Annotated in this window: 52 protein-coding genes and 1 tRNA gene (2 of these 53 running past the window's edge); 24 read left to right on the top strand and 29 right to left on the bottom strand. The window is 70.8% G+C overall.

Annotated elements, in window-relative coordinates:
• Positions 1-213 carry the end of an acetyl-CoA C-acyltransferase gene (locus BO64_RS04850; protein WP_496402145.1) on the top strand. 993 nt of this gene lie to the left of the window's left edge, so the window shows 213 of its 1206 coding nt (coding positions 994-1206); its start codon lies beyond the left edge, outside the window; it ends in the stop codon at positions 211-213.
• A 55-nt stretch (positions 214-268) separates the two neighbouring features.
• On the opposite strand, the gene BO64_RS04845 is transcribed toward BO64_RS04850, so the two are convergent.
• A complete protein-coding gene (locus BO64_RS04845; protein ID WP_496402144.1) occupies positions 269-889 on the bottom strand; it encodes a YceI family protein in 621 nt (206 codons plus the stop codon).
• A 112-nt stretch (positions 890-1001) separates the two neighbouring features.
• A complete protein-coding gene (locus tag BO64_RS04840) occupies positions 1002-1577 on the bottom strand; it encodes an alpha-ketoglutarate-dependent dioxygenase AlkB (RefSeq protein ID WP_496402143.1) in 576 nt (191 codons plus the stop codon).
• 228 nt (positions 1578-1805) lie between these two features.
• On the opposite strand from BO64_RS04840, the gene BO64_RS04835 reads away from it, so the two are divergent.
• From BO64_RS04835 to BO64_RS04810, 6 genes are all read left to right on the top strand, one after another.
• Positions 1806-2030 carry a DUF2061 domain-containing protein gene (locus BO64_RS04835; protein ID WP_496402142.1) on the top strand — a complete coding sequence of 75 codons (225 nt, stop codon included), beginning with the start codon at positions 1806-1808 and terminating at the stop codon, positions 2028-2030.
• Positions 2031-2055: 25 nt separating this feature from the next.
• Positions 2056-2487 (top strand): Dps family protein, encoded by a 432-nt coding sequence (locus BO64_RS04830; RefSeq protein WP_496402141.1) that lies wholly within the window; start codon positions 2056-2058, stop codon positions 2485-2487.
• Positions 2488-2592: 105 nt separating this feature from the next.
• Positions 2593-3162, top strand: coding sequence for an NUDIX domain-containing protein (locus tag BO64_RS04825; RefSeq protein WP_496402140.1), 570 nt, complete (start codon positions 2593-2595; stop codon positions 3160-3162).
• The gene (gene pncB, locus BO64_RS04820) at positions 3159-4430 is read left to right on the top strand and encodes a nicotinate phosphoribosyltransferase (RefSeq protein WP_496402139.1); all 1272 of its coding nucleotides are present in this window, start codon (positions 3159-3161) and stop codon (positions 4428-4430) included. Before BO64_RS04825 ends, pncB begins: the two co-directional genes overlap by 4 nt.
• Complete coding sequence (locus tag BO64_RS04815) at positions 4427-4807, top strand: hypothetical protein (protein ID WP_496402138.1); 381 nt, start codon at positions 4427-4429, stop codon at positions 4805-4807. The genes pncB and BO64_RS04815 overlap by 4 nt, the downstream gene beginning before the upstream one ends.
• 137 nt (positions 4808-4944) lie before the next feature.
• Entirely contained in the window at positions 4945-5217 is a 273-nt protein-coding gene (locus BO64_RS04810) for an usg protein (protein ID WP_496402137.1), read from the top strand.
• A gap of 22 nt (positions 5218-5239) precedes the next feature.
• On the opposite strand, the gene BO64_RS04805 is transcribed toward BO64_RS04810, so the two are convergent.
• Complete coding sequence (locus BO64_RS04805; protein WP_496402136.1) at positions 5240-5536, bottom strand: glycine zipper 2TM domain-containing protein; 297 nt, start codon at positions 5534-5536, stop codon at positions 5240-5242.
• Between the two features lie 258 nt (positions 5537-5794).
• Between BO64_RS04805 and BO64_RS04800 the strand changes: the two genes are divergently transcribed.
• Positions 5795-5884 (top strand) — tRNA-Ser (locus tag BO64_RS04800).
• Between the two features lie 214 nt (positions 5885-6098).
• Here BO64_RS04800 and BO64_RS04795 read toward each other — a convergent pair.
• On the bottom strand, positions 6099-6623 hold the full coding sequence (locus tag BO64_RS04795) for a HEPN domain-containing protein (RefSeq protein ID WP_496402135.1): 525 nt from the start codon (positions 6621-6623) through the stop codon (positions 6099-6101).
• Positions 6624-7212: 589 nt separating this feature from the next.
• Between BO64_RS04795 and BO64_RS04790 the strand changes: the two genes are divergently transcribed.
• Together BO64_RS04790 and BO64_RS04785 are read left to right on the top strand one after the other, a co-directional pair.
• The gene (locus BO64_RS04790) at positions 7213-8406 is read left to right on the top strand and encodes a thiolase family protein (RefSeq protein ID WP_496402134.1); all 1194 of its coding nucleotides are present in this window, start codon (positions 7213-7215) and stop codon (positions 8404-8406) included.
• A gap of 3 nt (positions 8407-8409) precedes the next feature.
• Positions 8410-8826: a Zn-ribbon domain-containing OB-fold protein gene (locus BO64_RS04785; protein WP_496402133.1), complete on the top strand. Its 417-nt coding sequence runs from the start codon at positions 8410-8412 to the stop codon at positions 8824-8826.
• A 59-nt stretch (positions 8827-8885) separates the two neighbouring features.
• Here the strand turns inward: BO64_RS04785 and BO64_RS04780 are convergent, their stop codons facing one another.
• On the bottom strand, positions 8886-10100 hold the full coding sequence (locus BO64_RS04780; protein WP_496402132.1) for a CaiB/BaiF CoA transferase family protein: 1215 nt from the start codon (positions 10098-10100) through the stop codon (positions 8886-8888).
• Between the two features lie 70 nt (positions 10101-10170).
• Here BO64_RS04780 and BO64_RS04775 point away from each other — a divergent pair, with 70 nt between their 5' ends.
• Both BO64_RS04775 and BO64_RS04770 read left to right on the top strand, forming a co-directional pair.
• Positions 10171-11337: an acyl-CoA dehydrogenase family protein gene (locus tag BO64_RS04775; protein WP_496402131.1), complete on the top strand. Its 1167-nt coding sequence runs from the start codon at positions 10171-10173 to the stop codon at positions 11335-11337.
• Positions 11334-12116 (top strand): enoyl-CoA hydratase/isomerase family protein, encoded by a 783-nt coding sequence (locus tag BO64_RS04770; protein WP_496402130.1) that lies wholly within the window; start codon positions 11334-11336, stop codon positions 12114-12116. Before BO64_RS04775 ends, BO64_RS04770 begins: the two co-directional genes overlap by 4 nt.
• 13 nt (positions 12117-12129) lie before the next feature.
• Here BO64_RS04770 and eda read toward each other — a convergent pair whose 3' ends face one another.
• From eda to pgl, 4 genes are all read right to left on the bottom strand, one after another.
• On the bottom strand, positions 12130-12765 hold the full coding sequence (gene eda, locus BO64_RS04765) for a bifunctional 4-hydroxy-2-oxoglutarate aldolase/2-dehydro-3-deoxy-phosphogluconate aldolase (RefSeq protein ID WP_496402129.1): 636 nt from the start codon (positions 12763-12765) through the stop codon (positions 12130-12132).
• Positions 12762-13733, bottom strand: a complete 972-nt coding sequence (gene glk / locus BO64_RS04760) for a glucokinase (protein ID WP_496402128.1) — start codon at positions 13731-13733, stop codon at positions 12762-12764. The genes eda and glk overlap by 4 nt, the downstream gene beginning before the upstream one ends.
• A gap of 3 nt (positions 13734-13736) precedes the next feature.
• Positions 13737-15548 carry a phosphogluconate dehydratase gene (gene edd, locus BO64_RS04755; RefSeq protein ID WP_496402127.1) on the bottom strand — a complete coding sequence of 604 codons (1812 nt, stop codon included), beginning with the start codon at positions 15546-15548 and terminating at the stop codon, positions 13737-13739.
• A gap of 70 nt (positions 15549-15618) precedes the next feature.
• The gene (gene pgl / locus BO64_RS04750; RefSeq protein WP_496402126.1) at positions 15619-16287 is read right to left on the bottom strand and encodes a 6-phosphogluconolactonase; all 669 of its coding nucleotides are present in this window, start codon (positions 16285-16287) and stop codon (positions 15619-15621) included.
• 159 nt (positions 16288-16446) lie between these two features.
• On the opposite strand from pgl, the gene BO64_RS04745 reads away from it, so the two are divergent.
• Positions 16447-17508 carry a glycosyltransferase family 4 protein gene (locus BO64_RS04745; protein WP_496402125.1) on the top strand — a complete coding sequence of 354 codons (1062 nt, stop codon included), beginning with the start codon at positions 16447-16449 and terminating at the stop codon, positions 17506-17508.
• A gap of 10 nt (positions 17509-17518) precedes the next feature.
• Complete coding sequence (locus BO64_RS04740) at positions 17519-19672, top strand: amylo-alpha-1,6-glucosidase (protein WP_496402124.1); 2154 nt, start codon at positions 17519-17521, stop codon at positions 19670-19672.
• Here BO64_RS04740 and pyk read toward each other — a convergent pair.
• Positions 19669-21081: a pyruvate kinase gene (gene pyk, locus BO64_RS04735; RefSeq protein WP_496402123.1), complete on the bottom strand. Its 1413-nt coding sequence runs from the start codon at positions 21079-21081 to the stop codon at positions 19669-19671. The genes BO64_RS04740 and pyk overlap by 4 nt on opposite strands.
• 170 nt (positions 21082-21251) lie before the next feature.
• On the opposite strand from pyk, the gene BO64_RS04730 reads away from it, so the two are divergent.
• Together BO64_RS04730 and BO64_RS04725 are read left to right on the top strand one after the other, a co-directional pair.
• Complete coding sequence (locus BO64_RS04730; RefSeq protein ID WP_496402122.1) at positions 21252-23147, top strand: glycoside hydrolase family 15 protein; 1896 nt, start codon at positions 21252-21254, stop codon at positions 23145-23147.
• Positions 23148-23181: 34 nt separating this feature from the next.
• Positions 23182-23427: a hypothetical protein gene (locus tag BO64_RS04725; RefSeq protein ID WP_496402121.1), complete on the top strand. Its 246-nt coding sequence runs from the start codon at positions 23182-23184 to the stop codon at positions 23425-23427.
• Between the two features lie 4 nt (positions 23428-23431).
• Here BO64_RS04725 and zwf read toward each other — a convergent pair whose 3' ends face one another.
• Positions 23432-24892, bottom strand: a complete 1461-nt coding sequence (gene zwf / locus BO64_RS04720; RefSeq protein ID WP_496402120.1) for a glucose-6-phosphate dehydrogenase — start codon at positions 24890-24892, stop codon at positions 23432-23434.
• 158 nt (positions 24893-25050) lie between these two features.
• Here zwf and otsB point away from each other — a divergent pair, with 158 nt between their 5' ends.
• The 3 genes from otsB (at position 25051) to ligD (ending at position 29934) form a co-directional block, all read left to right on the top strand.
• Positions 25051-25821 (top strand): trehalose-phosphatase, encoded by a 771-nt coding sequence (otsB, locus tag BO64_RS04715; RefSeq protein WP_496402119.1) that lies wholly within the window; start codon positions 25051-25053, stop codon positions 25819-25821.
• Positions 25818-27218 (top strand): alpha,alpha-trehalose-phosphate synthase (UDP-forming), encoded by a 1401-nt coding sequence (locus BO64_RS04710; protein ID WP_496402118.1) that lies wholly within the window; start codon positions 25818-25820, stop codon positions 27216-27218. Before otsB ends, BO64_RS04710 begins: the two co-directional genes overlap by 4 nt.
• Before the next feature lie 73 nt (positions 27219-27291).
• Complete coding sequence (gene ligD, locus BO64_RS04705) at positions 27292-29934, top strand: DNA ligase D (protein ID WP_496402117.1); 2643 nt, start codon at positions 27292-27294, stop codon at positions 29932-29934.
• A 13-nt stretch (positions 29935-29947) separates the two neighbouring features.
• Here the strand turns inward: ligD and BO64_RS04700 are convergent, their stop codons facing one another.
• Positions 29948-30283: a hypothetical protein gene (locus tag BO64_RS04700; RefSeq protein ID WP_496402116.1), complete on the bottom strand. Its 336-nt coding sequence runs from the start codon at positions 30281-30283 to the stop codon at positions 29948-29950.
• 135 nt (positions 30284-30418) lie between these two features.
• Between BO64_RS04700 and BO64_RS04695 the strand changes: the two genes are divergently transcribed.
• Positions 30419-31909, top strand: a complete 1491-nt coding sequence (locus tag BO64_RS04695; protein ID WP_496402115.1) for a carboxylesterase/lipase family protein — start codon at positions 30419-30421, stop codon at positions 31907-31909.
• A 7-nt stretch (positions 31910-31916) separates the two neighbouring features.
• Here the strand turns inward: BO64_RS04695 and ku are convergent, their stop codons facing one another.
• Positions 31917-32816, bottom strand: a complete 900-nt coding sequence (gene ku, locus BO64_RS04690; protein WP_496402114.1) for a non-homologous end joining protein Ku — start codon at positions 32814-32816, stop codon at positions 31917-31919.
• Positions 32817-32884: 68 nt separating this feature from the next.
• The gene (locus BO64_RS04685; RefSeq protein WP_496402113.1) at positions 32885-34453 is read right to left on the bottom strand and encodes a carboxylesterase/lipase family protein; all 1569 of its coding nucleotides are present in this window, start codon (positions 34451-34453) and stop codon (positions 32885-32887) included.
• Positions 34454-34590: 137 nt separating this feature from the next.
• Here BO64_RS04685 and BO64_RS04680 point away from each other — a divergent pair, with 137 nt between their 5' ends.
• On the top strand, positions 34591-35772 hold the full coding sequence (locus BO64_RS04680; RefSeq protein WP_496402112.1) for an aspartyl/asparaginyl beta-hydroxylase domain-containing protein: 1182 nt from the start codon (positions 34591-34593) through the stop codon (positions 35770-35772).
• A 19-nt stretch (positions 35773-35791) separates the two neighbouring features.
• Here the strand turns inward: BO64_RS04680 and BO64_RS04675 are convergent, their stop codons facing one another.
• From BO64_RS04675 to BO64_RS04645, 7 genes are all read right to left on the bottom strand, one after another.
• Complete coding sequence (locus BO64_RS04675; protein ID WP_496402111.1) at positions 35792-38983, bottom strand: error-prone DNA polymerase; 3192 nt, start codon at positions 38981-38983, stop codon at positions 35792-35794.
• Positions 38980-40530 carry a DUF6504 family protein gene (locus BO64_RS04670; protein WP_496402110.1) on the bottom strand — a complete coding sequence of 517 codons (1551 nt, stop codon included), beginning with the start codon at positions 40528-40530 and terminating at the stop codon, positions 38980-38982. The genes BO64_RS04675 and BO64_RS04670 overlap by 4 nt, the downstream gene beginning before the upstream one ends.
• Positions 40445-41257 (bottom strand): ImuA family protein, encoded by an 813-nt coding sequence (locus tag BO64_RS04665; RefSeq protein ID WP_496402109.1) that lies wholly within the window; start codon positions 41255-41257, stop codon positions 40445-40447. Before BO64_RS04665 ends, BO64_RS04670 begins: the two co-directional genes overlap by 86 nt.
• 244 nt (positions 41258-41501) lie before the next feature.
• Positions 41502-43076 (bottom strand): phosphoglycerate dehydrogenase, encoded by a 1575-nt coding sequence (serA, locus tag BO64_RS04660; protein ID WP_496402108.1) that lies wholly within the window; start codon positions 43074-43076, stop codon positions 41502-41504.
• Positions 43077-43145: 69 nt separating this feature from the next.
• The gene (locus BO64_RS04655; RefSeq protein WP_496402454.1) at positions 43146-44291 is read right to left on the bottom strand and encodes a phosphoserine transaminase; all 1146 of its coding nucleotides are present in this window, start codon (positions 44289-44291) and stop codon (positions 43146-43148) included.
• A 265-nt stretch (positions 44292-44556) separates the two neighbouring features.
• Positions 44557-44979: a hypothetical protein gene (locus BO64_RS04650; protein WP_496402107.1), complete on the bottom strand. Its 423-nt coding sequence runs from the start codon at positions 44977-44979 to the stop codon at positions 44557-44559.
• 86 nt (positions 44980-45065) lie between these two features.
• On the bottom strand, positions 45066-45407 hold the full coding sequence (locus BO64_RS04645) for a hypothetical protein (protein WP_496402106.1): 342 nt from the start codon (positions 45405-45407) through the stop codon (positions 45066-45068).
• A gap of 344 nt (positions 45408-45751) precedes the next feature.
• Between BO64_RS04645 and BO64_RS04640 the strand changes: the two genes are divergently transcribed.
• Together BO64_RS04640 and BO64_RS04635 are read left to right on the top strand one after the other, a co-directional pair.
• Entirely contained in the window at positions 45752-47605 is a 1854-nt protein-coding gene (locus BO64_RS04640) for an ATP-binding protein (protein ID WP_496402105.1), read from the top strand.
• Between the two features lie 353 nt (positions 47606-47958).
• Positions 47959-48297 (top strand): hypothetical protein, encoded by a 339-nt coding sequence (locus BO64_RS04635; RefSeq protein ID WP_496402104.1) that lies wholly within the window; start codon positions 47959-47961, stop codon positions 48295-48297.
• Between the two features lie 61 nt (positions 48298-48358).
• Here BO64_RS04635 and BO64_RS04630 read toward each other — a convergent pair whose 3' ends face one another.
• From BO64_RS04630 to rpsU, 6 genes are all read right to left on the bottom strand, one after another.
• Positions 48359-49171: a PhzF family phenazine biosynthesis protein gene (locus tag BO64_RS04630; protein ID WP_496402103.1), complete on the bottom strand. Its 813-nt coding sequence runs from the start codon at positions 49169-49171 to the stop codon at positions 48359-48361.
• A gap of 80 nt (positions 49172-49251) precedes the next feature.
• A complete protein-coding gene (locus BO64_RS04625) occupies positions 49252-49821 on the bottom strand; it encodes a nucleotidyltransferase family protein (RefSeq protein WP_496402102.1) in 570 nt (189 codons plus the stop codon).
• Positions 49818-50624 carry a bifunctional hydroxymethylpyrimidine kinase/phosphomethylpyrimidine kinase gene (gene thiD / locus BO64_RS04620; RefSeq protein ID WP_496402101.1) on the bottom strand — a complete coding sequence of 269 codons (807 nt, stop codon included), beginning with the start codon at positions 50622-50624 and terminating at the stop codon, positions 49818-49820. The genes BO64_RS04625 and thiD overlap by 4 nt, the downstream gene beginning before the upstream one ends.
• A gap of 9 nt (positions 50625-50633) precedes the next feature.
• Positions 50634-51470, bottom strand: coding sequence for a dihydropteroate synthase (gene folP / locus BO64_RS04615; protein ID WP_496402100.1), 837 nt, complete (start codon positions 51468-51470; stop codon positions 50634-50636).
• Between the two features lie 98 nt (positions 51471-51568).
• On the bottom strand, positions 51569-53455 hold the full coding sequence (gene ftsH, locus BO64_RS04610) for an ATP-dependent zinc metalloprotease FtsH (protein WP_496402099.1): 1887 nt from the start codon (positions 53453-53455) through the stop codon (positions 51569-51571).
• 187 nt (positions 53456-53642) lie between these two features.
• The gene (gene rpsU / locus BO64_RS04605) at positions 53643-53876 is read right to left on the bottom strand and encodes a 30S ribosomal protein S21 (protein ID WP_496402453.1); all 234 of its coding nucleotides are present in this window, start codon (positions 53874-53876) and stop codon (positions 53643-53645) included.
• A 176-nt stretch (positions 53877-54052) separates the two neighbouring features.
• Between rpsU and BO64_RS04600 the strand changes: the two genes are divergently transcribed.
• Complete coding sequence (locus BO64_RS04600; protein WP_496402098.1) at positions 54053-54712, top strand: COQ9 family protein; 660 nt, start codon at positions 54053-54055, stop codon at positions 54710-54712.
• Between the two features lie 27 nt (positions 54713-54739).
• Here the strand turns inward: BO64_RS04600 and BO64_RS04595 are convergent, their stop codons facing one another.
• Together BO64_RS04595 and purE are read right to left on the bottom strand one after the other, a co-directional pair.
• On the bottom strand, positions 54740-55819 hold the full coding sequence (locus BO64_RS04595) for a 5-(carboxyamino)imidazole ribonucleotide synthase (protein ID WP_496402097.1): 1080 nt from the start codon (positions 55817-55819) through the stop codon (positions 54740-54742).
• Between the two features lie 8 nt (positions 55820-55827).
• A protein-coding gene (gene purE, locus BO64_RS04590; RefSeq protein ID WP_496402096.1) for a 5-(carboxyamino)imidazole ribonucleotide mutase crosses the window boundary here: on the bottom strand, positions 55828-56014 show its 3' portion. Its footprint extends 305 nt past the window's final position; the window shows 187 of its 492 coding nt (coding positions 306-492); its start codon lies beyond the right edge, outside the window; it ends in the stop codon at positions 55828-55830.

Below are 56014 nucleotides of genomic sequence, written 5' to 3'. Positions count from 1 at the left end.
GTGCTCTACTGCCGCGACAAGCTGGGCATCCCGAACGAGAAGCTGAACGTCTCGGGCGGCTCGATCTCCATCGGCCACCCCTACGGCATGACCGGCGCCCGCTGCACGGCCCACATCCTCTATGAGGGCAAGCGCCGGGGCGCGAAGTACGGCGTGGTCACCATGTGCGTCGGCGGCGGCATGGGCGCGGCGGGTCTCTTTGAGATCTTCTGATCCCGACGGGAGCCGGAACCAGAGAGGGCCGCCCGCAAGGACGGCCCTTTTCGCATCAGGACGCGGCCTTGAACTCGGCCTCGATCTTCAGCTTCACCTCGTCGCCCACGGCCGGCAGGGCGTAGGCGATGCCGAAGTCCGAGCGACGGATCTTGGCCTCGCCGTCGAAGCCCACGGAATAGGTCTTGTCGAGAGGGTTCACCCCGGCCTGGTTGAACTCGGCCTTGATGACGATGGGCTTGGTCACCCCGCGCAGGGTGAGGTCGCCGTGGATGTCGGCCTCATTGCCGTCCTTCACCACGATGCGGGTCGCCTTGAAGGTGGCGGTGGGGAACTTGGCGGTGTCGAGGAAGTCGGCGCTCTTCAGGTGCTTGTCGAGGGCCTCGTTCAGGGTGCCCACGTCGTCGGTCTTCACCGTCACCTCGAGCTGGGCGGCGGCTGGCGCCTTGGGATCGAGGACCAGCGTCCCCGTGGCCCCGGCGAACTGGCCGGCGTAGGTCGAAAAGCCCAGGTGGTTCACATACCAGGTGATCTTCGAATGGGCCGGATCCAGGGTGTAGGTCCCGGCGCGGACCTCTTCCGGCTTGCGGGTGAAGCCGTCCTGGGCCTGGACGACGCCGGCGGTGACCGCGACGGCGGCGACGGCGGCGGTGAAAGCGAGCGTCTTGAAGTGCACGGCTGGTTTCCTCTCGGAATGGAGAAGCCCACAGAACGGCTTTCAACGACGCTGAAGTAAAGCCTGTTCCGCGAGAAGGACTTGTTCCGGATCGGAAAGAGAGCGGCGGGCCTCAGGCCCGGAGATTGCGGAAGGTGATGGAATAGCGGAGGGCCTTCGCCTCGGGCAGGCTATGCTCCCACTCGGTCCGGGCCGGGCCGTCGAGCAGATAGGCCGAGCGCGGGGCCAGGGGGACGTTCAGCCGCTCGAAGCGCTCGTCCCTGCGCCGGCGGAAGCGCATCACCGTTGGCGCGCCGAGCGAGACGCCCACCACCTTGTCGAAAACCGGCCGGTCCCGGTGCCAGCCGATCGGCGCGCCCTCGCGATACTCGTTGATCAGGACGTGCTCGAAGACCTCGGGGGGAAGGCCGGCGAGCGCGGCGGCGCGGTCGCGCACCGGGAGCAGCCAGTCCGGCATGGGGTCGGCCACCACGAGGCCAGGGCCCGTGAAATCATAGCGCCAGCCAAAGGAGTGGACCCGCCGGCGCCCCTCGTAGCCGCGGAACTGGAACGGGGCGAACGGCAGGCGGGCCAGGCGGTCAAGCAGCGCCGCCGCCTCGGCTTCGGACACCAAGTCCGGCCGATAGGCGAAGCCGGGTGGGGCGGCCGGCGGCGGCGGCTCGAAGAGGCTGGGCTGGACGGCGGTCATGCCGCTCCCAGATGGCGTCGGCCGGGGCGGGGTTCACGACAGATCACGGAGCCGTGATCGCCCCCAGCCCATCAGCTCCGCATTGGCAATTGACCGGGCGCCGCATCCGCCGACCACAGTTGAGCGGGCCAAGGCGGGACGCGACGCACGAAAGAAACTTTCTTTGGATTGTTGCGTTTCGATTGCCGACGATTATACTAAGAATCGTTCGCAAGAAGGACGTTTGTCATGCGCCTCGCCGCCAAAACCGCCAGCTGGTCCCTCGTTCACATGACCGTGGCCATCGCCGTGGCCTATGCGCTGACGCAGAACTGGCGGGCCGCCCTGGCCGTGGGTCTGATCGAGCCGATCTTCCAGACCATCGCCTTCGCCCTACATGAACGGGCGTGGACCCGGCTGGCGCCTGCACGCGCTGTCGCCCGGCCGCGCATCGCGGACCGCGCGCACGCCTGAACCAAGACACTGGAGGAGAGCCGACATGGCTGAAAAGGAAACCCTGACCGGCGGGCTGTCGAAACTGCTTGCCGACACCTACGCCGTCTATCTGAAGACCCACGGCTACCACTGGAACGTCCGCGGCCCGAACTTCCACTCGCTGCACGCCATGTTCATGGAGCAGTACACCGAGATGTGGCAGGCCATCGACGAGATCGCCGAGCGCATCCGCGCCCTGGGCGACGTGGCCCCCATGGGCTACCGCACCTTCGGCAACCTGTCGGGCATCCAGGACGGCGATCCCAACAAGGACAGCCAGGCCATGCTGAAGGAGCTGGTGGCCGACCACGAGGCGCTGATCAAGACCGCCCGGGCCGTGCGCGAGAAGGCCGACGACGTGACCGCCTCGATCATCGACGACCGCATCCAGGCGCACGAGAAACATCACTGGATGCTGCGGGCCTCGCTCGGCTAAGCGCCGCTGACGGCGACGGCACGCCCGTCGCCGGACCTGTCTTCAGCGACCGCAGGCGAACGTCTGCGGTCGCCATGGCGTTTGGGCGCGGGGCGAGGAGGCGCAATGGCGGTCGAGCTGCGGACGGTGGAGACGGTTTACCAGGGCTGGTCGACGCTCATGGTGGCCACCCTGTCGGCCCCCGGCGGCCGGCGGTTCCAGCGCGAGATCGAGCATCACGGCCGCGCCGCCTGCGTCCTGCCCTATGACCCCGACCGCCGCTGCGCCCTGCTGGTGAACCTGCCCCGGGCCCCGGTGATCTGGGCCGGCGGGCCGCCGGAACTGCTGGAAGCCCCCGCCGGGCTGGTGGAGAACGAGGACCCCGAGGAGACCGCCCTGCGCGAGGCGCTGGAGGAGGTCGGGGTGCGCCTTGGCCGGCTGGAGGCGGTGGGCTCGCCCTACACCTGCCCCGGCGTCTCGTCCGAGCGGGTGGACCTGTTCCTGGCCGCCTATGGGGCGAAGGACCGGGTGGCCGAGGGCGGCGGGCTGGCCGACGAGGACGAGCACATCACCGTCGAGGAAGTTCCCCTCGCCCAGCTGTGGGCCTGGGTCGAGCGGCGGCGGATCGAGGACCTGAAGACCCTCGCCCTGATCCTGGCCCTGCGGGTGCGCCGGCCCGAGCTGTTCGTCCCATGACCCACGCCCTCTCGCCGGCCGGGCCCGCGGTGGCCTCGCTGCTGGACACCGACTTCTACAAGCTGCTGATGCTGCAGCTGATCTGGCGCCGCTATGCCGGAACGCCGGTGACCTTTTCCCTGGTCAACCGCACCCGCAGCGTGCGCATCGCCGAAGAGCTGGACCTCGGCGAACTGCGCGAGGAGCTCGACCATGTGCGGAGCCTGTCCTTCACCGCCGACGAGGTCGCCTGGCTGGGACGCGCCGAGTTCTACGGCCGCCGCGACCTCTTCGCCCCCGACTTCCTGGCCTGGCTGCCCAGCCTGCGCCTGCCGCCCTATGAGGTGGCGGAGCAGGACGGGCAGCTGGAGCTGACCTTCCACGGCCTCTGGGCCGAGACGACCCTGTGGGAGATCCCGGCCCTGACGGTGGTGAGCGCCCTGCGGGCCCGGCGGGCGACCCGCGAGCTGGGACCGGCGGGCTGCGACCACCTCTACCGCTGCGCCGTGGGCCGGCTGGAGGCCAAGGCCGAGCGGCTGAGGGCCCTGCCCGGCCTGTCCCTCACCGATTTCGGCACCCGCCGGCGCCACGGCCTCGCCTGGCAGCGCGCCTGCGTGGAGGTGATGCGCGGGCGGCTGGGCGGCGCCTTCCAGGGGACCAGCAACGTCCTGCTGGCCCGGGAGCTGGGCCTGCCGGCGGTGGGCACCAACGGCCACGAGCTGCCCATGGTGCTGGCCGCCCTCGCGCCGGACGATGCGGCGCTGATGCGCGCGCCCTACCAGGTGCTGGAGGACTGGGCCGACCTCTATCCGCCGGCGCTGTGGATCGTGCTTCCCGACACCTTCGGCTCAGCCGCCTTCTTCCGCGACGCCCCGGAGTGGGTGGCGGACTGGCGCGGGGTGCGCCCCGACTCCGCCCCGCCCGCCGAGGCCGGGGAAGCCCTGATCGACTGGTGGCGGGGCCGGGGCTGCGATCCCGAAGGCAAGGTGCTGATCTTCTCCGACGCCCTGGACCTCGAGCTGATCGAGGCGCTGCACGCCCGCTTCCACGGGCGGGTGGGCCTGAGCTTCGGCTGGGGCACCAAGCTGACCAACGATCTGGAGGGCTGCGCCGAGGCGCCGGGCCTGCAGCCGATCTCCCTGGTCTGCAAGGTGGTGGAGGCCGGCGGGCGGCCGGCGGTGAAGCTGTCGGACAATCCCGAGAAGGCCACCGGCGATGCGGCCGAGGTGGCGCGCTACCGGCGGGTGTTCGGGACCGAGGGCTTCCTGGCCCGGCGGCCCAGCGTATGAGCACCGGGCGGATGTTCACCGGATGGGCGCTGGACCCCGCCGAGCGGGCGGCGCTGCTGGCCCGTCTGCCCGCGCGCTACGCCCAGGTGGTCGCCGACCATGTGACCCTGGCCTACCAGCCCGCCGAGCCCGTCCTGCCCCAAGAGACCTGCGGCGAGATCGTCGGCGAGGCGGACGACGGCGCGGGCGTCCAGGCCCTGGTGGTGCGGATCGGCGGGACCACCGACCGGCCGGACGGGGCCACCTACCACGTTACCTGGTCCCTGGCGGACGGCCGCCGGGCGGTGGAGAGCAATGCGGTGATCCGCGAGCGCGGCTGGCGGCCTTTCCCGGCGCCGATCCCGCTGCGCCTTGCGCCACGACTGTTCGGCCCGTAACCGGCTTGGCAGCAAGCGCGGCCGGTGAGTGCTAAGTTACTGATATTATTGACTGTTTTTCGTCTATCGTGCATAGATCGTCGGTGGACGGCGCAAGGGCCCCGCCCCTCAAGGACCTACCCTCGCGAGACGATCGAATGCAGGTGTCGCCGCAGTTCCGCAAACAGCTCGAAGGCTATGGCCTGACGACCGCGGAAATCCTCTACCGCCTCCCGGACCACCCCACCCTGCTGCAGAGCTACATCTGGCAGGACTACGACATCTTCCCGGACTTCCCGGTCCTGAAGAAGTTCCTCGACTTCTGGACCGCCAGCCTGGAGGGGCCGCTGTTCAGGGTGACGGTGGGCCACAACCGGCTGATCCGGCCGGCCGAGCTGAAGGCGGTGGGGGCCGAGTACCGGCTGCACTAGCCCCGCCCGCCGGGCGCCGGGCTCAGCGATAGACCCAGCGGCAGGACTTCTTGGCCTTGCCCTTGGCGATCTGGTGGCCGGCCACCGCGCCGACGCCGGCGCCGAGCACCGTGCCTTCGGTCCTGGCGCCGCGGCCGGCGACCGCATTGCCGAGGACGCCGCCGGCGACCGCGCCCACCAGGGCGCCGTTGTTGGCCTTCTTCTTCACGTTCTTGTCGCAGACATAGACCCGCTCCTTGGCCTGCACGGCCACGGGGGCGGCGGCGAGCGAGACGCCGGCGCAGGCCAGGGCGGCGGCGATCAGCTTGGGCTTCATCATGAGCATCTCCGGGTTCGGCTTGTGCGTGGGGCGAGAACCCCGACGCCGCCGTTCGGTTGCCGCCAGCCCATGCCCCGCCCAGCCCGCCGCGGGGGCGATTTTGCGGCCTCGGCCCGGTTCCGGCCTGGCCGCGGAGGCCCATCGCAAACCGGCTTGGCAATTCATCCGCAACACCCACTTGCGGAGCCGGGATCGGATGAGTAGGTTCCGCCGCTCACTCGGCAGGGGGCTCGCCAAGCGCTCCCTCGCACCCGGTTCGGAGAGGTGGCTGAGTGGTTGAAAGCACCGCACTCGAAATGCGGCATACTCGCAAGGGTATCGAGGGTTCGAATCCCTCCCTCTCCGCCACGGCCTGAAGGGCCGATAATGTCTAATAAATTGACCACGATAGCGGGTCGCGTTTTCCGACTGCGCACCCCATCTGCGCACCCCGCCCGCACACCTGCTTAGGCCTCGGCATCATGCCGGGGGAAGCGCGACCGGGTCGGGGGCAACCCTGGCAAGCTCGGGAGGCGTTGCGACCGCCGCCCTGCTCAATGCGCATCTGAGAACAGGGAGGCCTTCAGGCCTGGGGGACTCCAGCCCAAGAGAACTCGCATCCTGGGTGGCGGGCGCGAAACTTCATCATCGAGACAAAGCCGGCCGTCTTTATTTTGGGGCCAATCGCGCTGAGAAGGGTTCGGCAGACCTCCGCGCACTCTTCGGCATCTGGCACACTGAGAAACTGATAAGCGGGATAGCGCAGCGAGTTTTCGTCATTCATGTCGTCGAGGTGATCAATTAATAAGTTTAACTTCGGAACATCCGGCAGACCATTATTGATAGCTTCGACATATATTCGCTTAATTCGATGATTTAGTTTATGTATCTGGTCATAATCGGCTCCTCTGATAATGAGGAAAGACTTTAGCGCAAGCTCCGTTGCGTGGCTCAATAGAAAGTATGCAGGACGCAGCCTGTTCATGCGCTCCTTCACTTCAAGCGCTGAGAACGCATCGAGATACTGTTCAGCGAGAACAAGCATGTCCGCGCCAAATGCCGCGAGCGGCTGAGCGCATGTGATGATTGATTTTTGCGACGCTTCCAATGGCACTTCCCCGGTAGTTGCCACATCAATGGTAGCCTAGCCTTTCACGAGAGCGCCGGGAAGCGGAGCATCCTGAACCCGAGTACTTGATCGTTTCGGGTAGCTCATCCGAACCCCCATACAGGGAGGTGCGCGCGGTCTCCCTCCATAGGAGCCCGGCGCAGGCCCTCCCTGGCAGTCACCCTCGCGGGCAACCCAAGGGGAAATGCGTGGGTGTCCGCTACGCCCTGCGATGCGGGCCGGGAGCCCTCGGGTCCCCGGCGGGGCGCTCCCCGTCAGGCGTCGTGCGTGTTGGGCGTGCGGATTGCCCTCAGCCGCTCACGCAGCGCGGCGGCTAAGGCTTGAGTCGGCCGCTCCAGCGGTACAATGGAGAACTGCAAACGAGGTGCTCGCGGGCGGATCGCCGCGAGGAAATACAACAACTTGGAGCGCCCGGCGGGTAATCCCTCCCCCTCCGCCACTTTCCACGACTGACGTCAGCCGGCCTCGCCGCCCCCTCCGCGAGACTTCCCTTCCGTCACCGTTGCGCCGTTCGACGGGCGCGCGCTAAGGCCGTCGCGTTGTTCGAAGCCCAGGTGTGGGAGCGGCGATGAGTATCAAGGGCAAGGCCTATGTGATGGGGGCGTTCGAGCACCCCACGCGGGACGCTCCGGACAAGACGACGGCCCAGCTGCACGCCGAGTGCGCCAAGGGCGCGCTGGACGATGCCGGCCTCTCGTTCGAGGATGTGGACGGCTATTTCTGCGCAGGCGACGCGCCCGGGTTCGGCGCCCTGTCGATGATCGACTACATGGGCCTGCGGAACGTCCGCCACCTGGACTCCACCGAGATGGGGGGCTCGTCCTACATCGCCCATGTGGGGCACGCGGCCCAGGCGATCGCCGCGGGCAAGTGTTCGGTGGCCCTGATCACCCTGGCCGGGCGGCCGCGCAACGGCGGCTCGCGCCCCGGCGCCAGCATGCGCTCGGGCGGCGGCGGCCCCGGCCTTGCGGACGGCCCGCCCGAGGCCGGCTTCGAGCACATCTACGGCGGCTCGACCCACAACACCTACGGCATGTGCGCCATGCGGCACATGTACGAGTACGGCACCACTTCGGAGCAGCTGGCCTGGATCAAGGTGGCCGCCAGCCACCACGCCCAGTGGAACCCCAACGCCTATCTGAAGGACGTGGTCACCGTCGAGCAGGTGGTGAACTCGCGGATGATCTCGGACCCGCTGCACCTGCTGGACTGCTGCGTGGTCACCGACGGCGGCGGGGCGGTGGTGGTCACCTCGCCCGAGGTGGCCCGCAGCCTGAACCGGCCGAAGGTTCGGGTGCTGGGCGCCGGCGAGGCGCCGAAGGGCGTCCTGGGCGGGGATATCGACCTGACCTATTCCGGGGCGGTGTGGTCCGGCCCCCGGGCGTTCGAGGAGGCGGGCGTGACGCCGGCCGACATCAAGTACGCCTCGATCTACGACAGCTTCACCATCACGGTGCTGATGCAGCTCGAGGACCTGGGCTTCTGCAAGAAGGGCGAGGGCGGCAAGTTCGTGGCCGACGGCAACCTGATCTCGGGCGTCGGCAAGCTGCCGTTCAACACCGACGGCGGGGGCCTGTGCAACAACCACCCCACCAACCGGGGCGGCATGACCAAGGTGATCGAGGCCGTGCGCCAGCTGCGCGGGGAGGCCCATCCGAAGGTGCAGGTGCCGAACTGCGACCTCGCCATCGCCCACGGCACCGGCGGCTCCCTGGGCATCCGCCACGGGGCGGCGACCGTGATCCTGGAACGGGAGGCCTGAGCCATGTCGGAGACCCAGTCCGAACTCCTGACCCGCCCGATCCCGGCCCCGCCGGTGACCATCGAGAGCAAGCCGTTCTGGGACGCGGCCGCCGAGGGCCGCTTCCTGATCAAGCGCTGCAACGGCTGCCGGAAGGCCTTCTGGTATCCGCGCAGCATCTGCCCCCTGTGCGGCAACCCGGACACCGCCTGGGAGGAAAGCCCCGGCGAGGGCGGGGTCTATTCGTTCTCGATCATGCGCCGCTCGCCCACCGGCCCCTACGCCCTGGCCTATGTGACCCTCGACGAGGGCCCCAAGGTGCTGACCAACATCGTGGACGTGGCGCCCGAGGCCCTGAAGATCGGCATGCGGGTGAAGGTGCGCTTCCAGCCCACCGAGGGCGACGGCCCGCCGGCCCCGGTGTTCGTCCCGGCCGGCTAGGCCGCCCCCCTCCCAGGGCCGCCCCCGAGGGGCGCTCCCCAGGGGCGCTCCCCGAAGGCTCAGTCGTCCTCTCCGGCCTCGGCGAGGATCTCCGCCGTATGCTCGCCCAGGCGGGGCGGGTGGCGGCGAATGTTGGCCGGAGTCTTCGAGAACTTCACCGGCGGCCTGATGGCCCGGTAGCGGCCCACCTCGGGATGCTCGTAGGTCTCGAAGAAGCCCACGGCGGCGAGGTGCGGCTCGGTGTTGAGGTCGTCGAGGGTGTTGGTCTTCACCACCGGGATCGACAGGGGCTTGAGGATATCCAGCCACTCCTGGGTCGTCTTGGTGGCGGCGGCCTGCTCGATCAGGGCGTAGAGCTCGCGGGTGTGCCTGGCCCGGTTGCTGTAGTCGGCGAAGCGCGGGTCCGACTTCACCTGCTCACCGAAGCCGGCGGCGTCGAAGAACTGGTCCCACTGCTTGTCGGTGTAGGGCAGCAGGCCGATCCAGCCGTCCTTGGTGCGGAACGGCTTGCGGTTGGGATTGATGACACGCTGGTAGCCCCACTGGCCCGACGGCGGCTGGTAGGCCTGGTCGTAGAGATGCTCCACCAGCAGGAAGCTGGTGACGCATTCGAACATCGGCACCTCGACGAACTGCCCCTCGCCGGTGCGGGCGCGGTGCAGCAGGGCGGCGGTGACCGCCTGGGCCATGAAGAGGCCCGAGACCTTGTCGGCCACCAGGGTCGGCAGGATGCGCGGCGTCGGGTTCCCGTCGGTGCGCGGCAGGATGTCGGCCATGCCCGAGGCCGACTGGATCAGGTCGTCGTAGGCGGGCTCGCCCGCATAGGGGCCGTCCGAGCCGTAGCCGGCGGCGTGGACATAGACGATGTCGGGCTTGATGGCGGCCACGTCCTCATAGGCGAGGCCCAGGCGCTTCAGCCCCTCGTAGCGGACCGAGGCGGCGAAGACGTCGCAGCTGCGGATCAGCCGGCGGATGGCGCGGCGGGCGCTCTCCTGCTTGAGGTCCAGCTGGATGGAGCGCTTGTTGCGGTTGATGGTCAGGAAGATGGGGCCCATGTCCCGGGGGCACCCCTCGGGCGTGTGCCCGGCCCAGCGCATGATGTCGCCGCCTGCCCCGCGGCCCGAGCCGGGATCCTCCAGCTTGATCACGTCGGCGCCCTGGTCGGCGAGGATCTGGGTGGCGTAGGCGCCGTTGACCACACTTGTCAGGTCCAGAACCCGCAGGCCCGCCAGCGGGCCGGTGGCCTTTTCGGCCAGGGACTTGGCTTCCCCCACGTGATCGCTCCTTTCTGCGCGCGCGTCGTTATGATGCGTCTCTAACAGCAAATGACGCAGGGGAGGGCCAATGGACTTCGAGCTGTCGGAAGAGCACCGGATGCTGAAGGATCTGGTGGCCCGGTTCGTCCGCGACGAGCTGCTGCCGCTGGAGGCCGGGGTCATGGCCCGGGAGGCCGAGGGCCAGGGCCTGGGCCTGTCCGAGGCCGAGCAGGCGCGCCTGGACGACATCTCCCGGGAGCTCGGCCTGTGGGGCCTGGACGCCCCCGAGGACGTGGGCGGCTCGGACCTGCCGATGGTGGCGATGGTGGGGGTCGAGGAGGAGCTCGGCCGCACCGTCACGCCCTATACCCTGCCGCCCGACAGCCCGAACCTGCGCATGCTGATGGCCACGGTGGACGAGCGCCAGCGCGCCGCCTACCTGGCGCCTTACGTGGCCGGCAAGACCAGCTCGGCCATCGGCATTTCGGAGCCGGGCGCCGGCTCGGACCCGGCGGCCATGACCACCCGGGCGGTGCGGGACGGCGACGACTGGATCATCAACGGCCGGAAGATCTGGATCACGCGGGCCGCTGAAGCCGACTTCACCATCCTGATGGCGGTGACCGACAAGGAGAAGGGCGCCCGGGGCGGCATCTCGGCCTTCCTGCTGGACAAGGGAACCCCCGGCTTCAACGTCCTGCGCCGCATCCCCATGCTGGGCGGGCAGTACACCTATGAGGTGACCCTGGAGGACTGCCGGGTCGAGGGCTGGAAGCTGCTGGGCCAGGAGGGGGCGGGCTTTGCGCCCATGCAGACCCGCCTCGGCACCCGGCGCATCCAGATGGCGGCCTGGTCGGTGGGCATGGCCCAGCGGGCCCTGGACATGCTGGTGGAATATGCGCCCCAGCGGCGGACTTTCGGCGCGCCCCTGTCCGAGCGGCAGGCGATCCAGTTCTGGGCGGCGGAGGCGGCCACCAAGATCCACGCCGCCCGGCTGATGACCTACGACTGCGCCTGGAAGCTGGACCAGGGCCGGGACGTCCGCTCCGAGATCAGCATGATCAAGTGGTACGCCACCGAGATGGCTTATGAGACGGTCGACCGGGTGATGCAGGCCTTCGGGGCCATGGGCATGACCAAGGAGATGCCCCTCCAGCTCATGCAGGCCAAGCTTCGGACCATGAGAATCTATGACGGCCCCACCGAGGTCCATAAGTGGGTGGTGGCCAGGAACCTGTTGGGGACGCGCAAATGAAATCGGCTTACGGCGACCATGTGAAGGTCGCGATGGACGGCAATGTGTCGGTGGTGACGCTGGACCGGCCGCCGCACAACTTCGTCTCGGTCGACTTCATGCGCGACCTGGCCGACGCCCTGGAAGCGGTGGACGGCCATCGCGAGGCCCGGGCCGTGGTGCTGCAGAGCGAGGGCAAGACCTTCTGCGGCGGGGCCGACTTCTCCTCCGACACCGACCAGGTGGCTTCGGGCATGGACGGCGTGCAGGCCCTCTACGCCCAGGCCGTGCGGCTGTTCTCGGTGGAGACCCCGATCGTCGCCGCCGTGCAGGGCGCGGCGGTGGGCGCGGGTCTGGGCCTGGCGCTGGTGGCCGACTTCCGCGTGGCCGCCCCGGAGGCGCGCTTCGTGGCCAACTTCACCAAGCTGGCCTTCCACCCGGGCTTCGGCCTCACCTACACCCTGCCGCGGCTGATCGGCCCGCAGAAGGCCAGCCTGATGTTCCTCACCGGCCGGCGGATCAAGGCCGAGCAGGCGCTGGAATGGGGCCTGTGCGACGAACTGGTCCCGGCCGGGGAGCTGCGCGCCGCGGCCCTGCGCCTGGCCGGCGAGATCGCCGAGAACGCGCCGCTGGCGGTGATCGCCACCCGCAAGACCCTGCGCGACGGCCTCGCCCAGGCGGTGAAGGCCCAGACCTTCATCGAGCACCGGGAACAGGCGCTGCTGCGGGCCACCGAGGACTTCAAGGAAGGCGTGCGCTCGGTGGCCGAGCGCCGGCCGGGCAACTGGCTGGGCCGCTGACTTAAGTTCAGGCTCAGCCTTCCTGAGGCGCGGGCGGCCGGGGCGCGAGGGCCGCGGCCTCCCGGGCCAGGGCCGTGATCCGGCCCCAGTCGCCGGCCCGGACGGCGTCGGCGGGGGCGACCCAGCTGCCGCCGACACAGATGACGTTGGGCAGGGCCAGGTAGTCGGCGGCGTTGGCGGCGTTGATTCCGCCCGTGGGGCAGAAGACCGCCTGCTGGAAGGGGCTCTGGAAGGCCTTCAGGGCGGCGACCCCGCCGACCACATTGGCCGGGAACAGCTTGAAGTGGGTGAAGCCGGCCGCCAGGCCCGCCATCAGCTCGGTGGCGGTGGCGACCCCCGGCAGGAGGGGCGCCTCGCCGTCAGGGCCCTCGCCCTCGATCAGGCCGGGACTGACCAGGAACCGCGCCCCGGCGTCGGTGGCCGCCTGCCGGGTCGCCCGGTTGATCACCGTGCCGGCGCCGACGATGGCGCCTTCGATCTCGCCCATGGCGGCGATGCAATCGAGGGCCGCGGGCGTGCGCAGGGTGACCTCCAGCACCGGCAGGCCGCCGGCCACCAGCGCCCGGCCCAGGGGGACGGCGCTCTTCACATCGTCCACCACCAGCACCGGAATCACCGGCGCCAGGCTGAGGATTTCGGCGAGGCTCATAGGCGCTCCATCTGCTCGAGTTCGCGCGCGGCGCCGACCATGGCGGCGTAGGGGTGGGTGACCAGGAAGGTGGGGATCTCGCGCACATAGTCGCTGAGCCGGCCCTTGTCCTCGAAGCGGGCGCGGAAGGGGCTGGCGTCCAGCCGGTCGGCCATCCGCGGCGCGATGCCGCCGGACACATAGACCCCGCCGCGGGCGCCGAAGGTGAGCGCCAGGTCCCCGGCCACCGCGCCCAGGACGGCGCAGAACCGGTCGAGGGTCTCGGCGGCCAGGGACTCGCCCGCCAGTCCCTCGGTCATCACCGCCTTCTCGTCGGGCAGGGACGCGGGCCGGCCGGCCAGTTCCGCCAGGGCCTGGTAGAGATCATAGAGCCCCGGGCCGGACAGCAGCCGCTCGATGGAGACGCGGCCGTGGTCGGCGCGCAGGCGCCGCCAGATCTCCACCTCCACCTCATCGCAGGGGGCGAAGCTGGCATGGCCGCCTTCGGTGGCGATGGCCACGTCGCCGCGCTCGCTCCGGGCCAGGGCGGCGACGCCGAAGCCGGTGCCCGCGCCCAGCACCACCACCGGACAGTTCCAGGTCCCGCGCCCGAGGTCGGGCCCGAGGCGGCGCAGGTCGGCGTCGTCGAGGCGCGGACAGGCCAGGGCCTGGGCCGCAAAGTCGTTCATCAGCCTGACCGCCTCGAACTCGAAATGGGCCAGGAGGTCGCCCTCGGACACCACCCAGTCGAGGTTGGTGAACTCGATCTCCCCGCCCACCACGGGCCCGGCCACGGCGATCACCGCCCGCGGCGGGCGGCGGCGGCCGGTGGTGGTCTCCAGATACTCGGCCATGACGTCGGCGAGGCTCGCGTAGGCCTTGGCCTCGAAGGTCTTGGGGTGGCGGATGCGGCCCTCGGAATCCACCAGGGCGAAGCGGGCGTTGGTGCCGCCGACGTCGCCGATGAGGCCGGTGTAGGACGGCTTCATGCGTCAGGCCGCCTCGAACAGGGCGCAGGCCCCGGCGTCCGCCGGACCCGCCGCCCGGCGCATCCAGCCGAACAGCTCGCGGCCATAGCCGAACCCCTCGGGCGGCTTGCGGGCCGGTTCGCGGGACAGGAGTTCGCGTTCGTCCACCCTGATCTCCAGTCGCCCGGTCTCGGCGTCCACGCGGATGATGTCGCCGTTGCGGACATAGGCCAGGGGCCCGCCGTCGGCCGCCTCCGGCGTCACATGGATCGCCGCCGGCACCTTGCCCGAGGCGCCCGACATGCGCCCGTCTGTGACCAGGGCCACCTTGAACCCCTTGTCCAGTTGCACGCCCAGGGCCGGGGTCAGGGAATGCAGCTCGGGCATGCCGTTGGCCTTGGGTCCCTGGAACCGGACCACGGCCACGAAGTCGCGGTTCAGCTCGCCGCGCCGGTGGGCGGCCAGCAGCTGGTTCTGGTCGTCGAACACCAGGGCGGGGGCCTCGATGACCCGGTGCTCGGGCTTCACCGCCGAGGTCTTGAGCACGCCCCGACCGAGCGGGCCGGTGAGCAGGCGCAGGCCGCCGTGGGGCTGGAAGGGATCGTCCACCGGCCGGAGGATGTCGCGGTCGAGGGAGACGGCGGGGCCCTCGCGCCAGACCAGCCGCCCGCCGTCCAGGAAGGGCTCCTGCTGGTAGCGGCGCAGGCCCGGCCCGGCCACGGTCATGACGTCCTCATGGGCGAGGCCCGCGTCCAGCAGCTGGCGGGTGACGAAGGCCATGCCGCCGGCGGCGTGGAAGGCGTTCACGTCCTCCGAGCCGTTGGGATAGACCCGCGCGATCAGCGGCGTCACCCGCGAGAGGTCGTCCATGTCCTCCCAGGTGATCTGGATGCCCGCCGCCCGGCCCATGGCCAGGATGTGGAGGGTATGGTTGGTGGAGCCGCCGGTGGCCAGCAGGCCGGCGATGGCGTTCACCAGGCTCTTCTCGTCGATCACCGCGGAGAAGGGGGTGTAGCCGTTGGTGCCGTCGCGGATCTCCACCGCCCGCCGGGGGACGGCGGCCGTGAGGGCGTCGCGCAGGGGCGTGTTGGGCGTGACGAAGGCCGCCCCCGGCAGGTGCAGACCCGACAGCTCCATCATCATCTGGTTGGAGTTGGCGGTGCCGTAGAAGGTACAGGTGCCCGGGCCGTGGTAGGACTTCATCTCGGAGTCCAGCAGCTCCTCCCGGGTGGCCTTGCCCTCGGCGTAGAGCGCCCGCACGCGGGCCTTCTCGGCGTTGGAGATGCCCGAGGTCATGGGGCCCCCGGGGACGAAGATCACCGGCAGGTGGCCGAAGGCCGCCGCCCCGATGAACAGCCCCGGCACGATCTTGTCGCAGATGCCCAGCATCAAGGCGGCGTCGAAGGCGTCGTGGGTGAGGGCGATGGCCGTGGACATGGCGATCACGTCGCGGCTGAACAGCGACAGCTCCATGCCGGGCCGCCCCTGGGTGACGCCGTCGCACATGGCCGGGACGCCCCCCGCGTACTGGGCCGTGGCGCCGACCTCGCGGGCCGCGGCGCGGAGGATGTCGGGGAAGCGCTCGTACGGCTGATGGGCCGAGAGCATGTCGTTATAGGCCGAGACGATGGCGAGGTTCGGCGCGGCCGGGTCCCGCATCCGCTGCTTGTCGCCGCCGGGCGAGGCGGCGAAGGCGTGGGCCCAGTTGGCGCAGGACAGCTTGCCCCGCCCGGGGCCCTGGTGGCGGGCCTGCTCCATCCGCGCCAGATAGTCGGCGCGGGTCTCGCGGCTGCGCTCGATGATGCGTTCGGTGACTTCGGCCGTGACGGGATTCATGGGCCTCGATCCTCAAAGCGGCCGCGGCTGATGGCGCCGGAACCGGCCTGACTAAGCTTGGACATCCGGCTCATGCGGAATGCCCTGGTGACCAGAAGACGCGGACCCTGCCCTTCGCCTCGGCGAGAAGCCGCCCGACAGGCAGGTCCGCCTCGCCGGCCGCGGCGCGGGCCAGGACCTCGCGCTTAACCTCGCCGGCGATCACGAGGAAGACGGCGCGGGCGTCCCGCAGGGCCGCCAGGGTCAGGCTGACCCGCGGAACCGGCGGGCGGCCAAGGCCGGCCGGCACGTCCACCAGCAGCGCCTCCCCGGACAGGCCCGCCTCCAGACCCGGATCACCGGGGATCAGCGAGGCGATGTGCCCGTCCTCGCCCATGCCCAGCATGACGGCGTCGAAGGGAATCAGGGCGGCGAGGGCCGCCGGCTCGGGCCTGGGCCAGAGGGGCAGGAAATGCGCCCGGGCCGCCGGGCCGACCAGGAGCCGTTCGCGCACGGCCAGGGCGTTGGCCTCCGGGGCGGCGGGGTCCACGCAACGCTCGTCCGAGAGCGTCACCACCACCCGGCTCCAGTCGAGGTCGGGCGCCTGCCGCAGGGCGTCGAACACCGGCCCCGGCGAGCGGCCGCCGGTGGCCACCAGCCCCGCCCGGCCATGGGTGGCCAGGGCCTCTCGCAACCGGTCGGCTATGGCGCGGGCGCAGGCCTCGCCCGCCGCCCGCGCGGAAGGGTAGGTTTCGACCATCTGAGCCTTCATAACGCGCATCCCGCCACAGCGTCGCGTCTCGCCCAACAGGTGGCGATTGACCGACGGCGGAAGAAGACCCACGTTCCCATCGCGTCCTTGTCGGGGAAGTCCATCTTCGCGCCGTCATTCAACGGTGCTGTCGAGTTCGGAGTTTCCATGCGCATCGCTCAGGTCGCTCCCCTCTACGAAGCCGTGCCGCCACGCCTGTATGGCGGCACGGAACGGGTCGTCGCCCATCTCACCGACGCCCTCGTGGCGCTGGGCCACGACGTAACACTGTTTTCAAGCCAGGAGGCCAGCACCCGTGCGCGGCTGGCCGCCGTGCGGGACCAGGCCATCCGGCTGGACCCGGCGCCGCTCAAGTCGGACCTGGCCGCCCACCTCGTCCAGCTGGCCGAGGTGCGACGCCGGGCCGACGAGTTCGACGTCATCCACTTCCACACCGACATGATCCACTTCCCGCTGTTCGAAGACATGGCGGACCGGACGGTGACCACCCTGCACGGGCGCCTGGACCTGAAGGACCTGCCCGGGGTCTATCAGCGCTGGCCGCGCTATCCGCTGGTCTCGATCAGCCAGGATCAGCGCCGTCCCCTGCCCTTCGCCAACTGGGCGGCGACGGTGCATCACGGCATCCGCACCGAGCTCTACCAGTTCAACGAGCGGCCCGAGGGCTACCTCGCCTTCCTCGGCCGCATCTCGCCGGAAAAGCGGCCCGACCGGGCCATCGCCATCGCCTCGACCGCCGGCCGGATGCTGAAGATGGCGGCCAAGGTCGACCCGGCCGACCGGCTCTACTTCGACGACAAGATCGAGCCGCTGCTGCACAGCCCCCTGGTCCAGTTCGTCGGCGAGATCGGCGACGACCGGAAGTCGGCCTTCCTGGGGGGCGCCTCGGCGCTGCTGTTCCCCATCGACTGGCCTGAGCCCTTCGGCCTGGTGATGATCGAGGCCATGGCCTGCGGCACGCCGGTGATCGCCTTTGACTGCGGCTCAGTGCCGGAGATCGTCGAGGACGGGGTGACCGGCTTCATCGTCCGTGACGAGGGCGAGGCCCTGGCCGCCATCGAGCGCCTGCCGGAGCTGGACCGCCGGCGCATCCGCGCCCGGTTCGAGGAGCGGTTCTCGGCCGAGACCATGGCCCGCAACTACGCAGCCCTCTACGAGAAGCTGCTCGCCGGGCGCGCCGGCCACGACCTGAAGGTGGCGGCGGAATAGGGGCGCGCCCATGAACGACCTGGCGCCTGCCCCGGAAGCCCCCGTCGAGTGGGGCGAGATCGAGGAGCCCCGGGTCCCGCAGCGGCTGTACGCCCTCAAGGACCGGGACACCTTCGTGGTGGCCGACAGCCTGGGCGACATCGCCGGCGGGGCCGACGGACTGTTTCACGACGACACCCGCATCCTCTCGCGCTGGGAGCTGCTGGTGGCGGACCGCTCGCCCACCCTGCTGTCCGGCGCGCTCAGCGAGGACAATGTCTTCTTCACCTCGCACGGCCTGAACCGGGCCATCCCCGTGCCCGGGGGGCCGGCCGGGCCGCCGGGGGTGCTGCACATCGAGCGCAAGCGCTTCCTCTGGGAGGAGCGGCTCTATGAGCGGATCACCCTGGTGAACTACTGCCACGAACCCATGCGCCTGCCCCTGGCGCTGGTGTTCGACGCGGACTTCCGGGACATGTTCGAAATCCGCGGCGCGCGCCGTCGCCGCCGGGGCCGCCTGGCCGCCCCCGAGCTGGGCGAGCAGGCCGTGGCCTTCCGCTACGAGGGCCTGGACGGCGTGGAGCGCTCCAGCGTGATCTCGTTCTCGAGAAAGCCCGACTCCCTGGTCAGCGGGCGCGCCGACTTCCGGCTGGACCTGCCGCCCGAGACCCGCCTGGACCTGTTCGTGGAGGTGGGGGCCAAGGCCGCACCGCCGCCCTCGCCCGAGCGTTTCCGGGCCGCCGCCGCCCGGGCGCGGTTCGCCATGCGTGCGCGCCGCCGGCAAGGGGCGCGGCTGCACACCAACGGCCGGCTGTTCAACGCCTGGATCGACAAGTCCCGGGCCGACATCGCCCTGCTCACCACCCCGATGCAGACCGGTCCGTACCCCTATGCGGGCATCCCCTGGTTCTCCACCTGCTTCGGACGGGACGGGATCATCACCGCCTGGCAGATTCTGTGGTTCGAGCCGGAGCTGGCCCGGGGCGTGCTGACCTATCTGGCCAGCCACCAGGCGGACGAGGTCTCGGCCTTCCGCGACTCCGAGCCGGGCAAGATCATGCACGAGACCCGGCGGGGCGAGATGGCCGCCCTCGGCGAGGTGCCCTTTGGCCGCTACTACGGCGGCGTCGACACCACTCCGCTGTTCGTGGCCCTGGCCGGGGCCTATGTGGAGCGGACCGGGGACGTCGCCCAGATCGAGCAGTGGTGGCCGGCCCTGGAGCGGGCGGCGGACTGGATCGTGCGCTCCATGGAGCGACATCCGCTGGGGCTGCTGGCCTATGAGGCGGCCCGGCCCAGCGGCCTCGCCAACCAGGGCTGGAAGGACAGCGGCGACAGCGTCTTCCACGCCGATGGCCGAATCCCCGAGGGCCCGATCGCCCTGGTGGAGGTGCAGGGCTACGCCTATGCCGCCTTCCTGGCCATGGCCATGCTGTGCCGCCAGCGGAGAGATCCGGACGCCGCGGCGGCCTGGAGCGCCCGGGCCGAGGCCGTCCGCGCCACGGTGGAAGAGCGGTACTGGATGCCCGAGCACGGCTTCTACGGCCTCGCCCTGGACGGCCGGAACGAGCTCTGCCGGGTGCTGGCCTCCAATCCCGGCCACCTGCTGTTCACGGGCCTGCCCAGCCTGGAACGGGGGCGGAAGGTGGCCGACCGGCTGCTGTCGGGGACCTTCTTCACGGGCTGGGGACTGCGGACCCTCAGCGCGGGCCAGGCGCGGTTCAACCCCATGAGCTATCACAACGGCTCGGTGTGGCCGCACGACACCGCCCTGGCGGCGGCGGGCCTGTCCCGCTACGGCGAGCGCGAGGGGCTGGTGAAGCTGACCACCGCGCTCTTCGAGACCGCCGTGCGCTTCGAGATGCGCCTGCCCGAGCTGTTCTGCGGCTTCCGCCGAGCGGCGGGCGAGCCGCCGGTGGCCTATCCGGTGGCCTGCCTGCCCCAGGCCTGGGCGGCCGGCTCGATCTTCATGATGATCCAGGCCTGCCTCGGCCTGCATGTGAACGGCGCCGCGGAGGAGGTGGACATCGCAAGCCCCGTCCTGCCCGTGGGCATCGACAGCTTCACCGTGGAAGGCCTGAACGTGGGCGGCGGCGCCATCGACCTGACGTTCGAGCGCCAGGGCCACCGGATCGCCGTGCACTCCAACAGCCGCGGCCCCCGGCTGCGGGTGCGCTACGGCTAGCGCCGCGGCGTATGGGCCAGGCGCAGGATGTTGGCCGCCCCGGGCGTCCCCATGGGCAGGCCGGCCAGGATCAGCACCCGCTCGGCCGGGCCGGCGAGGCCGGAGGCCAGGGCCTCCTGGCAGGCCAGCCTGGGGATGTCCTCGGGGTCGCGGATGTCGGCCACCACCCGGGCCTCGACGCCCCAGGCCAGGGCGAGGCGGCGGGCGGTGGAGAGGCGCGGGGTCAGGGCCAGGGTCGGCTGCACGGGCCGCTCGCGGCCCAGGCGCAGGGCGGTCTGGCCGGTGAGGGTGAAGGCCGCCACGCACTTCACCGAGGCGGTCTCGGCGGCGTGGAAGGCGGCCGAGACCAGGGCGTCGGCGTCGCCCACATCGTGCTCGGCCCGCATCAGCTCGGGCCAGCGCGGGTCCTGCTCCACCCGGGTGATGATGCGGTCCATGATGCCCACCGCCTCCAGGGGATAGTCCCCGGCGGCGGTCTCGGCCGAGAGCATCATGGCGTCGGCGCCCTCGTACACCGCCCCCGCCACGTCCGAGGCCTCGGCGCGGGTCGGCGTGGGCGAATGGATCATGCTTTCCAGCATCTGGGTGGCGACCACCACCGGGATGCCGCGGGTGCGGGCGGCGCGGACCAGCTGCTTCTGGACCACCGGCACGTCCTCGGGGTTCAGCTCCACCCCCAAGTCGCCGCGGGCGACCATGATGGCCTCGGAGAGGTCCAGGATCTCGTCCAGGGCCTCGAGGGCGGCGGGCTTTTCGATCTTGGCCATCACCCCGGCCCGGCCATCCACCAGCTTGCGCAGCTCGGCCATGTCGGAGGCGCGCTGGACGAAGGAGAGGGCCACCCAGTCGACGCCCTGGTCCAGGGCGAAGGCGAGGTCGCGGCGGTCCTTCTCGGTGAGGGCCGGGATCGGGATGGCGAGGCCCGGGAGATTGAGGCCCTTGTGGTTGGAGAGCCGCTCGCCGGCCTCCACGACCGTCTCGGCCCAGTCGGGGCCGTGGGCGGTGACCCGCAGCCGCACCTTGCCGTCGTCCAGCAGGACGAGAGCGCCCTCGCGCAGGGCGGCGAACACCTCGGGATGCGGCACGCCCACCCGGCGGGCGGCCCCCGGCTCGGCGGCCATGTCGAGGCGGAAGGCCTGGCCGATCTGCAGCATGGCCCCATCGCCCTCGAACCGGCCCAGCCGCAGCTTGGGCCCCTGCAGGTCCGCCAGGACCGCGATCGGGCGGCCGACGGTCTGCTCGGCCTCGCGCACGTTGCGGATGGTGCGGGCGTGGTCGTCGTGGGCGCCGTGGCTGAAGTTCACGCGGAAGACATCCGCCCCGGCCAGGGCCAGGGCGCGCACCGTATCCAGGTCCCGACTCGCGGGGCCAAGGGTCGCGACGATGCGGGCGCGGCGGGCTCGGATCATGCGTTCCGTCTGGGCTTGAAGGGTGCGACGTCGAGGACGCCCGCTGGCGGAGGACGACGCGCGTCCGCACGGTACGGGCGCCAAAGTTATCCGATGACGTTTAACGTCCGTCGAGCGGAAAGCGGGGCGCGCCGCGCGACCGTTTCAGTCACCGCCAGGAGATCCGTCCCTTGAGCCAGAACCTGGACCTGTTCCCCATCGGCAACTGCGCAGCCAGCGCGCTCATCGACCGGTGCGGACGGCTGGTGTGGGCCTGCGCCCCCCGGGTCGACGGGGACCCGGTGTTCTGCGCCCTGCTCGGCGGCAAGGATCCCGGCGAGGCGGAGGCCCAGGGCCTGTGGGCCATCGACGTCGAGAACATGACCTCGGTGACCCAGGCCTATCTGCGCAACACCCCGATCCTGCGGACCGAGATCCGCAGCAGCGACGGGGGCGTGCTGGAGATCATCGACTTCTGCCCGCGCTACCGGCACTTCGGACGGCAGTACCGGCCCCTGGCCTTCGCGCGGGTTGTCCGCCCCCTGGCCGGCGCCCCGCGCATCCGCATCCGCCTGCGGCCGATGATGAACTACGGCGAGCGGGCCTGCTACCAGACCGCCGGGTCGAACCACATCCGCTATGTGGGCTCGCAGATCACCCTGCGGCTGACCACCGACTGCCCGGTCAGCCATATCCAGCAGGAGCGCACCTTCCGGCTCGAGAAGCCCCTGGGCTTCTTCCTGGGGCCGGACGAGGGGCTGAACGCCGATGTCGACACCGTGGTGGGCGGCATGCTGCGGGAGACCACCGACTACTGGCGCGGCTGGGTCCGCACCCTGTCGGTCCCGCTGGAGTGGCAGGAAGCGGTGATCCGCGCCGCCATCACCCTGAAGCTCTGCCAGTTCGAGGAGACCGGGGCCATCGTCGCGGCCCTGACCACCTCCATCCCGGAGCATCCCGACGAGGCCGGCGCTGGCCGCAACTGGGACTACCGCTACTGCTGGCTGCGGGACGCCTACTATGTGGTCCAGGCGCTGAACCGCCTGGGCGCCGCCGACATGCTGGAGAACTACCTCGTCTATCTGCGCAACCTCGTGGACCAGGCGTGCCGCGGGAACGTGGGAGGGACCTTCGGCTGCCCGCCACAGCCGCAGCCCGAGATCCCGGGCCTGGAGCCCGAGACCGAGGCCCGGGCCAAGGCCGGCCACGTGCAGCCGGTCTATGGCGTGGGCCTGGAGCCCGGCCTGACCGAATGGATCGCCCCGCACCTGCCGGGCTACCGCGGCATCGGGCCGGTGCGGGTCGGCAACCAGGCGCACGAGCATCTGCAGCACGACGTCTATGGCCAGATCGTGCTCTCCACGGTGCAGGCCTTCTTCGACGAGCGCCTGCTGCGCCCGGCGACAGTGGACGACTTCCGGGCCCTGGAGCCCATCGGCGAGCGGGCCTTCGAGCTGCACGACAAGCCCGACGCCAGCCTATGGGAGTTCCGCGGCCGGGAGGCGGTGCACACCTATTCGTCGGTGATGTGCTGGGCCGCGTGCGACCGCCTCAGCAACGCCGCCGCCAAACTGGGCCTGACCGACCGCGCCCGCTACTGGGCCGGTCGGGCGGCGCAGATCCGCAAGACCATCGAGACCCGAGCCTGGAACGCCAGGGAGGGGCGGTTCGCCTCGACCTTCGGCGGCGACGGCCTGGACGCCAGCCTCCTGCAGCTGATCGACGTGCGGTTCGTCTCGCCCGAGGACCCGCGGATGCAGGCGACCATGGCGGCGGTGGAACAGGGTCTGCGCCGCGGGCCCTACATGCTGCGCTACGCCATCCCCGACGACTTCGGCATGCCGCAGACGGCGTTCAACTTCTGCACCTTCTGGCTGATCGAGGCGCTGCACCTGTCGGGCCGCTCGGCCGAGGCGCGGGAGCTGTTCCACGAGATGCTGGGCCGGCGCACCGCCGCGGGGCTGCTGTCCGAGGACATCTCGTTCGACGGCGGCGAGCTGTGGGGGAACTACCCGCAGACCTACTCCCTGGTGGGCCTGATCAACTGCGCCACCCTGCTCTCCAAGCCCTGGACGAGCGTGCGTTAGGGAACCTTCGCCGGGCCTGCGCGGTAAGGCCGGTATGACCGACGAAGCCCAGCTGCGCGAAGCGCTGGAGGCGGCCGACGCCGTCATCAGCCGCATCCAGGACCTGGCCGCCGACCGGCTGGCCAAACCCGGCCCGTTCGACGAGGCCCGGGCCTTCTACGACATCGTCGAGGTGCTGGAGACCTCGTCCGAGATCAGCAAGGTGCGCATGGCCCTGGGCCGCGACCCGTTCCGCTTCGGCGAGCCGACGCCCGTCTCGCGCGCCGGGCATACGGGGTAGGCGGTCAGTCCGACCAGGTCTTGCCGAAACGCTCGATGAGGCCGAAGGCGCCCGAGGGCCCCCAGCTGCCGGCCGCGTAGGGCTTGGGCGCGATGCGGGCCTCGGCCCAGGCGTCGGCGACGCCGTCCACCCAGCGCCAGGCCTCCTCCACCTCGTCGCGCCGGACGAACAGGGTGGCGTCGCCGTGCAACACGTCCAGGAGCAGGCGCTCATAGGCGATCCGCCGGCGCCCGCCCTTGGTCTCGTAGGTGGAGAGCAGGGACAGCGACAGCGGCAGGGACTGGAGCCGCATCCCGCCCGAGGACAGGCCCGGGGCCTTGTTCATCAGGGTGAGCGAGATGTCCTCGTCCGGCTGCAGGTCGATGACCAGGCGGTTGGGCGCGAGGTCCATGGCCGAGGCGTGGCCGAAGATCGAGTGCGGCACCGGCTTGAACTGGATGGCGATGGAGGTCCGCTTCTCGGGCATCCGCTTGCCCGTGCGCAGGAAGAACGGCACCCCCGCCCAGCGCCAGTTGTCGATGTCGGCCCTGAGGGCGACGAAGGTCTCGGTCCCGCTCTTCTGGCCGCGCTCGGCCTCGTAGCCGTCCACCGCCTGCCCGCCGACGACGCCGGCGGTGTACTGGCCGCGCACCGACTTCTCGACGGCGTCCATGGGGGTGAAGCGGCGCAGGCTGCGCAGCACCTTCACCTTCTCGTTACGGACGGAGTCCGGCTCCATGTCGGCCGGCGGCTCCATGGCCACCAGGCAGAGGAGCTGCAGCATGTGGTTCTGCAGCATGTCCCGCAGGGCGCCGTACTCGTCGTAGTAGGGCCAGCGCGCGCCCACGCCCTCGGTCTCGGCCACGGTGATCTGCACGTGGTCGATGGAGAGGCTGTTCCACAGCGGCTCGAACAGGGTGTTGGCGAAGCGGAGGGCGATCAGGTTCTGCACCGTCTCCTTGCCCAGGTAGTGGTCGATGCGGAACACCTGGGCCTCGTCGAACACCTGGCCGAGGACGCCGTTGATGTGCCGCGAGGTCTCCAGGTCGCGGCCGATGGGCTTCTCCAGAACGATGCGCGAGCGCTCGGCGGCCAAGCCCGCCGCCTGCAGCGCCAGCGTCACCCGCTCGTAGAGGCTGGGGGAGATGGCCAGGTAGAAGATCGGCAGGCGCACGCCCTCCAGGGCCGTCTTCAGTTCGGCCGCGCCTTCGGTCGTGGTGGCGTCGGCAGGCACATAGTCGAGCCGCGCCGCAAAGCGGGTCCAGGCCGCCTCGTCGAAGCCCTCGGGCCGGGCCTTGAGGATTTCACGGGTCGCCTCTACGAAAGCGTCGCGGTTCATGTCCTGGCGGGCGGTCGCGACGATCCGGAAGCCTTCGGGCAGGAACCCGTCCTGGTCCAGGTAATACAGCGACGGCAGAAGCATGCGCTTGGCGAGGTCGCCCGTGCCGCCGAACAGCACGATCGCGTCAGCCTGCGTGTCGGCCATAAGGATTTCCCGAAGCAGAGTCTGATGAAAAGGGAGGAAGGCGAAAGCACGCCATGCCTCACGGAACGTCAAGTGGGCTTGCAGAACCGCGTCATACGGCCAAGCTCGGATCAAACGGGTCGCCCGCGCGTTTAGCGACCTCACGGGCGGGACACTTAATGACGTTGGACACGGTGACAATCGATCTGCCTGCGCCCGGGCCGCTGCGGCTGCCCGGGGCGGCGCTGTTCCTGGACCTGGACGGCACGCTCGCGCCCATAGCGGCGCGGCCCGACGACGTGCGCCCCGACCCGCGCCGGACCCGCCTGCTGGAGCGGCTGGGCCGCGCCTTGGACGGACGGCTGGCGGTGGTGAGCGGCCGCACCCTGGCCGATATCGACCGCATCCTGGAATCCAAGGTGGACTGCGTGGCCGCGGTGCACGGCCTCGTGCTGCGCGGCGTCGGCGGCGAGGTTCTCGCCACCCCGCCGCATCCGGGCCTGGCCGAGGCGGTCCGCCGGCTGCGCGCCTTCGCCGCCCGCGACCCCGGCCTGCTGGTGGAGGAGAAGGGCGCCAGCGTCGCCCTGCACTACCGTCTCGCCCGGTTCGAGGCCGCCGACGCCCAGGCCCTGGTGCGGGCCATCGCCGCCGACACGGGCCTGACCCGCCAGCAGGGCGACATGGTGGAGGAGCTGCGGACGCCGGGGCCGACCAAGGGCGACTCCGTCCGCGCCTTCATGCAGGCCGCGCGCTTCGCCGGCGCGGCCCCGATCTTCGTGGGCGACGACGCCACCGACGAGCACGGCTTCGAGGCGGCCCGGCGCCTGGGCGGCTTCGGCGTGCTGGTCGGCCCGCCGCGGGAGACCTGCGCCAGCTTCCGGCTGGCCGACGTGGCGGCGGTGATCGCCTGGCTGGAGGCTGCGGCCCAGGGCGGGAGCGATCCCCGATGAGCCGTCTGATCGTCGTGTCCAACCGGGTGAGCCCGCCGTCAGGCGAGGGTGACGAGAGCGTCGGCGGCCTCGCCATGGCGCTGGCCGCGGCCCTGCGGGAATATTCCGGCCTGTGGTTCGGCTGGAGCGGCAAGACCACCCCCGAATTCACCGGCCAGCTGAACATCGAGAAGGTGGGCGGGGTCACCGCCGCCACCGTGGACCTCGAGGAGATCGACCTCGAGGAATATTACAACGGCTACGCCAACAAGACGCTGTGGCCGCTGTTCCACTACCGCATCGACCTGGCCGCCTTCGACCGCAGCTACGGCGAGGGCTACCACCGGGTGAACCGCCGGTTCGCCGACACCCTGACCCCGCTGATCGAGCGGGACGACCTGATCTGGGTCCACGACTATCACCTGATCCCGCTTGGCCGGGAGCTGCGCAAGCAGGGGGTCCGCAACCGGATCGGCTTCTTCCTGCACATCCCCTGGCCGGCCCATCAGGTGTTCATCAACCTGCCCCGGCACCGGCAGCTGGTGGAGGCCATGTTCGAGTACGACGTGGTCGGCTTCCAGACCGCCGAGCACCTGCAGGCGTTCGAGGAATATGTGCTGAGCGAGGCCGGCGGCAGCCAGCCGGCCCCCGGGGTGCTGAAGGCGTTCGGCCGAACCCTCGAGGTGGGCGCCTTCCCGATCGGCATCGACGCCGAGGACTTCGCCAAGGCGCTGAAGAACAGCCGCGCCCGGCGGATGCGGGACCTGATGACCGCCTGCACCGTGTTCCGGAGCCTGATCGTGGGCGTCGACCGGCTCGACTATTCCAAGGGCCTGGAGGAGCGGTTCCTGGGCTTCGAGCGGTTCCTGACCGAGAATCCGGACATGCGCCGCGAGGTGCTGATGCTGCAGATCGCGCCGGTGAGCCGGGAGAGCGTCGAGGCCTATCAGCAGATCCGCGAGCGGCTGGATTCCCTGTCCGGCCGCATCAACGGCGCCTTCGCCGACGTGGACTGGGCGCCGATCCGCTATGTGAACAAGAACTACCGGCGCGACGAACTGGCCGGCATCTACGGCGCGGCCCGGGTGGGGCTGGTGACGCCCCTGCGCGACGGCATGAACCTGGTGGCCAAGGAATTCGTGGCGGCCCAGAACCCCGAGGACCCGGGCGTCCTGATCCTGTCGCGCTTCGCCGGGGCGGCCCGGCAGATGAAGGAGGCGCTGCTGGTCAATCCGAACAGCGCCGAGGAGATCGCCGACGCGCTTCGGCGGGCCCTGGCCATGGACCGGGACGAACGCATCCGCCGCTGGAGCGCCCTCTATGAGACGGTGCAGCGCGAGGACGTCACCGCCTGGCGCGACGCCTTCGTCCAGGCCCTGATCGGCCAGAAGACCGAGCACTCGGCCTTGGCGAGCTGATCCCGTCGCCGGGGTGCGGGGAGCGACTTTCCGGCCCTAGCGTTCAGCTTGACGAGAGACCGAGGAGTCCCCGGTGGCCGACAAGCTCGCCAAGTACCGTTCCATGCGCGACTTCGCGAAGACGGCCGAACCGGCCGGGGCGGAGAAAACGCGCGCCTCGAAGCGCCTGCGGTTCGTGGTCCAGAAGCACGCGGCCACCCGGCTGCACTACGACTTCCGCCTGGAGCTGGACGGGGTGTTCCTGTCCTGGGCGGTGACCCGCGGCCCCTCCCTCGATCCGGCCGACCGGCGCCTGGCGGTGCAGACCGAAGACCACCCGCTGGACTATGGCGACTTCGAGGGGACGATCCCCAAGGGCCAGTACGGCGGCGGCGCGGTGATGCTGTGGGACCGCGGCTACTGGGAGCCCGAGGGCGACCCGCACGCCATGCTCAAGAGGGGCGACCTGAAGTTCACCCTCGAGGGCGAGCGGATGAAGGGCTCGTGGGTGCTGGTGCGGATGAAGCGCCGCGAGCGCGAGAAGCGGGACAACTGGCTGCTCATCAAGCACCGGGACGGCTGGTCGCTGGACGACCAGGGCGACCTCCTGGTGGAGGGCGAGCTGACCTCGGTGGCGTCGGGACGGACCATGGACGAGATCGAGGCCGGCAAGGGCAAGGGGCCGACCCGGTTCATGACCGGCAAGGCCGGCCGGGCCTCGGGCAAGGACGTCTGGCAGTCGAACCGGGCCGATGCGGCGGCGGCCCCTGCCCCCAAGACCACCGCGGGGCCCAAACCGAAGCCGAAGGCCGCGGGCCTGCCGGGCTTCGTCGAGCCGCAACTGGCCAAGTCCGTGGACCGGCCGCCCGCCGGCGCGGGATGGGCCCATGAGATCAAGTTCGACGGCTACCGGCTGCAGCTTCGGGTGCAGGGCGGCAAGGCGACGCTGAAGACCCGCAAGGGCTTCGACTGGACGGCCAAGTTCAGGGAGATCGCCGCCGACGCCGCGGCCCTGCCCGACGGCCTCTACGACGGCGAGGCCTGCGCCCTGGACCATGCCGGTTCGCCCGACTTCCCCGCCCTCCAGGCCGCCCTGTCGGACGGCAAGACCCAGGACCTGGTGTTCTTCGTCTTCGACGCCCTGTTCCTCGACGGCGAGGACCTGCGCGGCCTGCCGCTGCGGGACCGCAAGGCGCGGCTGGAGCAGGTGATCGAAGCGGCCGGCCGCAAGGTCGCCCGGCGCATCCGCTATGTGGCCCACTTCGAGACCGCGGGCGATGCGGTGCTGCAGTCGGCCTGCCGCATGTCGCTGGAGGGCATCGTCTCCAAGCGGCTGGACGCCCCCTACCGCTCGGGCCGCACCGACGCCTGGCAGAAGTCCAAATGCCGGACCGGGCATGAGGTGGTGATCGGCGGCTGGACCGGCGAGAAGGGCCAGCTGCGCTCGCTGCTGGTGGGCGTCCACCGGGACGGCCGGCTGGTCTATGTGGGCCGGGTCGGCACCGGGTTCGGCCGCCCCACGGTGGCCAGGGTGCTGCCCCGCCTCGAGAAGGCGGCGGCCGACAAGAGCCCGTTCAGCGGCCCGAATGCGCCGCGAAAGACCGGCGACATCAACTGGGCCCGGCCCGAACTGGTGGCCGAGATCGAGTTCGCCGGCTTCACCGGCGACGGCAATGTACGCCAGGGCAGCTTCAAGGGCCTGCGCGAGGACAAGCCCTCCGACGAGGTGGAGGCCGAGACGCCGGCCCGAACCGAGCTGGCCGAGCCGAAGCCGAAGACGGCCAAGACGGCCAAGACGAAGGCGCCGGCGGCGGCGGCCCGGACCTCAAAGGCCGGCGACAACGTGGTCATGGGCGTGGTGCTGTCCAACCCCGACAAGGCGCTTTGGCCCGACGACGGGCAGGGCGGGGTGGTCACCAAGCTGGACCTTGCCCGCTACCTGGGGACGGTGGGCCCCTGGATGATGGAGCACATCAAGGGCCGCCCCTGCTCGATCATCCGCATGCCGGACGGGATCACCGGCGACCAGCGCTTCTTCCAGCGTCACGTTGGCAAGGGCTCCTCGTCCCTCATCTCCGAGGTGAAGGTGTTCGGCGACCACAAGCCCTATCTGCAGATCGACCGGATGGAGGCCCTGGCCGCCCTCGCCCAGATCGGGGCCGTGGAATACCACCCGTGGGGCTGCCAGCCCTTCCAGCCCGAGATTCCGGGCCGACTGATCTTCGATCTCGACCCGGACGAGGACATCCCCTTCGACCGGGTCATCGAGGCGGCGCTGGAGGTGAAGGCGCGGCTGGAGGCCCTGGGCCTCGTCCCCTTCTGCAAGACCACCGGCGGCAAGGGACTGCACGTGGTCACCCCGCTCACCGCCGACAAGAAGACCGACTGGAAGCTCGCCAAGGCCTTCGCCCAGGAGGTGTGCCTGGCGATCGCCGCCGACCAGCCCGACCGCTATGTGGTCAACATGGCCAAGGCCAGGCGCAAGGGCCGGATATTCCTCGACTATCTGCGCAACGACCGCATGTCGACGGCAGTGGCCCCGCTCTCGCCCCGCGGCCGCCCCCTGGCGCCGGTGTCGTTCCCGCTCACCTGGCGGCAGGTGAAGCCGGGCCTGGACCCCAAGGCCTGGACGATCCGGACCGCCCCCGCGCTGCTGAGAAAGACCAAGGCCTGGGCCGACTATTGCGACGCCGAACGGCCCCTCAAGGATGCGATCCGCAAGCTGAAGGCCAGCTAGGCGCGAGCGGGCGTCAGCGGGCCGCCTGACGCTTTGGCGCCGGCGCGGGGCTGACGCAGGCGGTCCGGACCTTCTCGTTGAGTTCGGCCCGTTCGTCGTCGCGCATCCGGTTCATGGCGAAGGACGTGGCCGTGCCCGCGAAGGGGACGATCAGATTGCCCACCACCTTGATGACCGCATGGCCCTCCTTGTTCTCGTCGAACCGGGCGACCTCCTTGCGGGCGGCGACGCAGCGCTTTGAGGTCCATTTGCGGTCGGTGGTGTCGAGGGCGAGAACGGTCTCGCGCGGAGAGGTGACGCAGCCGCCGAGCACCAGGGCGGCGCCGGCCAGGATCAACAGGGCGCGCATGGGCCTCTCCGGTTGCGAACGCATCGGAGGGCCAACACCGCCTCGCCTGGACGGTTCCCCCCAGACCGACACAATCGCGAAACACCGGCCGCGTACGTACCGCTATTACGAAAAAGCACTTCGAGGGGGAAACCGATGATGATCCGCCGCAGCCTCGCCGCCGCCTTCGGCGCGCTGGCCCTCGCCGCCGTGGCCGCGCCCGCCGCCGCCCAGGCGCCCGCCGAGGCCTTCGCTTCGGACGTGACCCAGGTGGTTAAAATCAGGCAGGGGGCGCTGAAGGGGCCGGTGAAGGACGGCGTGGCCTATCACCTGGGCATCCCCTACGCCGCCCCGCCCGTGGGCGATCTGCGCTGGAAGCCGCCCGCGGCGGCGCCCCAATGGGCTGGCGAGCGCGACGCCTCCAAGCCCGGCGCGAGCTGCCAGGCCGTCGAGGACTGCCTGACCCTGAACGTGGTGCGCCCCGCGAACGCCAAGGCCGGCGACAAGCTGCCGGTGATGGTCTGGATCCACGGCGGGGCCTATCTGATCGGGACCAGCATGGGCGCCTTCGGCGGCGACACCGAAGGGACGAACTTCGCCAAGCAGGGCATCGTCCACGTCAGCCTGAACTATCGCCTGGGCCGGGCCGGCTGGTTCGCCCATCCGGCGCTGACCAAGGAAGGCCCCACCGGCAACTACGGGATGATGGACCAGATCGCCGCCCTGAAGTGGGTGCGCGAGAACATCGCCGCCTTCGGGGGCGACCCGTCGAACGTCACCATCTATGGCGAGAGCGCCGGCGGTCTTTCGGTGCTGTACCTGATGCTCTCGCCCGACGCCCAGGGACTGTTCAGCAAGGTGATCGCCGAGAGCGGCTTCGCCCGGCACAATCCCGAACCCCTGGCCCAGGCCGAGGCCAAGGGCCTGGCCGCCGCCAAGGCCGCGGGGGTCGAAGGCGAGGACGCGGCGGCGGCCGCGGCGCTGCGCAAGCTGCCGCTGAGCGCCCTGCCCTACAGCGGCGGGTTCGTGGGCCGGGCAGGTCCGATCCTGGACGGCCGCTACATCACCTCGGGCATCGCCCAGGGCTTCGCGGCGGGCCGCCAGGCCAAGATCCCGCTGATGCTGGGCGGCAATTCCAACGAGGCCAGCCTGTTCCGGCCCCAGCCGGCGCAGCTCGACGCCCTGCCCGCCCCGGCCAAGGCCGCTGTCCTCAAGGCCTTCGACCCCGACGGCGCGGGCGATCTGGCGCGGGTGGTCAACGACTGGCAGACCGCCACCTTCATCACCGAGCCCGACCGCAACCTGGCCCGCATCCATTCCGGCGCCGGCCAGCCGACCTGGCTTTACTACTTCTCCTACGTGCCGCCGACGCAGGCGGCCAAGAAGCCCTATGGCGCGGCGCACACGGACGAGATCCGCTTCGTGTTCGGCGCGCCCAAGGCGAGCTTCGCCCCTGAGGACCTGCCGCTCTCCCAGGCCATGAACGGCTTCTGGGCGGCCTTCGCCAAGACCGGAAATCCCGGCCTGGCCTGGCCCGCCTTCCAGCCCGGCGAAACCTCGGTGGAATTCGGCAACGACGGGGTGCAGGTGCGCCGCGAGCACCTGAAGACGCGCCTCGACGTGGTCGAGGCGCTGCAGGCCAAGTAGCGGCCGGCTAGGCCCGCTTGCGCGCGGTGCTCTTCCGGGCGGCGGGCTTCTTGGCCGGGCCCGCCGACTTGCTTCCGGAGGCCGCCTTGCGCGAGCCGGCCGCCGCCCGGCCGCCGGTCTTGCGCCGGGCCCCGCCGCCCTCGCCCAAGCTGCGCTTGAGGGCCTCCATGAGGTCGATGACCTCGGCCTCCTTGGGCTCCTCGGGAGCGGTGACGGTGTGGCCCTTCTCCTTTTCCTTGATCAGCCGCCGCAGGGCGTCCTCGTAGCGGTCGTTGAACTGGGCGGGGTCGAAGGCGCCCTCCTGCTGCTCGATGATGCGGGCGGCGATGTCGACCATCTGGGCGTTGGCCTTGGCGCTGGGGATGCGCTCGAAGATCTCCTGGGCGTCGCGCACCTCCCCCTTGCTGCGCAGGGTGTAGGCGAGGATGCCCCGGTCGCGGGGCTCGAGGGCCATCAGCCGCTCGCGCTGGTGCATGACGAGGCGGCCGAGGGCCACCTTGCCGGCCTTGGCCATGGCCTCGCGGATGACGGTGAAGGCCTCCACCGCCATGTCGCCGTCCGGGACCAGGAAATAGGGATCGTTGAAGTAGAGCCGGTCGATGTCGTCGTGGTCGACGAAGCGCTCGATGTCGAGGGTCCGCGTCGTCTCCAGCTTCACGTTCTGGATCTCCTCGGGCGTGACGACGACGTAGCGGCCCTTCTCGATCTCGTAGCCCTTGACGATGTCCGAACGGTCCACCGGCCCCGTCTCCGGATCGGTGGGGATCATCCGGATGCGGTTCATGGTCTCCTTGTGGAGCATATTGAAACGCACCTCGCCCTCGCGGGAGGTGGCCGTGTAGAGCGCCACCGGGCAGCTCACGAGGGACAGGCGCAGGTAGCCCTGCCAGGTCGGACGGGTGGCCATGGGAGTCTCCGAATCAGAGTCCGGAAACGCCGAGCCGGGGGAATCCGTTCTCGGACCCGCGCCGGGGCCTAGTTCAGCCCCAGGGTGGGGAGGGTCGCGGCCTCGATGGCGTCGAGGCGGCTCTTGCGGAAGCCCGTCCGCACGCCGCTGTCCGAGCCGAACTCCATCAGGCGGTCCGAGGCGTCATAGGCGGGCCACTCGCCTGGCCCGCACCTGGGCGCGCCGGACCTGGCGAAGGCCACCCAGCAGGCGTGCATCAGGCTCGCCAGCGCCCGGTCCTCCTCGCTGACCACGCTCATGGGCGTGCGGCGGCCCCAGTATTCCCAGACGTAGGGAATCTCGGCGGCGTGGGCGGCGGCGGTCACGGCGGGCCGCATCCGCGTGGCCACGTAGGAGAAGTGGTAGAGCCAGGCGGGCGCGCCCGAGGCCGCCCTCGCCGCCACCCAGCGGGCCGGAGCGCCGAACACGCGGTCGGTGAAGACGGCCCGGGCCAAGCGCTCGTCCCCCGCCGCGGCCTCTTCGGCATAGACCGCGCGGGCGATGGGCGGGATCTGGGCCAGGATCGCCTTGGGGATCGGGCCGGGGCCCATCAGGCTGTCCTCGCCCGAGTTCCAGCCGATGATCAGGGGCACGTCGGCGAAGCGGCCGCCGGCCAGGGCCTGGGTGGCGGTCTCGGTCATCAGCCGCCCGTCGATGAAAGGCTCGTACGATCCGTCCAGCTGCGCCAGCTGGTCGGCCGGCAGGGCGCGGAGCTCCTCGGCGGTGGACGCGGCGATCCTGGTCCGGGCCAGGGCCTCGACCCCCGCCGTCTCTCGGTCGGCCAGGGTCCTGGGCTCGAACCAGCCGACGCCCGACTGGACGATGGCCTTGTGGTAGAGGCCCCGGGCCTCGGGCGTCGCCAGGAGCGCAAGGATGCTGACCCCGCCCGCGCTCTCGCCGAAGACGGTGACGTTGGACGGATCACCGCCGAACCGCGCGATGTTCCGTTGCACCCAGCGCAGGGCGGCGATCTGGTCCATCAGGCCGTAGTTGCCCAGCGGCCCGCCGTCGGCCGCCGCGGTGAGGGCCGGATGGGCGAACCAGCCGAGGGCGCCCAGGCGGTAGTTGATGGTGACCACCACCACCCCGTCGCGGGCGAAGTTGGAGCCGTCATAGACCCAGCCGGCGCCGTAGCGGTGCGAACCGCCGTGGATCCACACCATCACCGGCGCGCCCCTGGCGTCTGGCGGGGCATAGACGTTGAGGTGCAGGCAGTCCTCGGAGACAGGCCCGTTGGCGCCGCCGGCGTTGGGCGCGCCGTCCGTGCGCATGGGCTGGGGGCAGGAGGGACCGGCCTTCGTGGCGTCGCGATCGCCGATCCAGGCGGCGGGCGGAGCGGGCGGGGCCCAGCGCAGCGGCCCCACCGGCGGGGCGGCGTAGGGGATGTTGCGGAACACATGGGCGCGGTTATCGGCCTCGCCCACGAGGGCGCCGGTCTCGATCATCACCCGCGGCGCGGGCCCGGGCGCCTGAACCTCGCCCTGGCTCGGAGCCTGGGCCTGAGCCTGAGTCTGGGCCTGAGCCTGAGCCCGAACGTGAGCCTGGGCGCCCCCCGCCAGCAGCAGGGCCGCCGCCAATCCGATCAGCCGCCTGTGCATGTTCGCTTCCCCCTCGATCACCGGATTTAACGCGGTCGGCGGGCACGGCCGCAAGCGTCGCAGCGCAGCGTTACGCCCTGGCCGCCTTGCCCCAGCGGCGACTTGACCGGGCCGCGGCGATGGGGCCTGAAATCGGCATGACCACGATCGCCGACCCTGCCGTCCTCCAGGCCGCCTGGCGCGACGGCGGCCGGGCCCTGCGCGAGGGCCGCCCCGCCGAGGCCCTGGCGCTGTTCACCAGGATCACCCGCGAGGGGCAGCCGAACGGCGCGGTCTGGATCGGGGTGGCCATGGCCCACAAGGCCCTGGGCGATTCCGAGGCTGAGCGGTCGGCTCTGGAGTCGGCCCTGGCGCTGGAGCCGCGCAACGCCCACGCCCTGCTGATGATGGCCGACAGCTATGCGGCCGCGGGACGGGCCAAGAGCGCCTCGGCCTATTACGACGCGGTGGTGAAGCTGGCCGGCATGGGCCAGGTGGACCCCGGCCTGCAGGGCGAGGTGGCCCGGGCCCGGCAGATGCACGCCCACTACGCCGGGATCTATGAGCAGCACCTGCGCGGGGTGCTTTCGGGCCACGGGATCGACCGGCCCGAGGCGCGGCGGGCGCGCAAGGCCCTGGACCTGCTGCTGGGCAAGTCGCAGCTCTACCTGCAGCAGCCGCAGTACTTCTATTACCCCGAGCTGCCGAACATCGAATGGGCCGAGCGGGCGGACTTCCCCTGGATGGACAGGGTGGAGGCGGCCACCGACGCCATCCGCGGCGAGCTGCTGAAGGTGCTGGAGGAAGACACCGCCTTCCGGCCCTATGTGGAGGCCGTGGAGGGGCGGCCGACCTTCGACAACCTGGGCCTCCTGGGCAATCCGGCCTGGAGCGCCTTCTTCCTCTGGAAGGACGGCGAGGTGGTGGCCGAGAACGCCGCCCGCTGCCCCGAGACCATGAAGGCGCTGGAGGGGGTTCCGCTCTGCACCATTCCGGGCCGGACGCCCTCGGTGCTGTTCTCGCTGCTGCGGCCGGGGGCGCATATCCCGCCGCACCACGGCTTCATGAACGCCCGCTACATCTGCCACCTGCCGCTGATCGTGCCGGACAACTGCGGCATGCGGGTGGGGTCTGAGACCCGGCCGTGGAAGGTGGGCGAGGCCTGCATCTTCGACGATTCCATCGAGCACGAAGCCTGGAACCGGAACGCCGAGCACCTGCGGGTGGTGCTGATCTTCGACGTCTGGCGCCCCGAGCTGTCGGCCGCCGAGCGGGAGCTGATCAGCGCCACGCTCCAGGCCGTGGACGCCTATGGCGACGGCCCGCCGAAGGGCGACTGAGCGGCGTAGCGTTGCGAGGCTAGTGGAAGTCGCGGCTGCGGATCAGGCGGCCGCTGACCCTGGAATGGGCCTGGACGGGGGCCTGGTCCTCACGCAGTTCGGACAGGCGGTGGGAGAGGTCGATGAACCTCTCGGCCACCACATGGATCACATCCTGCTCCCGCTGCACTTGGCCCTCGACCACCAGGAACGAGGCCCCCATCACCGTGCGGCGGTTGGCCTCGAAGGTCTTGCGCCAGACGACGATGTTGGCGACGCCGGTCTCGTCCTCGATGGTCAGGAAGACGACCCCCTTGGCGGTGCCGGGCCGCTGTCGCACGAGGACCAGCCCGCCCACGGACAGCCGGCGCCGATCGCGGGCGCCCTTCAGGGCCGCGCAGCGCACGACGCCCATGGCCTCGAGGTCGGGACGGAAGAAGCTGAGCGGGTGGGCCTTCAGCGACAGGCTGGTGGTCCGGTAGTCCTCGACCACATGCTGGCCCGCGCTCATGAACGGCAGCTCGACCTGCGCTTCCTTCAGCGTCTGGCGGCGGAGGAGCGGAGCGGGCGCGGCGGCGGCGGCGAAGTCGTCGGTCAGGCCCTTGACCGCCCATAGGGCCTCGCGCCGGGCGATCCCCAGGCTGCGGAAGGCGTCCGCCTCGGCCAGCAGCTCCAGGGCCCGGCGGGTGACGCCGGGATGGCGGGCGAAGTCCTGGACGGTGCGGCAGCCGGCCCGGCGGGCAGCCACGAGCGCCTCGCCGTCGGCTTCCTTCTTCAGCCCCTTGATCTGCCGCAGGCCCAGGCGGACGGGCCGGTATTTCTCGCGCGGGTCGTCCCTGGGTTCGAGGGTGCAGTCCCACTCGCTGGCCATGATGTCGGGGGGACGCACCTCCACGCCGTGCTCGCGGGCGTCCCGCACCAGCTGGGCCGGCTGGTAGAAGCCCATGGGCTGGCTGTTGAGCAGCGAGACCAGGAAGACGTCCGGGTGATGGCGTTTCACCCAGGCTGAGGCGTAGACGAGGATGGCGAAGCTGATGGCGTGGCTTTCCGGGAAGCCGTAGGAGCCGAAGCCCTCGATCTGCTGGAAGCAGCGGCGGGCGAACTCGGGATCGTAGCCCCGGGCGACCATGCCTTCGAAGAACTTCACCCCGTACTCGCCCACCGAGCCCAGGTTGCGGAAGGTGGCCATGGACCGGCGCAGGCCGTCGGCGTCGTCGTCCGAGAATTGGGCGCCGATGATCGCCACCTTCATGGCCTGCTCCTGGAAGAGCGGCACGCCCAGGGTCTTCTTCAGCACCGCCTCCAGCTCCCCTTGCGGATACTGGGGGCCGGGGCGCGGATAGGTGACGCTCTCCGGGTCGGCCCGGCGCTTCAGATAGGGGTGGACCATGTCCCCCTGGATCGGACCGGGTCGGACGATCGCCACCTCGATCACCAGATCGTAGAACCGCCGGGGCTTGAGCCTGGGCAGCATGGACATCTGCGCCCGGCTCTCCACCTGGAAGACACCCACCGAATCCGCCCGGCAGAGCATGTCGTAGACGGCCGGGTCCTCCTGCGGGATCTCGGTGATGTCGCTCATGCCGAGGAGGTCGAGGCTCTTCTTCAGGGCGGTGAGCATGCCGAGGGCCAGGATGTCGACCTTCATCAGCTCCAGGGCGTCGATGTCGTCCTTGTCCCATTCGATAAAGGTGCGGTCCTTCATGGCCGCGTTGCCGATGGGGACCGTCTCGTCCAGCCGGCGCTTGGTGAGCACATAGCCGCCCACGTGCTGGGACAGGTGGCGGGGAAAGCCCAGCAGCTGGTGGGCAAGCGTGGTGGCCCGGCGGATCTCCGGCGCATCGGGATCGAGGCCGGCCTGGCGGATGTGCTCGTCGGGGACGCCGTCGCCGTAGCTGCCCCAGACGGTGTTCGCCAGGGCGGCGGTGACATCCTCGGTCAGGCCCAGGGCCTTGCCCACCTGGCGGATGGCCATGCGCGGGCGGTAGTGGATGACCGTCGCCACGATGGCCGCACGGTCGCGTCCGTAGCGGTCGTAGACGTACTGCATCACCTCTTCGCGTCGGGCGTGCTCGAAGTCGACGTCGATGTCCGGCGGCTCCCCGCGCTTCTCGGAGATGAAGCGGGAGAAGAGCAGGTCCTGGTCTTCCTTGGTGGGGTCCACCGCGGTGATGCCGAGGGCGAAGCAGACGCAGGAATTGGCCGCCGAGCCGCGCCCCTGGCAGAGGATGCCCTGCCTCCTGGCCCAGGCGACGATGTCGTGGACCGTCAGGAAGTAGTTGGCGAACTTGAGCTTCTCGATGAGGTCGAGCTCGCGCTTGATGGTGCGGCGCTCCTTCCGCCGCAGCCCCTTGGAGAACCGGTGCTGCGCCCCGCGCCAGGTGAGGCGGCGGAGGTGGTGGATGGCCGTGTCGCCGGGGGGCACCGGCTCGTCCGGATATTCGTAGCGCAGCTGGGACAGGTCGAAGCCGACGCGCTCGGCGATCTCGGCGCTGCGCTCCACCGCCCCGGGGAACCTGGCGAACAGGCGGGCCATCTCGTCCGGGGCCTTCAGGTGGCGCTCGGCGTTGGCCTCCAGGCGCAGGCCGGCCTCGGCGATGGTGCAGCCCTCGCGAATGCAGGTGAGCACGTCCTGCAGGGGCCGTCGTTCGGGGCCGTGGTAGAGGACGTCGTTCACGGCCACCATGGGCGCCCCGTGGCGGCGCGCCAGGGCGTCCAGCTGGGCCAGGCGCTTCAGGTCGCGGGCCTGGTAGCGGCGGGCGGCGGCCAGCCAGACGTCGGGCAGGTCCCCGGCGATGCGCCGAAGCTGCGCCTCGAAAGCCTCGTCCAGGCGGTCGGGGGGAACCACCAGGACCAGCTGCCCCTCGGCGTGGTCCAGGAAGTCGTCCCAGTGCAGCTCGCATTCGCCCTTGGGCGAGCGGCGCTGGCCCACGGTGAGCAGGCGGGTGAGACGCCCATAGGCCTCCCGGTCCGACGGATAGACCAGCAGGCTGGGTGCGCCGTCGGCGAAGTCCAGCCGGCAGCCGGTGAGCGCCCGGATGGTCGAGCCGCCGGCGCGGAGCTTCTTCATGGCCGACCAGGCGCGCACCACTCCGGCCAGGGTGTTGCGGTCGCAGATCCCGATGGCCTCCAGACCCAGGGCGGCGGCCCCCGTCACCAGCTCATGCGGGTGCGAGGCTCCCCTGAGGAACGAGAAGTTGGTGGTGGCCTGAAGCTCGGCGTAGCGGGTCATCCGAACAGCCCGTGCAGCCACCATTTCGGCGGGGCCTCCGGATCGCCGTAGAGGCCGGCCCGGAACAGCCAGAAGCGGGCGCCGTCCTCGTCCTCCACCCGGTAGTAGTCGCGCACCTGGGCGATGGAGACATCGCCGATCTCCCGGCGCCACCACTCCTCCCCGATGCGCTCGGGCCCCTCGGCGCAGCGCACCTGGTGCAGCCGGCCGCGCCAGCGGAACCGCCGGGGCGGCTCGTCCGGGGTCACGGCGAAGACCTGGTCCAGGGGCTCGGGCCGGCGGAAGAGACGCAAGGGCCGCGGGACCTCGGGATCCCAGGGCGCAACCTCCGCCGCCCGGCCGGTCCGGTCCTCGGCGAAGACCGGGGTGCGGCGGGCGGCCTGTTCGGGCACATGGCTCTCCACCGCCGCCGCCCGCCAGACCCGATCCGGCCCCAGGCGATTGGCCAGCCGATCGACCAGGGGGATCAGGCCATCCTCGGGGGCGGGGGCAAGGCCGCCCAGGGCATCGCCCTGCCGCCCCGACACCGCCTCCACCTCATGGGCCCAGGCCAGCACCGCCTCCACCCCAAAGCCGGGATCGATCGCCTCGATCTTGGGCGCAAGGAGCCTGGCGATGCGGGCCGCGTCCCGCCCGGGCGCCGCCAGGCCGACCTCCACCGCGGGAAGCCGGCCGTCCACCCGGCAGAAGCCGACTTCGAACCGGCGCGCCCCCCGGCCATGGGCCTCCAGCCGGGCGCACAGGCGGGCGCAGACATCGGCCGTCACCCGGGCCATGTCCTCAGGTGCGGCGATCGGCTCGAAGAAGGCCAGTCTCGCCACCCAGGGCGTGGGCGGGCGACGGAAGGCCAGGGCCTCGGCCCAGCGCCCCAAGGCCTGGTCGATCCGCATCAGGACCTGGGCCCCGAAACGGCGTCCGAGCGGCGCGCGGGGAATCTCCAGGAGCTGGCCCGCCCGCCGGAACCCCAGGCGTTCGAGCTGGGCGACGGCCTCGGGCTCGAGGCGGAGGGCCGCCGGCGGCAGGGGCGCGAGCAGCGCCGCGTGCCCGCCGGGCGGGGCGATGGTCCCGTCCGTCCCGAAGTGGGCGAGGGCCCAGGCGGCCCCCGGGGTGTCGGCGATGGCCAGGCGGAAGGGCAGGCCGTTGCGGCGAAGGCGGGCGCGCAGGTCGGCCATCATCTCCGCCTCGTCGCCCCAGAGGTGAGAGACGCCGGTGATGTCGAGGAACAGACCGTCGGGCGGATCGGGGGCCACGGCGGGGGAGAAGCGGACGCACCAGTCCACCAGCTCGCCCAGGACGCGGGCGTCGGCCTCGGGCTCGGCCTCGGCGGTGACCAGGGACGGAACCAGGGCCTTGGCGTCGGCGGCCTTCTGGCCGGAAAACAGCCCCTGTTTCCTGGCCGCGCCATTGACGGCGTGCAGACGCCGCACCCCGGCCACGGTCTCCACCAGAGCGAAGGGGGCGTCAGGCGGCGTGGCTGATCCGGGGTGTCGCCGGCGCCAGTTGGCGATCGCCCACAGGGGCGACCAGGCGCAGAGGATGCGCGACATCGCCTCCCTCCTCACAAGGGGTTGGGCCAGGGATGGGGCCGTAGGCGGCCGAGGCCTCCAGGATCCAGGCGCCGCTCCGCCCGCCCCGGCAGCGCTCCAGAACGGCCCGGAACCGGGGCGGCCCCAGATAGAGGCCGGCCACTGTCTCCGAAGGGGCCGAGGCGACCCGCCAGCGGGTGGCCGCCGCCGAGCCCGCGGTCGCGCCCCGGGCGCCGCCGCCGTAGGGCCGTCGGCGCAGGACGAACCCCGTGCTCCCCCGCCGCTCGCAGGCCAGCTGCAGCCGGCGTCCGGCGGTGAGGTCCACGTCCTCGACCTCGGCCACGACGCAAGCCACCCCCGCCGTGGCCAGGGCGTCCTCCGCCACGGACAGCACGTCGGCGTCGTCCCGGGCGCAGACGCAGATCAGGCGATTGGCCGGAAAGCCCAGGCCGGCCAGGCCCGGCGCCCAGAGGTCGTCCCGGCGCATGATCCAGACCGCTTCGCCCCGACCGGCCAGGGGTGCGGCGACCAGGGCCGTAAAGGCGGCCGGCGCGGCGCAGGTTTCGGCCTCCATCCCCTCGCCCGCCACCTCGTGCCAGCACCCGAGGGGCAGGCCGCCGCCGGGCAGGCAGGCGTCGATCTCCGGGGCGCCGAACGGCAGGCGGCCGGCCTCCGACCGGGCCCCGCTTTCCAGGGCGGCGATCTTCGCCTGCAACGCAGCAAGCTGCCTGCCGCGAAAATCCGACATGGCCTCAGGGACTCCTTTCGTTCCATTTTTGTTCTCACAGCGGACCGAGGGGAGTCAAGGTTGCGACCGGCGGCTAGCCGGCGAGGGGCGAAGCGATGGGATGGGAGGCGATGCTGAAGATCTCGACCGGGTCCATCCGGGCCGGGAGAAACTTCAGGTCCGTAGCGCTGTCCGGCGGCTGACCGCCCGCCGGTGCGGAGGAATCCGCGCCCGATCCGCGAGAGGACCGGGCGCGGACAGGTCGTCAGAACTGGAGGGCGCGGGCTTCCTTCACGTGCGGAAGGGCCTGGATCTTCTCCAGCAGGGCCTCGTTCGGCGCCTCGTCGACCCCGACCAGGGCGATGGCGTCCTCACCGGCGTCCACGCGGCCCAGGTTGAAGGTGGCGATGTTCACCCCGGCGTCGCCCAGCAGCGCGCCCAGGGCGCCGATGAAGCCCGGCTTGTCGAGGTTGTTGATGTAGAGCATCCGCGGCGCGAACGGGGCGTCGAGGTCCATGCCCTTCACCTCGATGATGCGCGGGGCGCCGGCCAGCACCGAGCCGGCGAAGGAGCGCTTGCCCTTCTCGGTGGTGACGGTGATGCGCACCAGGCTTTCGTAGATGGGCGAGTTCTCCTGGCGGCTCTCCGAGACGGTGATGCCGCGCTCCTTGGCCACCGCCGGGGCGGAGACCATGTTGATCTCGGCCAGCATCGGCCGCAGCACGCCGGCCAGGGCGGCGGCGCTGAGCGGCTTGGTGTTGAGCTTGGCCACCTCGCCCTCGAAGGCGATGTCCACGGCCTTGATGCCGAAGTCGACCATCTGGCCGGCGAAGGCGCCCAGCTTCTCGGCCAGGGCCACGAAGGGCTTCAGGCGCGGGGCTTCCTCGGCGGTGACCGAGGGGCTGTTCAGGGCGTTGGTGACCGCGCCGGTCAGCAGGTAGTCGCTGATCTGCTCGGCGACCTGCAGGGCGACGTTCTCCTGGGCCTCGTTGGTGGAGGCGCCGAGGTGCGGCGTGGCCACCAGGTTCGGGGCGCCGAACAGCACGTTCTCGCGGGCCGGCTCCTGGCTGAACACGTCGAAGGCCGCGCCGCCGATGTGGCCGCTCTCGAGGCCGGCGCGCAGGGCCGCCTCGTCAACCAGGCCGCCGCGGGCGCAGTTGACGATCAGCACGCCCTTCTTGGTCTTGGCCAGGTTCTCGGCCGACAGGATGTTGCGGGTCTTGTCGGTGAGCGGGGTGTGCAGGGTGATGATGTCGGCCCGAGCCAGCAGGTCGTCCAGCTCGACCTTCTCGACGCCGATCTCCACCGCGCGCTCTTCCGAGAGGAAAGGATCGTAGGCGATGACCTTCATCTTCAGGCCGTTGGCGCGGTCGGCGACGATCGAGCCGATGTTGCCGGCGCCGATGAGGCCGAGGGTCTTGGCGTAGAGCTCGACCCCCATGAAGCGGTTCTTCTCCCACTTGCCGGCCTGGGTGGAGGCGTCGGCGGCGGGGATCTGGCGGGCCACCGCGAACATCATGGCGATGGCGTGCTCGGCGGTGGTGATCGAGTTGCCGAAGGGGGTGTTCATCACCACCACGCCGGCGGCGGTGGCGGCGGGGATGTCGATGTTGTCGACGCCGATGCCGGCCCGGCCGATGACCTTGAGCTTCTTGGCGGCGGCGATGACGTCCTTGTTGGGCTTGGTGTCCGAGCGGACCACAAGGCCGTCGTAGTCGCCGATCACGGCGATCAGCTCTTCCTTCGACAGGCCGGTCTTGATGTCCACGTCGATGCCGCGCTGGCGGAAGATGTCGACGGCGGCGGGGCTCAGGCTGTCAGCGATGAGAACGCGGGGCATGGGTGATGTCCATGGATGGCCTGCGGGCGCAAAGGCGCCCGCAGGGTCGTGTCAGGGAAGGCGCGCGGCTCAGGCCGCGGCGAGTTCGGCGGCGACGGTGGCGAAGGCCCAGTCGAGCCAGGGCGTCAGGGCGTCGAGGTCCGAGGTGTCGACGGTGGCGCCGCACCAGATCCGCAGGCCCGGAGGGGCGTCGCGATAGCCGCCCACGTCGAGGGCCACGCGTTCCTTCTCGAGCACCGAGGCCAGCTTCTTGGCGAAGTCGGCCTGGGCGTCGGCCGGCAGGCTGGTGACGCGGGGATCGACGACCTTCAGGCACACCGAGGTGTTCGACCGGATGGCCGGGTCCTCGGCCAGGAAGTCCACCCAGGCGGTCCGCTCGACCCAGTCGGCCAGAACGGCGAGGTTGGCGTCGGCGCGGCGCTTCATCTCGGCCAGGCCGCCGATGGAGGCCGCCCACTTGAGCGCGTCGATGGCGTCTTCGACCGCCAGCATCGAAGGCGTGTTGATGGTGGCGCCTTCGAACAGGTCGAGGGTGACCTTGCCGTTCTTGGTCATGCGGAAGAGCTTCGGCATCGGCCAGGCCGGGGTGTAGCTCTCCAGCCGGGCGACGGCGCGGGGCGACAGGATCAGGACGCCGTGCGCAGCCTCGCCGCCCAGGGCCTTCTGCCAGGAGAAGGTGACCACATCGAGCTTGGGCCAGTCGAGCGCCTGGGCGAAGGCGGCGCTGGTGGCGTCGCAGATCGTCAGCCCTTCACGGTCGGCGGCGATGAAGTCGGCGTTGGGAACGCGCACGCCCGAGGTGGTGCCGTTCCAGGTGAACACCAGGTCGGCGTCCGGCCGGACCTTGGCGAGGTCAGGCAGCTGGCCGTAGGGCGCGCTCAGCACCTCGGCGTCCAGCTTGAGTTGCTTGGTGACGTCGGTGACCCAGTCCTTGCCGAAGCTCTCGAAGGCGAGCAGCTGCACCGGCCTGGGGCCCAGCAGCGACCACAGGGCCATTTCCACGGCGCCGGTGTCCGACCCGGGCACGATGCCGATCAGATAGTCCTCGGGGACCTCGAGCACCTCGCGGGTGCGGTCGATGGCTTCCTTCAGGCGCGCCTTCCCGATCTTCGACCGGTGCGAACGGCCGAGGACGGCGTTGCTGAGATTTTCGGGGGCCCATCCGGGGCGCTTGGCGCACGGACCGGACGAAAATTCGGGACGAGCCGGGCGCATGGCCGGCTTCGGGAGGGTAGTCACCTGCGATGTCTCCTATCCTTGCAGATAGGCTGCGCCCCGTTGGGAGGGCGTGGCCCGTCGCCCACAAGCCCCCATTCCCTTTCCGACGCAAGCGAAAGTTTTCGCGGCGACGCTTGAGCCTCTCATTCCAACCGGCGAGGCTTCAGGAGCCGCTCCGCGGGGGCGCGTCCGGATTTCCGCGTTCGCGGGATGCGGCGACGGGACGCAGGGCTGCCGCCGACTCGCCCGGCGTGGGATGTGTTCAGGTCCCGGCCGCGCGCCGGCGCCAGGCGATGACGGCGCCGGCGACGACACAGATCACCAGGGCGACGAAGTTGGCATTGTTAACGGCCGCATGAAGGTTGTCGGGCGGCCGGTCGGTGACGAGGTAGTAGGAGCGCAGGGCGAACTGGGCCGCATAGATCAGCATCGCCGCCCCCAGCCAGACCCGCCCCCACTGGATCAGGAGCAGCAGGAAGGCGCCGGCGGTGGCGCCGTCCAGCACCATGTTTGCCGTGTAGGCCACCGGACCCTCGAAAATCTGACCGACCACCAGGGCCAGACCAAGGTTGAGCAGGATGATGAGGGCGCCGACGCGCTCTGGCCGGTCGCCTTTCCACATGCCGAACCCGCAGCCCATGAGAATGAGCACGAGCAGGAGCTGTACGATGGGGGAGGTCGGCATGATCTGGGGCGCCCTAAACCTAATTAGAGCGCCCCGACCAGTTAAAGTATTGCAACCCAGAGGGTCGCAAAGTCCTCCGCTGGGACCTAGCTCGCCCGACGGTTGATCTGGCGCATGGTCACCGGCTCGGCGCCGTCGATGGACTTGTCTTCCAGGCCCATCTTGGTGCGGATGCCGAGACGCAGCTTGGCCTCGTTCAGTTCGTGGTGGACGCCCACCATGGCGGTGCGCGCCTCGCTGAGGGCCTTCATGGCCTCCATCAGCTTCACCTGCACATCATCAGCGAACACCAGCGACGCGTTCACGTCCTTACGGGCCGTGATCATGGTGCTCATCAGGTCGGCGGCTTCGGCGAGGGCGCCGTCCACCGCATGCTCGGTCGCGATCAGCTTATTGGCCACACGCTGGGCGACGAAAACCTTTTCCATCAGCACACCCTCCAATTACCCACGATTGTTAAGGTAAAGGAATGGTTAAGCTTCACGCAATCAGTTCACGGGTTGTTAACCATAATTTTCTCCACCGGGGGCTGTATCGTGGCGCCAAGAACACAGTTCGCCGCCGCCGAGAGCACGTTCCACTCAACAGGCGAGTGCCTACCGCACGTCGAAGCCCGCCTTCCGGCCGATCGGCGGTCAGCGAGGAAGCGAAGCGTTAGGACTATTGCCGTTATCAACCGGCCATGTCCGCGCCGCAGGCCAGCTTCAAAGCGGGCTCCCCTGGCCCGAACCTAGGCCGAGACCGGGGCCCCGACGGGAGGGCGACGCCCTCCATGACCTTCCACGCCCGCGTGGCGCGCGTGGGGGTGATCACCACCGTGGTGGTGCTGGTGGCGGCCTGCCTGACCTTCATGCTGCAGCAGTGGGTGGTGGCCCGGACGCAGTCCCACCGCATTCACAACGGCCTCGCGGCGATCACCGCCCAGATGGCGGCGCCGGTGATGGACGATGAGCCCTACAGCAAGACCTCCCTGTCGGCGGTCAAGGCGAGCCCCGAGGTGGTCTCGGCCCGGCTGGTGGATCCCTCTGGCCGGGAAGTGGCCCGCTACGACCGCGAGACCGCGGCGGCCGGCGACGTCGAGGCTTTCGTCATGCCGGTGATGGTGGACGGAAAACCCATGGGGCGGCTGGTCATGGAGGTGGAGCGGCCCCGCCTCCTGCCCCTGCTGCCGAAGTTCATCGCCCTGACGGCGGTGCTGCTGTTCGGCGGGGTGGGCCTGGCGCTGTTCCTGGCCCGCAGCCTGGCCCGGCGGGTGATCGAGCCCGTGGAAGCCCTGTCCCACGCCATGCGCGAAGTGGCGGCCGGCGGCAGCTTCGCCCCTGTGGAGGTGAAGGCGGGCGACGAGCTGTTCGACAGCCTCACCGAGAGTTTCAACCACCTGCTGGCCAAGCTGGGCGAGCGGGAGGAACAGCTGAAGCGGACCATGCGCGAGCTGGAGACAGCCCGCGACCAGGCCAACGCCGCCAACGTCCTGAAGACCCAGTTCCTGGCCAATATGAGCCACGAGATCCGCACGCCGCTGAACGGGGTGCTCGCCATGGCCGAGGTGATGGCCATGGGCGAGCTGACCGACGTGCAGCGCGAGCGCCTGGACGTAATCCGGCGGTCGGGCGGCCTGCTTCTGGCGGTCCTGAACGACGTGCTCGACCTGTCGAAGATCGAGGCCGGAAAGCTGGCCCTGCTGGACGAAGACTTCGAGCTGGAGCCCGAGCTGGAGCAGGTGCGCGACAACTTCCGGGTCGTCGCCGAGGGCAAGGGCCTGAAGTATTCGGTGGAGGTGGCCGAGGAGGCCCGGGGCTGGTGGCGCGGGGACGCCGACCGCCTGCGGCAGATCATCGGCAACCTGCTGTCCAACGCCGTGAAGTTCACCACCCTGGGCGAGGTGGCCGCGCGGGTGGACGTGACCGAGACGGGCGCCCTGCGGTTCGTGGTGCGGGACACCGGCGTCGGCATCGCCCCCGAGAAGCTGCCCTCGCTGTTCGAGAAGTTCACCCAGGCCGACAATTCGGCCACCCGCCGGTTCGGCGGCACCGGGCTGGGCCTGGCCATCTGCCGGGAGCTGACCCAGATGATGGGCGGCTCGATCAATGTGGAAAGCCGCGAGGGCCACGGCTCGACCTTCACCGTGGAGCTGCCGCTGCAGCGGGGCGCGCCCGCGGCGACCTCGGGCGAAGAGGCTTCGCCGGCGGCCGAGGACGGCGACATCCGCCTCCTGGCGGCCGAGGACAATCCCACCAACCGCCAGGTGCTGGCGGCCGTCCTGGGCTCGCTGGGCCTGGACGTGCACATCGTGCCCGACGGCAAGGAGGCGGTGGAGGCCTGGCGCACCGGCGGCTACGACCTGATCCTGATGGACATCCAGATGCCGGTGATGGACGGCATCACCGCCGCCAAGCAGATCCGCGCCGCCGAGGCGGCCGAGAACCGGCCGCGGACGCCGATCGTGGCCCTGACGGCCAACGCCCTCACCCACCAGGTGGAGGAATATCTGGCTGTGGGCATGGACGCCCACGTGGCCAAGCCCATCGAGATCGCCAAGCTCTACGACGCCATCTCGGACTGCTTGGCCGCGGCCGCGACGGCCGCGCCGAGCGACCGCCGGGCCAGCGGCGGCGCGGCGGCCTAGAACAGCCCGGCCAGATGCGGCCCCACGATGGGGATCGCCATCACCAGGGTGAAGCCGAAAGTCGTCAGGGCGAGGCCGGCGGGGAGAATGTTCATGGGGCAGCTCCGTCTAGCCCCGCCCATGTAGGGGCCCGCCCGCGGCGATGCACTGCGCGATTCCGCAGAGCTGTTCTGCCGTTTCGGAAGCAGCCGCGCCGAAGCGATGCAGCGTCGATCGCGGCGAACCTGACAGCCCGGTAAGCTAGCTGAACCTTGGACAACCGCCCGGCTCAGCTTGGCGTCAGGCTGCGCGTGTTTTCCTCCGAACCATCGAAGGCCGCTCCCCCGCGGCGCCATGGTTCGGAGGACCTGAACATGAAGAAGCTGATCATCGCCCTGGCCGCCGTCGCCACCGTTTCGGCCGCCGCCGCTCCCGCCGCTGCGGCCCCCGGCCCCGGCCCCGCGTGGCAGAGCATCAACCAGCGGCAGGACCGCATCGAGCAGCAGATCGAGCGGGGCGTGCGTCAGGGTCACCTGACCCGCCGGGAAGCCGCCAAGCTGCGCGAGGAGTTCAAGCAGATCGCCCGGCTGGAGGCCCGCTATCGGGTGAACGGCCTGACGACCTGGGAGCGCAACGACCTCGATCGTCGGCTGGCCCGGCTGGAAACCCAGCTGCGCTTCGAGCTGCGGGACCACAAGTACAGCCGCCGCTAGTCGCCAAAGCCTGAACGACCCCCTCCCTGCAGCGCCCCCGGAGCCATCCGGGGGCGTCTTGCTAGGCGTGGAGGGTGGCGCTGATGACGGTCACCGCCCGGCCGCGCAACAGCACCCGCTCGCCCCGGACCTCGCACTCAAGGTCGCCGCCCCGCCCCGGATAGGCCTGGTGATAAGCCAGGCTCGGCCGTGCCAGGCGCTCCGAGAACAGCGGGGCGAGGATGCAGTGGAGCGAGCCGGTGGCCGGGTCCTCGGGGATCCCCGAGCCGGGAGCGAAGAAGCGGCTGACCACCTGATAGGGCCGGCCCGCCTCGGCGAGGGCGGCGACGCCGACATTGCCCCGGCCGCCCGTGGCCTCGGCGCCGATGGCGCCCAGGGCGGGAATGTCCGGCGCAAGGCCGCGGACGGCGGCCTCGTCGTCCAGCACCGCCACGATGTAGCTGGACGCCCACACCTCCCGCGGCTCCAGCCCCAGGGCCGCCGCCAGCCCCGGCGGGGTCTCGATGCGGCGGGGCGGCTGGGCCGGAAAATCCATCTCATAGCCCTCGCCATGGCGGACGACCGTCAGCGGCCCGGACCTGGTGTCGAAGACCAGCCGGTCTGCGGCGACGCCCAGCTCGGCGAACAGGACATGGGCCGAGGCTAGGGTGGCGTGGCCGCACAGCGGCACCTCGAGCGCCGGCGTGAACCAGCGCAGGCCGAAGCGGGCCGGGTCGTGCGTGCGCAGGAGGAAGGCGGTCTCGGCCTGGTTGTTCTCGGCGGCGAGGGCCTGCATCCAGGCGTCGTCCTGCCAGGCGTCGAAGGGCTCCACCACGCAGGCGGGATTGCCCCGGAAGGGCTGGGCGGCGAAGGCGTCTACAGTCCACTGGCGCATGGCGCGCACTTGGCTTTGGGCGCCGGCGCCTCTCAAGAGCCAGTTGCGTCGCGGCGGACCGCGGTTGCGGCGGGCGGGCCTCAGGCGTCCCGCACCTCGATCTCGGGCCATCGGGCCTTGGTCGAGGCGGCGACGCGCGGGAAGTTGCGCGACGCCCGGCCGGGCATCGGCCGCAGCACCCGGTCGAAGAGGTCGTCGAGCCCCAGGGGCGCGAGGATGGTCAGGCGGTCGCCGGCGCCCAGGCGCGCGCCCACGGCGAACATGGGGCTTATGAACCGTCCGAGGGCTTCGGCCGAGCAGGTGAGCGGCGCATAGGGTTCGCCGAACTTGCCTTCGAACCAGACATGGACCCGGGCCTGGTTTCGCACCTCGACCATGTCCCGCAGCGGCGGCGAAAAGGCCGCGGCGACCCGCCGGATCACCACGTCCTCGGCCTCATAGGAGATGTCGGAGGCGTCGAAGTAGCCGACGTCGTAGTCCTTGATCCCGTAGTCGAGGTCCCGGCCGCCCAGGTGGTTGAGCACCCGTTGGTAGATGGCCCCCGAAAAGATCAGCCAGTCGGGCAGGTCGAGGTCGCGGATCGTCCGCATCACCTGCATCAGCGGCGCGGAGCGCCGGAGGATGGCCTCCAGCTCCGCCGCGCGGTTCACGCCCGCCCCCGGAGCGGCCAGGCGTGGTCCAGAGGCCCGTGGCCGGCGCCCAGGCCCGGGGCGCGCAGCATGGCCTCCTGCACATAGGCCCATGCACGGGCGACCGCCTCGGTGAGCGGCAGGCCCTGGGCCAGGCCAGCGGCGCAGGCCGAGGCCAGGGTGCAGCCGGTGCCGTGGGTGTGGCGGGTGTGGATGCGGTCGGTCTCGAAGACCGTCTCGCCGCCGGACGTGATCAGGAGGTCGATCACCCGCTCGCCCGGCACATGGCCGCCCTTCATCAGCACCGCCCGGGCGCCGAGGGCGAGCAGCGCCTCCCCGGCCCGGCGCAGGTCGTCGGTGGAGGCGCAGGGAAGGCCGGTGAGGGCCTCGGCCTCGGGGGCGTTGGGGGTCAGCAGGGCGGCTTGCGGAACGAGGCGCTCGCGCACGGCGGCCACGGCTTCGGCGGCCAGCAGGGCCGCGCCGCCCTTGGCGATCATCACCGGGTCGACCACGGCCGGGATCTGCGACTCGGCGATCAGGCGGGCGGCAAGGTCCACCGTGGCGGCGTCGCCCAGCATGCCGGTCTTGATGGCGTCGGCGCCGATGTCGTCCAGCACCACCCGGGCCTGGGCCTCGACGATCTCCAGCGGCGCGACGTGGACCCCGGTGACGCCGAGGGTGTTCTGGACGGTGAGCGCCGTGATGGCGGTGGCCGCATAGCCGCCGAGGGCGGTGACGGTCTTGATGTCGGCCTGGATGCCGGCGCCGCCGCCGCTGTCGGACCCTGCGATGATGAGCACGCGGCCCAGGGATTGAGACTGCATGGCGCCTGCTTAGCCCGCCGCCGCTATGGCCTGCCAGACCCGAAGCGCCTGGACGTGCTCGCGCACGTCGTGAACCCGGACGGCGGCGACGCCGGCGGCGGCCCCGGCCAGGGCGGCGGCGATGGAGCCGCCCAGCCGGGCGTTGGCGGCCGCGCCCTCGTCCAGGGCGCCGATGAAGCTCTTGCGGCTCGCTCCCAGCAGAACCGGAAAGCCCAGGGCGACGATGCGGCCCAGGCCGGCCAGCAGGGGCAGGTTGTGACGGATCATGTGCTTGCCGAAACCGACGCCCGGATCGAGCCAGATGCGCTCGCGCGCCACGCCCGCGGCCATGGCGGCCTCGGCCCGGGCGGCGAGGAAGTCGGCCACCTCGGCGACCACGTCATCGTAGCGCGGCTCCTGCTGCATGGTGCCGGGCTCGCCCTGCATGTGCATCAGCACCACCTCGCAGCCCAGTTCGGCGGCGGCCCGCAGGCTGCCGGGCCCGCGCAGGGCCGCCACGTCGTTCCAGATCGTGGCCCCGGCGGCGACGGCGGCCCGGGCCACCTCGGCCTTCATGGTGTCCACCGAGATCGGCGCGGCGGTCTGCGCCCTCAGGGCCCGGATGAGGGGGACGACCCGGGCGATCTCCTCGTCCGCCGCCACCGGCGCCGCGCCGGGCCGGGTGGACTCGCCGCCCACGTCGAGGATGTCGGCGCCGGCGTCGAGCATGGCCAGGGCGCGGGCGACCCCCGCCTCCACGTCCGGCAGGCCGCCGCCGTCCGAGAAGCTGTCCGGGGTCATGTTGAGGATCCCCATCACACGGACAGGGCGGAGCGCGGCGGGCTGTGCGGGTTCGGCGGCGGGCATCGGTCCTGTGATAGCAGGCGCGCCGCCGGTCCGTGAGGGCCCGTCTGGGGCCAAAGAAAAAGGCGGCCCCGAGAGACCGCCTTGAGACTTGCCGGAGCTTACGCCGGTTCGGCGCTGGGCCGGGGCGAGATGGGCACCGCCACCGCCGGACCGGTGGGCCGCTTGGCCTCGGCCTCGTCGCGCTTGGGCGGGATGCCCTTCAGCGCATTGACGATCTCCTCGCCGGTGAGGGTCTCGTACTCGAGCAGGGCCTTGGCCAGGGTGTGCAGCTCGTCGAGCTTCTCGGTGAGGATGCGACGGGCCTCGCTCTCCCCGGCCTCGACCAGGCGGCGGACTTCCTCGTCGATGATCTTGGCGGTCTCTTCCGAGACGTTCTGGTTGCGGGCCACCGAATGACCCAGGAAGACCTCTTCCTGGTTCTCGCCGTACTCGACGGCGCCCAGGCGCTCGGAGAAGCCCCACTTGGTGACCATGGCCCGGGCGAGCTTGGTCGCCTGGCTGATGTCGGACGAGGCGCCCGAGGTGATCTTGTCCTTGCCGAAGATCAGCTCCTCGGCCACGCGGCCCCCAAACAGGATGGCCAGGCGGGACATCATCTGCTCGTAGGACATGGAGAACTTGTCCCGCTCGGGCAGCTGCATCACCATGCCCAGGGCCCGGCCGCGGGGAATGATCGTGGCCTTGTGCACCGGATCGGTGGCCGGGACGTTCAACGCCACCAGGGCATGGCCGCCCTCGTGATAGGCGGTGAGCTTCTTCTCGTCCTCGGTCATGACCATGGACCGCCGCTCGGCGCCCATCATGACCTTGTCCTTGGCGTCCTCGAAGTCGCGCATGGTGACCATGCGGCGGTTCTTGCGGGCGGCCATGAGGGCGGCCTCGTTGACCAGGTTGGCCAGGTCGGCCCCCGAGAAGCCGGGGGTGCCGCGGGCGATGGTCTTCACGTCCACGTCGGCGGCCAGGGGCACGTTCTTCATGTGGACGCGCAGGATGCGCTCCCGGCCGTTGATGTCCGGGTTCGGCACCACGACCTGGCGGTCGAAGCGGCCGGGACGCAGCAGGGCCGGGTCCAGGACGTCCGGACGGTTGGTGGCGGCGATCAGGATGATCCCCTCGTTCGCCTCGAAGCCGTCCATCTCCACCAGCAGCTGGTTCAGGGTCTGCTCGCGCTCGTCATTGCCGCCGCCGAGGCCCGCGCCCCGGTGCCGGCCCACGGCGTCGATTTCGTCGATGAAGATGATGCAGGGCGCGTTCTTCTTGGCCTGTTCGAACATGTCGCGCACGCGGCTCGCGCCCACGCCCACGAACATCTCCACGAAATCCGACCCCGAGATGGTGAAGAACGGCACCCCGGCCTCGCCGGCCACGGCGCGGGCGATCAGGGTCTTACCCGTACCGGGCGGGCCGATCAGCAGGGCGCCCTTCGGAATCTTGCCGCCCAGGCGCTGGAACTTCTGCGGGTCCTTCAGGAAGTCGACGACCTCCTGCAGTTCCTCCTTGGCCTCGTCGACGCCGGCCACGTCGTCGAAGGTGACGCGGTTCTTGTTCTCGGTGAGCAGGCGGGCCTTGGACTTGCCGAAGCCCATGGCCCCGCGCGCGCCCCCCTGCATCTGGCGCATGAAGAAGATCCACACCCCGATCAGGAGCAGGATCGGCAGCATGTTGAGCAGCAGGCTCATGAAGGTGATGCCGCCGGCCGGCTTCACGGCGATGTCGGCGCCCTGGGCCTCCAGCCGCTTCACCAGGTCTTCCTGGTCGGCGGGGGTGATGGTGGTGAAGGTCTTGCCGGACTTGTCGGTGATCTCGACGGCGGCCCCGCGGATGACGGCCTTGGCCACGTCGCCGCTGTTCACCTTGGCGAGGGTCTGGGAATAGCTGAGCTCGCCCGCGCCGGTCGCGCTGCGGCCGCCGCCCGTCATCATGCTGTAGAGGCCGATCAGGACGACGACGATGACGCCCCAGATCACGAAATTGCGCAGGTTCATCCGTTCAAGACCGCTTTCGAGGTTCTCTCAGGCCTAAAGATAGGCGTCCGACCCTTGTTCCACCAGCGAGGCCGCAGCGAGCGCGACGGACCGCCGCGGAAAGCTGCGCCATCATGCAGCCAGATATGCGAAAGGCCGCGCCCGGGCGGCGCGGCCTTCCTAAAGACCGTCAGGGTCGAAGTCGGGCTCAGCGTCCGGACTTCTTCGGCGCCACGATCAGGCCTTCGCGCTGGGCGCGCTTGCGGGCCAGCTTGCGGGCCCGGCGCACGGCTTCCGCCTTCTGGCGGGCGCGCTTTTCGGAGGGCTTTTCGTAGTGAACGTGCCGCTTCATCTCGCGGAACGAACCCTCGCGCTGCATCTTCTTCTTCAGCGCCTTCAGGGCTTGGTCGACGTTGTTGTCGCGGACGAAAATCTGAACCAGAGGTCTCTCTCCTGTATCGCTCCACCGCCCGCCCCGTCCCGGTCAAGAGCGGCGAGCAAAACAAAAACTTCAGCCCGACAGGCGAGGCCTTCGGGTTTGAGCGCGGCGAGATAGCAGAAGCGCAGGCTTGAGTCCACGCCGAGACGACGCTTTCGCAAGACGTTAGGATAATACCCATGACCGAAGCGCAGGCCTGGGCCGAGACCACCGAACAAAAACTCCTCGACGAGGCGCTTAGACTCGCGCCCGCCCACGGCTGGACTCAGCGGATGGTCAGGCAGGCCGGCCGCAACCTCGGCCTCTCGGAGGGCGAAACCGGGCTGCTGGTCCCGCATGGCCCGGCCGACCTGGCCGCCCTGCTCTCGCGCCGGCACGACCAGCGGGCCCTGGCCCTTCTCGCCGAGGTTGATCCGGCGGGCCTGAAGATCCGCGAGCGTATCCGGCGGGCCTGCGAGGCGCGGCTGGACGCGGCGGCCGCCGACGAGCCGGCCCTGCGCCGCTGGCTGGGCTGGCTCAGCCTGCCGCAAAACCTACACCTGGGCGGGCGGCTGGCCTGGGAAAGCGCCGATGTCCTGTGGCGCTGGGCGGGAGACACGGCCACCGACGAGAACCACTATTCCAAGCGGGCGATCCTGGCCGGCATCCTCACCGGCGCCTTCGCCATCCGCCTCTCCTCGGGACGCGGCGCGGCCCTGGAGTTCGTGGATCGCCGCATCGAGAACGTCATGGCCTTCGAGAAGTGGAAGGCCACCGGCGGCTTCCGCCCCGGCGACTGGCTGACCACGGCCGCCGCCGCCCTCGGCCGCATGCGCTACGGCCGCGCCCCGCAGCCCTGAGCCGGCCGAAGCCGCCTCGCGGTCGCCTTAGAGCGGCCTGACCTTGTTGACGTGGCCCATCTTGCGGCCGGGCTTGGCCTGCCGCTTGCCGTAGAGGTGGATGCGGGTCTCGGCCTCGGCCGCGAACTTCGGCCAGCCGTCCACCTCGTCGCCCAGAAGGTTCAGCATCTCCACCCGGGCGATGGCGGCCGTGGGGCCCAGCGGCCAGCCGGCGACGGCGCGGATGTGCTGCTCGAACTGGTCCACCGCGCAGCCGTCCTGGGTCCAGTGGCCGGTGTTGTGCACCCGCGGCGCGATCTCGTTCACCAGCAGGCGGCCGTCCTTCAGCTCGAAGAGCTCGATGCCGATGACGCCCACATAGTCGAGGCCGTTGAGGATACGCCGGGCGATGGTCTCTGCCTGTTCGGCGACCGCCGCGGGCGCCTCGGCCGGCGCCAGGCTGCGGCGCAGGATGCCGTGCTCGTGGTGGTTCTCGGCCAGGGGATAGACGGCGGTGGAGCCGTCCCGGCCGCGGGCGGCGATCACCGACAGCTCGCGCACGAAGTCGGCGGGCGCCTCGACGATCACCGGCACGCCGCCCAGCTCGGCGAAGACGCGGGCCGCATCGGCGGCGTGCTCCACCCAGCGCTGGCCCTTGCCGTCATAGCCCTCGCGGCGGGTTTTCATCAGGACCGGCGCGCCGAGCCTGGCCACGGCCTCCACCGCCCCCTCGGGCGTGTCTGCGGGGGCGAAGGCGACGGTGGGCGCCCCATGGGCGTTGAGGAAGGTCTTCTCCTCGAAGCGGTCCTGGGCGACGGCCAGGGCGCGGGGGCCGGGCGCCACTTCGGCGCCCAGGCTCGTCAGCCGCTCCACCGAGGCCGCAGGCACGTTCTCGAACTCGTAGGTCACCACGTCGGCCACCTCGGCCAGGCGGGCGAGGGCGTCCGGGTCGTCATAGGCGCCCTCCACCACCCGGGCGGAGACCCGGCCGGCGGGCGCATCCTGCTCGCGCTCCAGGATCGCCACGTCGAAGCCCAGGCGGGCGGCGGCCTGGGCCAGCATGCGGCCAAGCTGCCCGCCGCCGAGGATGCCGATCACCGAACCCGGCGGGAGCGGAAAGGCAGACATGGAGATACTCAGTCCTCGACGGTTTCGGCGACGCTCTCGGTCTGCCGCGCGGCGAAGGCCGCCACGCGCTCGGCCACGCCCGCGTCGGAGAGCGCGAGGATCCTGGCCGCCAGGATGCCGGCGTTCTTGGCCCCGGCCTCGCCGATAGCGAGGGTGCCGACCGGGATGCCGCCGGGCATCTGGACGATGGAGAGC

This window comes from Phenylobacterium composti DSM 19425 (assembly GCF_059568645.1).
The sequence above is the reverse complement of the archived record's forward strand: the minus strand, read 5'-3'. Positions and strand labels throughout refer to the sequence as shown.

Bases quoted from the DNA above. Each gene is read 5' to 3' on its own strand.
- BO64_RS04840 (WP_496402143.1), bottom strand. From the start codon at position 1,577: ATGACCGCCGTCCAGCCCAGCCTCTTCGAGCCGCCGCCGCCGGCCGCC.
- BO64_RS04835 (WP_496402142.1), top strand. From the start codon at position 1,806: ATGCGCCTCGCCGCCAAAACCGCCAGCTGGTCCCTCGTTCACATGACC.
- BO64_RS04830 (WP_496402141.1), top strand. From the start codon at position 2,056: ATGGCTGAAAAGGAAACCCTGACCGGCGGGCTGTCGAAACTGCTTGCC.
- BO64_RS04825 (WP_496402140.1), top strand. From the start codon at position 2,593: ATGGCGGTCGAGCTGCGGACGGTGGAGACGGTTTACCAGGGCTGGTCG.
- pncB (WP_496402139.1), top strand. From the start codon at position 3,159: ATGACCCACGCCCTCTCGCCGGCCGGGCCCGCGGTGGCCTCGCTGCTG.
- BO64_RS04815 (WP_496402138.1), top strand. From the start codon at position 4,427: ATGAGCACCGGGCGGATGTTCACCGGATGGGCGCTGGACCCCGCCGAG.
- BO64_RS04810 (WP_496402137.1), top strand. From the start codon at position 4,945: ATGCAGGTGTCGCCGCAGTTCCGCAAACAGCTCGAAGGCTATGGCCTG.
- BO64_RS04805 (WP_496402136.1), bottom strand. From the start codon at position 5,536: ATGATGAAGCCCAAGCTGATCGCCGCCGCCCTGGCCTGCGCCGGCGTC.
- BO64_RS04790 (WP_496402134.1), top strand. From the start codon at position 7,213: ATGAGTATCAAGGGCAAGGCCTATGTGATGGGGGCGTTCGAGCACCCC.
- BO64_RS04785 (WP_496402133.1), top strand. From the start codon at position 8,410: ATGTCGGAGACCCAGTCCGAACTCCTGACCCGCCCGATCCCGGCCCCG.
- BO64_RS04775 (WP_496402131.1), top strand. From the start codon at position 10,171: ATGGACTTCGAGCTGTCGGAAGAGCACCGGATGCTGAAGGATCTGGTG.
- BO64_RS04770 (WP_496402130.1), top strand. From the start codon at position 11,334: ATGAAATCGGCTTACGGCGACCATGTGAAGGTCGCGATGGACGGCAAT.
- eda (WP_496402129.1), bottom strand. From the start codon at position 12,765: ATGAGCCTCGCCGAAATCCTCAGCCTGGCGCCGGTGATTCCGGTGCTG.
- glk (WP_496402128.1), bottom strand. From the start codon at position 13,733: ATGAAGCCGTCCTACACCGGCCTCATCGGCGACGTCGGCGGCACCAAC.
- edd (WP_496402127.1), bottom strand. From the start codon at position 15,548: ATGAATCCCGTCACGGCCGAAGTCACCGAACGCATCATCGAGCGCAGC.
- pgl (WP_496402126.1), bottom strand. From the start codon at position 16,287: ATGGTCGAAACCTACCCTTCCGCGCGGGCGGCGGGCGAGGCCTGCGCC.
- BO64_RS04745 (WP_496402125.1), top strand. From the start codon at position 16,447: ATGCGCATCGCTCAGGTCGCTCCCCTCTACGAAGCCGTGCCGCCACGC.
- BO64_RS04740 (WP_496402124.1), top strand. From the start codon at position 17,519: ATGAACGACCTGGCGCCTGCCCCGGAAGCCCCCGTCGAGTGGGGCGAG.
- pyk (WP_496402123.1), bottom strand. From the start codon at position 21,081: ATGATCCGAGCCCGCCGCGCCCGCATCGTCGCGACCCTTGGCCCCGCG.
- BO64_RS04725 (WP_496402121.1), top strand. From the start codon at position 23,182: ATGACCGACGAAGCCCAGCTGCGCGAAGCGCTGGAGGCGGCCGACGCC.
- zwf (WP_496402120.1), bottom strand. From the start codon at position 24,892: ATGGCCGACACGCAGGCTGACGCGATCGTGCTGTTCGGCGGCACGGGC.
- otsB (WP_496402119.1), top strand. From the start codon at position 25,051: ATGACGTTGGACACGGTGACAATCGATCTGCCTGCGCCCGGGCCGCTG.
- BO64_RS04710 (WP_496402118.1), top strand. From the start codon at position 25,818: ATGAGCCGTCTGATCGTCGTGTCCAACCGGGTGAGCCCGCCGTCAGGC.
- BO64_RS04700 (WP_496402116.1), bottom strand. From the start codon at position 30,283: ATGCGCGCCCTGTTGATCCTGGCCGGCGCCGCCCTGGTGCTCGGCGGC.
- BO64_RS04695 (WP_496402115.1), top strand. From the start codon at position 30,419: ATGATGATCCGCCGCAGCCTCGCCGCCGCCTTCGGCGCGCTGGCCCTC.
- ku (WP_496402114.1), bottom strand. From the start codon at position 32,816: ATGGCCACCCGTCCGACCTGGCAGGGCTACCTGCGCCTGTCCCTCGTG.
- BO64_RS04685 (WP_496402113.1), bottom strand. From the start codon at position 34,453: ATGCACAGGCGGCTGATCGGATTGGCGGCGGCCCTGCTGCTGGCGGGG.
- BO64_RS04680 (WP_496402112.1), top strand. From the start codon at position 34,591: ATGACCACGATCGCCGACCCTGCCGTCCTCCAGGCCGCCTGGCGCGAC.
- BO64_RS04675 (WP_496402111.1), bottom strand. From the start codon at position 38,983: ATGACCCGCTACGCCGAGCTTCAGGCCACCACCAACTTCTCGTTCCTC.
- BO64_RS04670 (WP_496402110.1), bottom strand. From the start codon at position 40,530: ATGTCGCGCATCCTCTGCGCCTGGTCGCCCCTGTGGGCGATCGCCAAC.
- BO64_RS04665 (WP_496402109.1), bottom strand. From the start codon at position 41,257: ATGTCGGATTTTCGCGGCAGGCAGCTTGCTGCGTTGCAGGCGAAGATC.
- serA (WP_496402108.1), bottom strand. From the start codon at position 43,076: ATGCCCCGCGTTCTCATCGCTGACAGCCTGAGCCCCGCCGCCGTCGAC.
- BO64_RS04655 (WP_496402454.1), bottom strand. From the start codon at position 44,291: ATGCGCCCGGCTCGTCCCGAATTTTCGTCCGGTCCGTGCGCCAAGCGC.
- BO64_RS04650 (WP_496402107.1), bottom strand. From the start codon at position 44,979: ATGCCGACCTCCCCCATCGTACAGCTCCTGCTCGTGCTCATTCTCATG.
- BO64_RS04645 (WP_496402106.1), bottom strand. From the start codon at position 45,407: ATGGAAAAGGTTTTCGTCGCCCAGCGTGTGGCCAATAAGCTGATCGCG.
- BO64_RS04640 (WP_496402105.1), top strand. From the start codon at position 45,752: ATGACCTTCCACGCCCGCGTGGCGCGCGTGGGGGTGATCACCACCGTG.
- BO64_RS04635 (WP_496402104.1), top strand. From the start codon at position 47,959: ATGAAGAAGCTGATCATCGCCCTGGCCGCCGTCGCCACCGTTTCGGCC.
- BO64_RS04630 (WP_496402103.1), bottom strand. From the start codon at position 49,171: ATGCGCCAGTGGACTGTAGACGCCTTCGCCGCCCAGCCCTTCCGGGGC.
- thiD (WP_496402101.1), bottom strand. From the start codon at position 50,624: ATGCAGTCTCAATCCCTGGGCCGCGTGCTCATCATCGCAGGGTCCGAC.
- folP (WP_496402100.1), bottom strand. From the start codon at position 51,470: ATGCCCGCCGCCGAACCCGCACAGCCCGCCGCGCTCCGCCCTGTCCGT.
- ftsH (WP_496402099.1), bottom strand. From the start codon at position 53,455: ATGAACCTGCGCAATTTCGTGATCTGGGGCGTCATCGTCGTCGTCCTG.
- BO64_RS04600 (WP_496402098.1), top strand. From the start codon at position 54,053: ATGACCGAAGCGCAGGCCTGGGCCGAGACCACCGAACAAAAACTCCTC.
- BO64_RS04595 (WP_496402097.1), bottom strand. From the start codon at position 55,819: ATGTCTGCCTTTCCGCTCCCGCCGGGTTCGGTGATCGGCATCCTCGGC.